Source organism: Arthrobacter sp. GW460-12-1-14-TSB2, from assembly GCF_059423525.1.
Genome location: NZ_JBWKYC010000006.1, coordinates 1 through 56,640, shown reverse-complemented (window position 1 = coordinate 56,640; position 56,640 = coordinate 1). Strand labels below are relative to the sequence as shown.

The 56,640-nt window shown below is 65.9% G+C and carries 55 protein-coding genes and 1 riboswitch (1 of these 56 only partly in view); of the genes, 40 read left to right on the top strand and 15 right to left on the bottom strand.

All coding sequences use genetic code 11. The features are described 5' to 3' along the window. Positions 1–488, top strand: partial view of a dynamin family protein gene (locus tag AC07YR_RS09960; protein ID WP_436057936.1) — the 3' portion only. It extends 1,294 nt beyond the left edge of the window; 488 of the gene's 1,782 nt are visible here — the last part of the coding sequence; its start codon lies beyond the left edge, outside the window; the stop codon is at positions 486–488. Next, positions 485–2,104, top strand: a complete 1,620-nt coding sequence (locus AC07YR_RS09955; protein ID WP_436057935.1) for a GTPase — start codon at positions 485–487, stop codon at positions 2,102–2,104. Before AC07YR_RS09960 ends, AC07YR_RS09955 begins: the two co-directional genes overlap by 4 nt. On the opposite strand, the gene AC07YR_RS09950 is transcribed toward AC07YR_RS09955, so the two are convergent. Beyond that, entirely contained in the window at positions 2,101–2,646 is a 546-nt protein-coding gene (locus tag AC07YR_RS09950) for a DUF1697 domain-containing protein (RefSeq protein WP_436057934.1), read from the bottom strand. The two genes, AC07YR_RS09955 and AC07YR_RS09950, sit on opposite strands and share 4 nt — an antisense overlap. A gap of 13 nt (positions 2,647–2,659) precedes the next feature. Next, positions 2,660–3,379: an IclR family transcriptional regulator gene (locus AC07YR_RS09945; RefSeq protein ID WP_011692361.1), complete on the bottom strand. Its 720-nt coding sequence runs from the start codon at positions 3,377–3,379 to the stop codon at positions 2,660–2,662. 112 nt (positions 3,380–3,491) lie between these two features. On the opposite strand from AC07YR_RS09945, the gene leuC reads away from it, so the two are divergent. The 6 genes from leuC to AC07YR_RS09915 all read left to right on the top strand — a co-directional run bounded on the left by leuC (position 3,492) and on the right by AC07YR_RS09915 (position 10,098). Further along, on the top strand, positions 3,492–4,946 hold the full coding sequence (gene leuC, locus AC07YR_RS09940; RefSeq protein ID WP_436057933.1) for a 3-isopropylmalate dehydratase large subunit: 1,455 nt from the start codon (positions 3,492–3,494) through the stop codon (positions 4,944–4,946). Between the two features lie 68 nt (positions 4,947–5,014). Next, positions 5,015–5,617 (top strand): 3-isopropylmalate dehydratase small subunit, encoded by a 603-nt coding sequence (gene leuD, locus AC07YR_RS09935; RefSeq protein WP_494733860.1) that lies wholly within the window; start codon positions 5,015–5,017, stop codon positions 5,615–5,617. Positions 5,618–5,815: 198 nt separating this feature from the next. After that, on the top strand, positions 5,816–7,141 hold the full coding sequence (gene murA / locus AC07YR_RS09930) for a UDP-N-acetylglucosamine 1-carboxyvinyltransferase (protein ID WP_028271630.1): 1,326 nt from the start codon (positions 5,816–5,818) through the stop codon (positions 7,139–7,141). 10 nt (positions 7,142–7,151) lie between these two features. Continuing rightward, positions 7,152–7,898 carry a lysophospholipid acyltransferase family protein gene (locus tag AC07YR_RS09925; RefSeq protein ID WP_436057932.1) on the top strand — a complete coding sequence of 249 codons (747 nt, stop codon included), beginning with the start codon at positions 7,152–7,154 and terminating at the stop codon, positions 7,896–7,898. Beyond that, positions 7,895–8,947 carry an NAD(P)H-dependent glycerol-3-phosphate dehydrogenase gene (locus AC07YR_RS09920; protein ID WP_494733859.1) on the top strand — a complete coding sequence of 351 codons (1,053 nt, stop codon included), beginning with the start codon at positions 7,895–7,897 and terminating at the stop codon, positions 8,945–8,947. The genes AC07YR_RS09925 and AC07YR_RS09920 overlap by 4 nt, the downstream gene beginning before the upstream one ends. Before the next feature lie 2 nt (positions 8,948–8,949). Next, on the top strand, positions 8,950–10,098 hold the full coding sequence (locus AC07YR_RS09915) for a D-alanine--D-alanine ligase family protein (RefSeq protein ID WP_082506652.1): 1,149 nt from the start codon (positions 8,950–8,952) through the stop codon (positions 10,096–10,098). 67 nt (positions 10,099–10,165) lie between these two features. Here AC07YR_RS09915 and AC07YR_RS09910 read toward each other — a convergent pair whose 3' ends face one another. Beyond that, positions 10,166–10,669, bottom strand: coding sequence for a DUF3515 domain-containing protein (locus tag AC07YR_RS09910; protein ID WP_055795996.1), 504 nt, complete (start codon positions 10,667–10,669; stop codon positions 10,166–10,168). A 101-nt stretch (positions 10,670–10,770) separates the two neighbouring features. Here AC07YR_RS09910 and thiL point away from each other — a divergent pair, with 101 nt between their 5' ends. Genes thiL through rsmD form a run of 4 tightly spaced genes read left to right on the top strand, consistent with a single transcriptional unit; the run spans position 10,771 to position 15,656 of the window. Further along, positions 10,771–11,811 carry a thiamine-phosphate kinase gene (gene thiL, locus AC07YR_RS09905; protein WP_494733858.1) on the top strand — a complete coding sequence of 347 codons (1,041 nt, stop codon included), beginning with the start codon at positions 10,771–10,773 and terminating at the stop codon, positions 11,809–11,811. Between the two features lie 22 nt (positions 11,812–11,833). Beyond that, positions 11,834–12,823 (top strand): DAK2 domain-containing protein, encoded by a 990-nt coding sequence (locus tag AC07YR_RS09900; protein ID WP_055797197.1) that lies wholly within the window; start codon positions 11,834–11,836, stop codon positions 12,821–12,823. A 1-nt stretch (position 12,824) separates the two neighbouring features. Further along, the gene (locus AC07YR_RS09895; RefSeq protein WP_055795991.1) at positions 12,825–15,038 is read left to right on the top strand and encodes an ATP-dependent DNA helicase RecG; all 2,214 of its coding nucleotides are present in this window, start codon (positions 12,825–12,827) and stop codon (positions 15,036–15,038) included. A gap of 39 nt (positions 15,039–15,077) precedes the next feature. Continuing rightward, positions 15,078–15,656: a 16S rRNA (guanine(966)-N(2))-methyltransferase RsmD gene (rsmD, locus tag AC07YR_RS09890; RefSeq protein ID WP_436057928.1), complete on the top strand. Its 579-nt coding sequence runs from the start codon at positions 15,078–15,080 to the stop codon at positions 15,654–15,656. Here rsmD and AC07YR_RS09885 read toward each other — a convergent pair whose 3' ends face one another. The 3 genes from AC07YR_RS09885 to AC07YR_RS09875 are packed head-to-tail and all read right to left on the bottom strand — an operon-like array spanning position 15,657 to position 18,525. Beyond that, positions 15,657–16,442 (bottom strand): spermidine synthase, encoded by a 786-nt coding sequence (locus tag AC07YR_RS09885; protein WP_436057927.1) that lies wholly within the window; start codon positions 16,440–16,442, stop codon positions 15,657–15,659. A 2-nt stretch (positions 16,443–16,444) separates the two neighbouring features. Beyond that, a complete protein-coding gene (locus AC07YR_RS09880) occupies positions 16,445–17,653 on the bottom strand; it encodes an aminotransferase class I/II-fold pyridoxal phosphate-dependent enzyme (protein ID WP_494733857.1) in 1,209 nt (402 codons plus the stop codon). Beyond that, on the bottom strand, positions 17,650–18,525 hold the full coding sequence (locus tag AC07YR_RS09875; RefSeq protein WP_436057925.1) for an SDR family NAD(P)-dependent oxidoreductase: 876 nt from the start codon (positions 18,523–18,525) through the stop codon (positions 17,650–17,652). The genes AC07YR_RS09880 and AC07YR_RS09875 overlap by 4 nt, the downstream gene beginning before the upstream one ends. Positions 18,526–18,568: 43 nt before the next feature. Here AC07YR_RS09875 and coaD point away from each other — a divergent pair, with 43 nt between their 5' ends. The 7 genes from coaD (at position 18,569) to ftsY (ending at position 26,741) form a co-directional block, all read left to right on the top strand. Next, positions 18,569–19,069, top strand: a complete 501-nt coding sequence (gene coaD / locus AC07YR_RS09870; RefSeq protein WP_055795976.1) for a pantetheine-phosphate adenylyltransferase — start codon at positions 18,569–18,571, stop codon at positions 19,067–19,069. 176 nt (positions 19,070–19,245) lie between these two features. Beyond that, positions 19,246–19,770 carry a YceD family protein gene (locus AC07YR_RS09865; protein ID WP_436057924.1) on the top strand — a complete coding sequence of 175 codons (525 nt, stop codon included), beginning with the start codon at positions 19,246–19,248 and terminating at the stop codon, positions 19,768–19,770. Positions 19,771–19,806: 36 nt separating this feature from the next. Beyond that, complete coding sequence (gene rpmF / locus AC07YR_RS09860; RefSeq protein ID WP_009356569.1) at positions 19,807–20,010, top strand: 50S ribosomal protein L32; 204 nt, start codon at positions 19,807–19,809, stop codon at positions 20,008–20,010. Between the two features lie 18 nt (positions 20,011–20,028). After that, a complete protein-coding gene (gene rnc / locus AC07YR_RS09855) occupies positions 20,029–20,751 on the top strand; it encodes a ribonuclease III (RefSeq protein ID WP_055795971.1) in 723 nt (240 codons plus the stop codon). A gap of 7 nt (positions 20,752–20,758) precedes the next feature. Further along, positions 20,759–21,715, top strand: a complete 957-nt coding sequence (gene mutM / locus AC07YR_RS09850) for a bifunctional DNA-formamidopyrimidine glycosylase/DNA-(apurinic or apyrimidinic site) lyase (RefSeq protein WP_494733856.1) — start codon at positions 20,759–20,761, stop codon at positions 21,713–21,715. Between the two features lie 105 nt (positions 21,716–21,820). Further along, positions 21,821–25,456, top strand: coding sequence for a chromosome segregation protein SMC (gene smc / locus AC07YR_RS09845; RefSeq protein ID WP_494733855.1), 3,636 nt, complete (start codon positions 21,821–21,823; stop codon positions 25,454–25,456). Positions 25,457–25,526: 70 nt separating this feature from the next. After that, positions 25,527–26,741: a signal recognition particle-docking protein FtsY gene (gene ftsY / locus AC07YR_RS09840; protein ID WP_494733854.1), complete on the top strand. Its 1,215-nt coding sequence runs from the start codon at positions 25,527–25,529 to the stop codon at positions 26,739–26,741. Here the strand turns inward: ftsY and AC07YR_RS09835 are convergent. After that, entirely contained in the window at positions 26,738–27,883 is a 1,146-nt protein-coding gene (locus tag AC07YR_RS09835; protein ID WP_055797188.1) for an MFS transporter, read from the bottom strand. The two genes, ftsY and AC07YR_RS09835, sit on opposite strands and share 4 nt — an antisense overlap. Before the next feature lie 354 nt (positions 27,884–28,237). On the opposite strand from AC07YR_RS09835, the gene AC07YR_RS09830 reads away from it, so the two are divergent. Next, complete coding sequence (locus AC07YR_RS09830; RefSeq protein ID WP_055795952.1) at positions 28,238–29,590, top strand: ammonium transporter; 1,353 nt, start codon at positions 28,238–28,240, stop codon at positions 29,588–29,590. Then, positions 29,587–29,925, top strand: coding sequence for a P-II family nitrogen regulator (locus tag AC07YR_RS09825; RefSeq protein ID WP_011692333.1), 339 nt, complete (start codon positions 29,587–29,589; stop codon positions 29,923–29,925). Before AC07YR_RS09830 ends, AC07YR_RS09825 begins: the two co-directional genes overlap by 4 nt. Positions 29,926–29,977: 52 nt before the next feature. Here AC07YR_RS09825 and AC07YR_RS09820 read toward each other — a convergent pair whose 3' ends face one another. Next, positions 29,978–31,366, bottom strand: a complete 1,389-nt coding sequence (locus tag AC07YR_RS09820) for a glucose-6-phosphate dehydrogenase (RefSeq protein ID WP_494733853.1) — start codon at positions 31,364–31,366, stop codon at positions 29,978–29,980. 151 nt (positions 31,367–31,517) lie between these two features. On the opposite strand from AC07YR_RS09820, the gene ffh reads away from it, so the two are divergent. Together ffh and AC07YR_RS09810 are read left to right on the top strand one after the other, a co-directional pair. Next, positions 31,518–33,110 carry a signal recognition particle protein gene (ffh, locus tag AC07YR_RS09815; RefSeq protein ID WP_055795946.1) on the top strand — a complete coding sequence of 531 codons (1,593 nt, stop codon included), beginning with the start codon at positions 31,518–31,520 and terminating at the stop codon, positions 33,108–33,110. A gap of 95 nt (positions 33,111–33,205) precedes the next feature. Next, positions 33,206–33,940: an alpha/beta fold hydrolase gene (locus tag AC07YR_RS09810; RefSeq protein ID WP_494733852.1), complete on the top strand. Its 735-nt coding sequence runs from the start codon at positions 33,206–33,208 to the stop codon at positions 33,938–33,940. Here the strand turns inward: AC07YR_RS09810 and thiC are convergent. Continuing rightward, a complete protein-coding gene (thiC, locus tag AC07YR_RS09805) occupies positions 33,909–35,795 on the bottom strand; it encodes a phosphomethylpyrimidine synthase ThiC (protein WP_494733851.1) in 1,887 nt (628 codons plus the stop codon). The genes AC07YR_RS09810 and thiC overlap by 32 nt on opposite strands. Beyond that, positions 35,790–35,897, bottom strand: a riboswitch (TPP riboswitch). Its footprint overlaps the gene before it by 6 nt. Before the next feature lie 84 nt (positions 35,898–35,981). On the opposite strand from thiC, the gene AC07YR_RS09800 reads away from it, so the two are divergent. The 17 genes from AC07YR_RS09800 to AC07YR_RS09720 all read left to right on the top strand — a co-directional run bounded on the left by AC07YR_RS09800 (position 35,982) and on the right by AC07YR_RS09720 (position 49,656). Further along, a complete protein-coding gene (locus tag AC07YR_RS09800; protein WP_494733850.1) occupies positions 35,982–37,070 on the top strand; it encodes an amidohydrolase family protein in 1,089 nt (362 codons plus the stop codon). Between the two features lie 79 nt (positions 37,071–37,149). Next, complete coding sequence (locus tag AC07YR_RS09795; RefSeq protein WP_436057916.1) at positions 37,150–38,022, top strand: VOC family protein; 873 nt, start codon at positions 37,150–37,152, stop codon at positions 38,020–38,022. A 112-nt stretch (positions 38,023–38,134) separates the two neighbouring features. Then, entirely contained in the window at positions 38,135–38,572 is a 438-nt protein-coding gene (locus tag AC07YR_RS09790; RefSeq protein ID WP_200939265.1) for a hypothetical protein, read from the top strand. A gap of 184 nt (positions 38,573–38,756) precedes the next feature. Further along, positions 38,757–39,179, top strand: coding sequence for a 30S ribosomal protein S16 (rpsP, locus tag AC07YR_RS09785; RefSeq protein ID WP_028271661.1), 423 nt, complete (start codon positions 38,757–38,759; stop codon positions 39,177–39,179). A gap of 1 nt (position 39,180) precedes the next feature. Continuing rightward, on the top strand, positions 39,181–39,423 hold the full coding sequence (locus AC07YR_RS09780) for an RNA-binding protein (protein WP_011692324.1): 243 nt from the start codon (positions 39,181–39,183) through the stop codon (positions 39,421–39,423). A 167-nt stretch (positions 39,424–39,590) separates the two neighbouring features. After that, positions 39,591–40,166 carry a ribosome maturation factor RimM gene (rimM, locus tag AC07YR_RS09775; protein WP_055795931.1) on the top strand — a complete coding sequence of 192 codons (576 nt, stop codon included), beginning with the start codon at positions 39,591–39,593 and terminating at the stop codon, positions 40,164–40,166. Next, positions 40,167–40,991, top strand: coding sequence for a tRNA (guanosine(37)-N1)-methyltransferase TrmD (trmD, locus tag AC07YR_RS09770; protein WP_055795926.1), 825 nt, complete (start codon positions 40,167–40,169; stop codon positions 40,989–40,991). A gap of 256 nt (positions 40,992–41,247) precedes the next feature. Further along, a complete protein-coding gene (rplS, locus tag AC07YR_RS09765; RefSeq protein ID WP_055795923.1) occupies positions 41,248–41,607 on the top strand; it encodes a 50S ribosomal protein L19 in 360 nt (119 codons plus the stop codon). 84 nt (positions 41,608–41,691) lie between these two features. Beyond that, positions 41,692–42,369: a signal peptidase I gene (gene lepB / locus AC07YR_RS09760; RefSeq protein ID WP_436057914.1), complete on the top strand. Its 678-nt coding sequence runs from the start codon at positions 41,692–41,694 to the stop codon at positions 42,367–42,369. Beyond that, positions 42,370–43,275, top strand: a complete 906-nt coding sequence (gene lepB, locus AC07YR_RS09755; RefSeq protein ID WP_494733849.1) for a signal peptidase I — start codon at positions 42,370–42,372, stop codon at positions 43,273–43,275. Then, on the top strand, positions 43,276–43,941 hold the full coding sequence (gene rnhB, locus AC07YR_RS09750) for a ribonuclease HII (RefSeq protein ID WP_436057912.1): 666 nt from the start codon (positions 43,276–43,278) through the stop codon (positions 43,939–43,941). It abuts the gene before it with no gap. A 55-nt stretch (positions 43,942–43,996) separates the two neighbouring features. Next, positions 43,997–44,323, top strand: a complete 327-nt coding sequence (locus tag AC07YR_RS09745; RefSeq protein WP_003806068.1) for a DUF2469 domain-containing protein — start codon at positions 43,997–43,999, stop codon at positions 44,321–44,323. Positions 44,324–44,835: 512 nt separating this feature from the next. After that, the gene (locus tag AC07YR_RS09740) at positions 44,836–45,192 is read left to right on the top strand and encodes a YraN family protein (RefSeq protein WP_055795913.1); all 357 of its coding nucleotides are present in this window, start codon (positions 44,836–44,838) and stop codon (positions 45,190–45,192) included. Next, positions 45,193–46,737, top strand: coding sequence for a YifB family Mg chelatase-like AAA ATPase (locus tag AC07YR_RS09735; RefSeq protein WP_494733848.1), 1,545 nt, complete (start codon positions 45,193–45,195; stop codon positions 46,735–46,737). A 10-nt stretch (positions 46,738–46,747) separates the two neighbouring features. Further along, the gene (gene dprA, locus AC07YR_RS09730; protein WP_494733847.1) at positions 46,748–47,932 is read left to right on the top strand and encodes a DNA-processing protein DprA; all 1,185 of its coding nucleotides are present in this window, start codon (positions 46,748–46,750) and stop codon (positions 47,930–47,932) included. Positions 47,933–47,979: 47 nt separating this feature from the next. Then, entirely contained in the window at positions 47,980–48,906 is a 927-nt protein-coding gene (locus AC07YR_RS09725) for a tyrosine recombinase XerC (protein ID WP_494733846.1), read from the top strand. A gap of 246 nt (positions 48,907–49,152) precedes the next feature. Then, positions 49,153–49,656 (top strand): DUF3145 domain-containing protein, encoded by a 504-nt coding sequence (locus AC07YR_RS09720; protein ID WP_011692312.1) that lies wholly within the window; start codon positions 49,153–49,155, stop codon positions 49,654–49,656. 84 nt (positions 49,657–49,740) lie between these two features. Here the strand turns inward: AC07YR_RS09720 and fabF are convergent, their stop codons facing one another. The 6 genes from fabF to AC07YR_RS09690 all read right to left on the bottom strand — a co-directional run. Continuing rightward, complete coding sequence (fabF, locus tag AC07YR_RS09715) at positions 49,741–50,979, bottom strand: beta-ketoacyl-ACP synthase II (protein ID WP_494733845.1); 1,239 nt, start codon at positions 50,977–50,979, stop codon at positions 49,741–49,743. 158 nt (positions 50,980–51,137) lie between these two features. Beyond that, complete coding sequence (locus tag AC07YR_RS09710) at positions 51,138–51,383, bottom strand: acyl carrier protein (protein ID WP_028271673.1); 246 nt, start codon at positions 51,381–51,383, stop codon at positions 51,138–51,140. Between the two features lie 122 nt (positions 51,384–51,505). Next, on the bottom strand, positions 51,506–52,567 hold the full coding sequence (locus AC07YR_RS09705) for a beta-ketoacyl-ACP synthase III (RefSeq protein WP_055795815.1): 1,062 nt from the start codon (positions 52,565–52,567) through the stop codon (positions 51,506–51,508). Further along, positions 52,564–53,493, bottom strand: a complete 930-nt coding sequence (locus tag AC07YR_RS09700) for an ACP S-malonyltransferase (RefSeq protein WP_436057907.1) — start codon at positions 53,491–53,493, stop codon at positions 52,564–52,566. The genes AC07YR_RS09705 and AC07YR_RS09700 overlap by 4 nt, the downstream gene beginning before the upstream one ends. An 87-nt stretch (positions 53,494–53,580) precedes the next feature. Further along, on the bottom strand, positions 53,581–54,825 hold the full coding sequence (locus AC07YR_RS09695; protein ID WP_028271676.1) for a PucR family transcriptional regulator: 1,245 nt from the start codon (positions 54,823–54,825) through the stop codon (positions 53,581–53,583). A 171-nt stretch (positions 54,826–54,996) separates the two neighbouring features. After that, positions 54,997–56,640, bottom strand: a 1,644-nt coding sequence (locus AC07YR_RS09690; protein WP_494733844.1) for a transketolase-like TK C-terminal-containing protein, incomplete at its 5' end; no start/stop codon positions are given.

Sequence of the window (56,640 nt, the reverse complement as noted above, 5' to 3'; positions counted from 1 at the left end):
GCTGGCGCTCGGACCCTGCGGGACGCCAACTGCTGGGCACCGACGACCTTTCCGGCACCGGCGCCGGTTTCCCGGAGAAGGTTGCCGCGGAGATCCGTGCCTGGCAGGGAGCCCTCATGGAGCTCATCCGCACAGAGGGCCAGGGCAAGCGGACCCAGGCCCGGTGGCTCTCCTTCGGGGTCAACGGGCTCGGGGCCGCCCTGATGATCGTCGTTTTCTCCATGACGGCCGGCCTCACCGGACTGGAGATCGGCGTGGCGGGCGGCACCGCCGTCGTCGGTCAACGGCTCCTTGAGGCAGTCTTTGGCGAGGATGCCGTGAGGCGGCTCGCGAAGACTGCGCGGGAGGACCTGAACGCGAGGTGCCACAAGCTGATGCAGGCCGAACAGCGGCGTTTCCTCGACCGCCTGGACTTCACCACGGGCGTTTCGCCGGAAGTCCTCTCGGGCCATGCCCGCGCCCTTCAGCGACTGGCCGAGTCAGCATGAGCCGGCACAGCGGGACCAGGGAGGCCTCCCGGCTTGGCTCCCGCCTGGAAGCCCTCAACGACGCAAGGGAGCTCGCCGGCGGCGTAGTGCCGGACGAGGCCCTGGACGAAGTGCTCCAGGTGCTCGAGCGAGCCAGTTCCCGCCGTTCGCTGTCCTCGGACCACACGGTGGTGGGCTTCTTCGGCGCGACGGGCAGCGGTAAATCGTCGCTCTTCAACGCGGTCAGCGGCGCGGAAATCGCGACGGCGGCGGCCCGCCGCCCCACGACGTCGGAACCGCTGGCGGGTGTCTGGGGAGCGGAAGGCAGTGAGCCGCTGCTGGACTGGCTTGGCGTCAGCAGCCGGCACCACTCCGCAGCGGTGCCGGGGTTCGCCGACGAATCCACCGGCCTGGTCCTGCTGGACCTGCCCGATTTCGACTCAACCAAGGCCGCCAACCGGGAAATCGTCCAGCGGATGGTGGGATTGGTCGACGTCCTGGTGTGGGTGCTGGACCCCCAGAAATATGCGGACGCCGCTGTGCACAACGACTTCCTGACGCCGCTGGCTTCGCACGGAGCGGTCACGCTGGTGGTACTCAACCAGATCGACCGGCTTCCGCCCGCGGATGTCGAGCCGGTCCTGGAGTCCCTCAAAGCGATCCTTGCCCGGGACGGACTGGGCAGGGTCCGGATCCTCGGCGTCTCAGCGCTGACGGGCGCGGGAGTGGACAAGGTGCGGGCAGCTATCCGCCACGTCGTGGTGCAACGGCAGGCGTTGTCGCAGCGGCTGGCCGCGGATGTTTCCAAGGCCTCGGCGCAGCTTGCTGAGGCATCCGGGGCGGGAGAGGCCGCCGGTGTCACAGCGGGCACCCGGTCGCAACTGGCCGATGAGCTTGCGGCTGCCGCAAACGTCCAGCTGGTGGTGGACGCTGTGTCGCGGTCCTACCGGCAGGAAGCCATCCGGCGCACCGGCTGGCCGCTGACCCGTTGGCTGGTCCGGTTCCGGCCCGATCCGCTGCGGCGGCTGAACCTGCGCCGGGAGGGAGCCAATTCCGAAGTCAACAGGACGTCGCTGCCACCGGCGGGGGCTCCGGAACGTGCCAGGACGGACGCGGCCGTACGGGAATTCGCGGATGCAGCCAGTGCCGGGGCCCCGGGGCCCTGGCGGGCTGCCATCCGCAGTGCGGCGCGTGAAGGCCGTGACCGGTTGCCTGACGCGCTGGACCAGGCCATTGCCGGCACCGAGCTGATGGCCGGACGGAAATCGTGGTGGTGGGGACTGTTCAACGTCATCCAGTGGCTGGCCCTCGTCACGGCCCTGGGCGGCCTGGGCTGGCTCGGCATCCTGGCCGGCCTGGCGTATCTCCAGCTCCCGGTTCCTGAGGTTCCCCGGGTGGAAGGGTGGCCTGTTCCCACACTGATGATTGCCGGGGGAGTGGTGCTTGGCATTGTGCTGGCCCTCGCCGGGAAGTTTGCAGCAGCGGCCGCTGCCGGGCTGCGGGCAGCCGCGGCCGGGAAGAAGCTCAGGGCGGCCGTGGCTGCCGTCGCGGACAGGCTGGTGGTTGAGCCGGTTGAGGTGGAGGTCAGCAGGCTGAAGTCCTTTAACGCCGCGCTGAAATCCGCCCGCCGCGACTAGCGGGTTTCCAATGCCTCCGTGGCGTCGCGCACCTTGATCATGGTGCGAAGGTTGCGTGTGGTGGTTGTGGATTTGTAGCGGGCCTTGGATGACAGCTTGCTGAACGGGCTGTCCAGGGTGCCGCCCGCGGGAGCCAGCCAAGCCATCGCCTCCGGCCCAAGGCGGTGCTGCTGCGTCCCGTCCAGCCGGGAACCGGCCTCGAACAGCTCGTCCAGAACGGCCGTGTCCGAACTCAGCGTGACGTAGGTGTGCGTCGTCTTGTCCTCGGCCGGGTACGGGCACGCCTCGACCAGCGCGGCAACCCGGTCCGCGGTCAGCACCACCACCCAGGCGTCGTAGCCAAAGGCCTCACGGAGGCAGGCTTCGACGTCTTTCTTCACCGCCGCAGCGCCGAGATCGCTGGCCAGCACCACGTTGCCGCTGGCCAGCAGTGTTTTCACGCCCGCAAAGCCCTGGTCCTCCAGCGCACTGCGGAGGTCCGCCATTTTGATGTTGATGCCGCCCACGTTGATGCCGCGGAGGAAAACCGCATAGCTGTTCATGGGCACAGCCTACTTAGTCGTTGTTCTTGCGGAGTGCCTCGGTCAGCACCCGTGCGGCGTTACAGACGACTTCTGCGTGCAGCCGGCCGGGCTGGCGGGTCAGGCGCTCGATCGGGCCGGAAATGGAGACGGCGGCAATCACGCGTCCGGAGGGACCCCGCACAGGCGCCGAAACGGAGGCGACCCCCGGCTCGCGTTCGCCGAGGCTCTGGCCCCAGCCCCGCCGTCGTACGCCTGCCAGGACGGTGGGCGTGAAGCGCGCTGCCTGGAGTCCTTCGAGCAGCCGGTCGTGGTCTTCCCAGGCCAGCAGCACCTGGGCGGCGGAGCCGGCCTTCATGGACAGCTGTGTACCCACCGGGATGGTGTCGCGGAGCCCGATGGGGCGTTCGGCCGACGCGACACACACACGCCAGTCGCCCTGCCGGCGGAAGATCTGGGCGCTTTCGCCAGTGGCGTCGCGCAGCTGCATCAGGACCGGTCCCGCGGAGGCGATCAGCCGGTCCTCGCCGGCGGCGGAGGCGAGCTCCACGAGGCGGCTTCCCAGGACGAAGCGGCCCTGGATGTCACGGCTGACAAGCCGGTGGTGGACCAGCGCCAGGGCAAGCCTGTGTACGGTCGGCCGGGCCAGTCCGGTAGCGGCTACGAGCTGCGCCAGAGTGGTGGGACCGGCCTCAAGTGCGTCAAGCACATGGGCCGCTTTATCGATGACACCGACTCCACTAGAATTGTCCATGTAATGATATTGCCGTCTCAATATCTGAGATGCAAATCATTTGGCTGGCGTATTACGCGGGCGTGCTGGTTCAGTGGATGTAAACAGCCAACAGCAGTGAAGGGAGATGGCCATGGCAAAGACATTGGCCGAGAAAGTCTGGGACGCGCACGTGGTGCGCAAAGGCGACGGCGAAGGTGCCAACGCCCAGCCGGACCTTCTCTACATCGACCTCCACCTGGTGCACGAAGTGACGTCGCCGCAGGCCTTCGAAGGACTCCGCCTGGCGGGCCGTCCGTTGCGCCGCCCGGACCTCACCATCGCCACCGAGGACCACAACACCCCCACGCTGGACATCGACAAGCCTATCGCCGATCTCACCAGCCGGACGCAGATCCAGACCCTCCGCAACAACTGCCAGGAGTTCGGCGTCCGCCTCCACTCCCTGGGCGATGCCGAGCAGGGCATCGTTCACGTTGTCGGTCCCCAGCTTGGCCTGACCCAGCCCGGCATGACCGTGGTCTGCGGCGACTCGCACACGTCCACGCACGGTGCCTTCGGCGCGTTGGCCATGGGCATCGGCACCTCCGAGGTGGAGCACGTCATGGCCACCCAGACGCTGTCCCTGAAGCCGTTCAAGACCATGGCCATCAATGTGGAGGGCACCCTGCGCCCCGGCGTTTCGGCGAAGGACATCATCCTTGCCGTCATCGCGAAGATCGGCACCGGCGGCGGACAGGGCTACGTCCTGGAGTACCGCGGCTCGGCGATCCGTGCGCTGTCCATGGAAGCCCGGATGACCATCTGCAACATGTCCATCGAAGCCGGCGCCCGCGCAGGCCTGGTTGCTCCGGATCAGACCACGTACGACTACATGCATGGACGCCCGCACGCGCCGCAGGGCGCGGACTGGGACGCCGCCGTCGAATACTGGAACACGCTCCGCTCCGAAGATGACGCAACGTTCGACGTCGAAGTTGACCTTGACGCCGACACCCTGGAGCCGTTCGTGACCTGGGGGACCAACCCCGGCCAGGGCGTTTCACTGTCCTCCAAGGTGCCGTCGCCGGAGGACTTCGGCGATGAAAACGCCAAGGCCGCGGCCGAACGCGCGTTGCAGTACATGGGGCTGGAAGCCGGCACCCCGATGAAGGAGATCCGGGTGGACACAGTCTTCCTGGGTTCCTGCACCAACTCCCGGATGGAGGACCTGCGGGCTGCGGCGGACATCGTCCGGGGCCGCACCAAGGATCCGAACATCCGGATGCTCGTTGTTCCCGGCTCGGCGCGGGTGCGGCTCGAGGCAGAAGCGGAGGGCCTGGACAAGGTCTTCAAGGATTTCGGTGCCGAATGGCGCTTCGCCGGCTGCTCCATGTGCCTGGGCATGAACCCGGACCAGCTGGAGCCGGGCGAACGCTGCGCCTCCACATCCAACCGCAACTTCGAAGGACGCCAGGGCAAGGGCGGCCGCACGCACCTCGTCTCACCGGTGGTCGCGGCAGCCACGGCAGTACGCGGCACGCTCAGCTCGCCGTCGGACCTGGACCCCGCTCCGGAGTCCGCCGCCGTCCGCAGCAGCGCCGCTTAGATAACGCCGACTAGCCCGCGCTGCCCAGAGCACGCAGCCCAGACCCACCCAGCACCGAAGGATCCGCCATGGAAAAGTTCAGCACCCACACCGGGATCGGCGTACCGCTGCGCCAGAGCAACGTGGACACCGACCAGATCATCCCCGCCGTATACCTCAAGCGCATTACCCGCACCGGCTTCGAAGACGCATTGTTCGCCGCCTGGCGCAAGGACCCGGCCTTCATCCTCAACCAGGCACCGTTCAACGCCGGTTCCGTGCTCGTCGCGGGGCCCGACTTCGGCACCGGATCCTCCCGTGAGCACGCTGTGTGGGCCCTGAAGGACTACGGCTTCAAGACGGTCCTGTCCTCCCGGTTCGCCGATATCTTCCGCGGCAACTCCGGCAAGCAGGGCCTCCTGGCGGCTGAACTCGCCCAGGATGACATTGAGCTCATCTGGAAGGTGCTGGAGAACGCCCCGGGCACCGAAGTGACCGTGGACCTCGTCTCCAAGACCGTGACGTGCGGCAATGTGGTGGCACCGTTCGAGATTGACGACTACACGCGCTGGCGCCTCCTGGAGGGCCTGGACGACATCGGGCTGACCCTCCAGCACGAGGAAGACATCACGGCGTACGAGGCCACAAGGCCCGCGTTCAAGCCGAAGACGCTGCCCGCACGGCTTTCCTAGGGGGCGGTCTCCGGGATCCCCGCAGCACCCCGCCTGGTACACCCCGCACCCTTACCCGGTCCGCGTTGCGCCCGATTCAGGCCCCCTCTGAACTGTCGGGAAAATCGCGCCGTATTTCAGATCGGTAACGCTAGCTCCTATGCTTAGCTGGAGCCTTTGTAAGGATTTGGGGGCGAGTAGTCGTGAGGAAACCGGTATATGAGTAGTGTTTTGACAATCCGCGGAGGCGTCCCGCTAACTGGACGCGTCACCGTTCGCGGGGCCAAGAATCTTGTCCCCAAGGCCATGGTGGCCGCCCTGCTGGGCAACGAGCCGTCCGTACTGCGCAACGTCCCTGAAATCAAGGACGTCGAGGTTGTCACCAGCCTGCTCCAGCTCCACGGCGTCACGGTCGAAAAGGACCCGGTCACCGGTGATCTGACCCTGGACCCGAAGGGTGCCAAGACCGCATCGAGCACCGCCATCGATGCCCACGCCGGCGACTCCAGGATTCCCATCCTGTTGTGCGGCCCGCTGATCCACGCCATCGGGGAAGCGTTCATTCCCGACCTGGGCGGCTGCAAAATCGGCGACCGCCCCATCGATTACCACCTGAACGTGCTGCGCCAGTTCGGGGCCGTCGTGGAAAAGCGTCCGGGCGGCATCCACATTTCCGCGCCCAAGGGACTCCAAGGCGCCAAGATCTCGCTGCCGTACCCGTCGGTGGGGGCAACTGAGCAGGTTCTGCTCAGCGCCACCCGCGCCGAGGGCATCACGGAGCTTTCCGGCGCCGCCACGGAACCGGAAATCATCGATCTCATTGCCGTGCTGCAGAAGATGGGCGCCATCATCAGCGTCCAGACAGACCGCACCATCCGGATCGAAGGCGTGAAGGATCTCGGTGGCTACAACCACCGCGCCCTCTCGGACCGGAACGAATCCGCGTCCTGGGCATCGGCGGCACTCGTGACGCGCGGAGACATCTTCGTGGAGGGCGCCTCCCAGCGCGACATGATGACGTTCCTGAACACCTACCGCAAGGTGGGCGGCGGCATGGACATCGGTGAGGACGGCATCCGTTTCTACCACCGGGGCGGCAAGCTGAACCCGCTCGTCCTGGAAACGGACGTCCATCCTGGCTTCATGACGGACTGGCAGCAGCCCCTCGTGGTTGCCCTGACCCAGGCCGAGGGCGTGTCGATCGTCCACGAAACCGTCTACGAGAACCGTTTCGGATTCACCGACGCTCTCATCCGGATGGGGGCCAACATCCAGGTGCACCGGGAATGCCTCGGCAGCGTGCCGTGCCGTTTCGGCCAGCGCAACTTCCTGCACTCCGCCGTCATCTCGGGACCCACACAGCTCAAAGGCACCGACATCGATGTCCCGGACCTCCGGGGCGGCTTCAGCCACCTCATCGCCGCACTGGCCGCCACGGGTACGTCCCGGGTGACCGGAATAGACATCATCAACCGCGGTTACGAGCGCTTCACGGAGAAGCTCGCCGGGCTGGGCGCCGATTTCGACATCACTTCAGCCAAGTAACGGGGACCCAGTGAAGGAAACGGCCAAGAGCCGCATCACCTTTGTCATCGTCGCCGGGATCGTCAGGCCCGTGATGAACCTGCTGATGAACAAGAAGTGGGAAGGGCTGGAAAAACTCCCGGCGGGCGGCTTCATCGCCGCCCCCAACCACTGCACTGAGATCGACCCGCTGGTCATCGGCCACATGCTGTACAACCAGAAGCGGATGCCGCACTTCCTTGCCAAGGGCGGCCTGTTTAAGGTGCCGGTCCTCGGAGCGGTGCTACGGGCCACCAAACAGATCCCCGTGGAACGCTCGACGGCGGGCGCCAACCGTTCGCTGAACGTCGCCAGGGAAGTGGTGGACGAAGGCGGGGCCATCATCATCTACCCCGAAGGCACACTGACCCGGGATCCGGAGCTGTGGCCGATGAAGGGGCACACCGGTGCCGCCAGGATGGCGCTCGAAAGCGGAATTCCCGTGGTTCCCATGGCGCACTGGGGAGCCCATCAGGTGTTCCCGCGCTATGCGAAGCGGTTCCATCTGTTTCCCCGACAGACCTCACGCGTCATCGTGGGCGACCCCGTGGACCTCAGCGCTTTTGAGGGCCGGCCGCTGGACAAGGCCACGCTGACGGCCGCCACCGGCGTCATCATGGAAGCCATCACCGGGCTCCTGGCAACCCTGCGATCGGAACAGCCTCCCGCTGAGAGGTGGGATCCCGCCGCCCACAACCAGAGCAAACATGGGCGCAACATCGATCGGGGCGGCAAATGACCCCTGAACAGGCCGCAGCGGGCTCAGCCTTGTCAGTCGCTGTCCTCGGAGCAGGGTCCTGGGGCACCACCTTTGCCAAGATCCTTGCCGATGCAGCAACGGCATCCGGCGTCCAGCGGAGCATACGGCTCTGGGGGCGCCGCGCCGAGGTTGTTGAGCAGATCAACACCCGGCACCGGAACCCGCAGTACCTTAAGGACATTGACCTCCCGCACAGCATCACGGCTTCCACCGACGTTGCGGAGGTGCTCTCCGGCGCCGACCTGGTGGTGCTGGCGGTTCCAGCCCAGTCGCTGCGGCTGCAGCTGCGCGAGTGGCGGCGCCTGATATCCGCGGATGCCTACGTGGTTTCCCTGATGAAAGGCCTCGAACTCAGTTCGGATGCCCGCATGAGCGAGGTCATCTGCGAGGAACTGGGTATCAAAGCCGACAGGATTGCCGTGGTGTCCGGACCGAACCTGGCCATGGAAATCGCCCGCGAGGAACCCACCGCCTCGGTGGTGGCCTGTTCCGACGCAGAGGTGGCCTCCTGGATCGCCCGCAGCTGCACCGCACCGTATTTCCGGCCGTACACCACCACCGACGTCGTCGGCGTTGAAATCGGCGGCATCGTGAAGAACGTGATCGCCCTGGCGGTCGGTATCTGCGAAGGCAAAAGGATGGGTGACAACACCAAAGCCTCGGTCATTACCCGCGGGCTTGCAGAGACCTCCAGGCTTGCCCTGGCGCTCGGAGGAGAAGCGCAAACCATGGCCGGCCTGGCCGGCCTCGGCGACCTCGTCGCCACCTGCTCCTCACCGCTGTCCCGGAACCACACCGCCGGACGCCTGCTGGGCAAGGGGCTGACGCTGGAACAGGTCACCGCCGAAATGACCCAGACAGCCGAAGGGATCAAGTCCGGGCAGGCCGTGCACGAACTTGCCGGAAAGCTGGGCGTCGAGATGCCCATCACCGCGGCAGTGGTTGCCGTGCTGGCCGGAAAATTGTCCGTTGACGAACTGGGACCGCTGCTGCTGGCCCGGGACCTGAAATCCGAAGGCGACTACTGACTGTGTCGGAAGAACAAGTGAACAAGAACACCGGCCCCGGCCACACCAAACCCCGCGTCGCCGTTTTGTTTGGGGGCCGCTCCAGCGAGCACGCCGTCAGCTGCGTCACGGCCGCCGGCGTTCTCGGGGCCATCGATTACGACAAGTACGATGTCATACCCATCGGCATCGCCAAGACCGGCCAGTGGGTCCTCGCCCCGGGGGACACCCGGCAGTGGTCCCTCTCGGCCTCCTCACTTCCCGAGGTGGCGCCGTCGGCCCGGACGGTAACGCTTGCTGAGATCGGCGGAGAACACCAGCTCATCGTGGCGTCCCCGAACGAAGTGCCGCAGGAACTCGGCACCGTGGACGTTGTCTTCCCGCTGCTCCACGGACCGTTCGGCGAAGACGGCACCATCCAGGGCCTGCTGGAACTGTCGGATACCCGCTACGTGGGCGCCGGCGTGCTGGCCTCCGCCGTCGGCATGGACAAGCACTACATGAAGGTGGTCTTCGAAGCCGCCGGCCTGCAGGTGGGGCCCTACATTGCCGTGACGGACCGCCAGTGGATCACTGACCCCGAATCCGTCCGCAAACGCGTTGACCTGCTGGGGTACCCCGTATTCGTCAAGCCGGCACGGGCAGGGTCTTCCATGGGCATCTCCAAGGTGGATTCACTGGAGGGCCTGGATGCGGCCATCGAGGCGGCCCGGGAGCATGACCTCAAACTCGTGATCGAGGCTGGAATCGTGGGCCGCGAGATCGAATGCGCTGTCCTCGAAGGGCGCGGCACCGATGCCCCGCGCACGTCCATGCCCGGGGAGATCGCCGTGGCACCGGGGGAGCACGAGTTCTATGACTTCAACGCAAAATACGTGGAGGACGACGCCGCGTCGCTTAGCTGCCCGGCAGACCTCCCCGACGAGGCGATTGCCCGGGTCCGCGAGCTTGCCGCCGCTGCGTTCGACGCTGTCGGGGCCGAAGGGCTGAGCCGGGTGGACTTCTTCTACACTCCCGACGGTGAGCTGATCATCAATGAGATCAACACCATGCCTGGCTTCACGCCGAAAAGCATGTACCCGCAGATGTGGGCCGCCTCCGGGCTGGGCTACGCGGAACTCATCGACGAACTGATCTACCTGGCGCTGAACCGGAAGACCGGCCTGCGCTAGCCGCCGTCGCGGCGGGCGGGTCCGGCCGGGGACGCGTGGGCCCCCGGTGGTCGAACCTGTCGAGACGCTACTGCCCGGTGGGCAGGTCCTGCAGCTCTTCCTGGCCCACGCAGTTCCGCGTGGCCTTGATCTTCCCTGCAGCAGCCGAGAGCTCCGCCAGCACGGTCGCGGAACTGATCTGGTCGGGGTCCATGAGGATCTCCGTGGCCGGTTCGCGGCCGAAGGTGGTCAGCGTCCACACGGGGTCGCCTTCCTTGATGACCCAGTCGATGCCGTTGACGCTGACGCAGCGGTCGGTGGTGGGGCCGGGAACATTGACCCCGCAGCGGAGGATGACCCTGGACGGATCGCCCCACGCGGCGGTTGCCTGGCTGTTGGTCTTCCGCAGCCCCGCATCTCCCATGGTGTCCGGAAGGGCCACCATCATGGGAGCGCAGGCCGGGTTGGCCGCATCCTTGGCCGGCGCCACATCCACCACGGGTGCGCATCCGCTGAGGGCCAGCACCACTGCCGCCGCCGTTGCGGGCAGGCGGAGCGAACGGAGGGAAACCGGAGTGCGGGGCTGGTGCATTGTTTAAGCCTATCCCGGCCCGGGCGGCCGGCCGGACGGGCAGGGGAGGGCGGCACCCGGCTCCGGAACCAGATGTCGGTCCCGGACTGTAGCGTAGTGGTGTGCCTGAATCTCACCTCACTGTCGGCGGACTTTCCGAATCCGAACTCCTTGCCAGGATCTTCCCGCGCCTGAACAATCTGCACCCGAACGGCGGAACCGCTGAAGGCTCGGCGCTTCTACTGGGACCCGGTGATGACGCCGCCATCGTGGCAGCCCCGGATGGCCGGACCGTGGTCAGCATCGACACCCAGGTACAGGACCAGGATTTCCGGCTGGTGTGGCGCAACGGATACCGGACCACTGGCTTCGACGTCGGCTGGAAGGCTGCGGCGCAAAACCTCAGCGACATCAATGCCATGGGCGCGCAGTCCACGGCCATGGTGGTGAGTCTGACCCTGCCGCCGGAGACGCCCGTTTCCTGGGTCGAGGATTTTGCCGACGGGCTTTCCCATGCCATCCGTGACCTCGGCGCCGACGGATGTTCGGTGGCCGGCGGTGACCTCGGGCGTGGCCGCGAACTCGCGGTCACGGTGGCCATCCTGGGCACCCTGGCCGGGCAGCAGCCTGTTCTGCGCTCGGGCGCCCGCCCGGGCCATACCGTCGCCCTGGCCGGAACGGTGGGGCACGCGGCAGCCGGGCTTGCCCTGCTTGAATCCGGGCCGGCCGTTGACCTGCTTAGTCCGGCGCTGCGAACCGTTATGGACAGGCAGTGCCGGCCGCTTCCGCCGCTGGCGGCCGGGCCGGCTGCACTGGCTTCGGGCGCCTCGGCCATGATGGACATTTCCGACGGACTGGTACGCGACGGCAGCCGCCTGGCCGCCGCCAGCGGCGTCGTCCTGAACCTCGATCCGGCCGCACTGAAGCTGCTCACGGAGCCGCTGGCCGCCGCCGCGGACGCGGTGGACGGGGACGCCATGGCCTGGGTGCTGGGCGGCGGAGAAGATCATGGCCTCCTTGCCACATTCCCCGCGGACGTACAGCTGCCTCCGGGTTTCGCTGCGATAGGCTCAGTAGAAGCCCTTGCACCAACGGAAAGCACTGGCGTGAAGATAGCGGGCCGGCCCGCGGACACTGTGGGATGGGATCACTTTGCAGACTAAGATTGCCGCCAACGCGCAAGCGATGAAGCGGTGGTTGGGCAAGGCCGAAACAGCGCTCGGAAACCACAGCGACCGCCTCAACGCCATCAACATTTTTCCCGTGGCCGACGGCGACACCGGCACCAACCTGTACCTGACCGTCCGTGCCGCCGCGCAGGCCCTGAACAGCCCGGCAACATCACCTGACACCGAACTTGCGCAGCAGCCCGGGAGGACACCGGGCCAGCAGGACGTCGGGGCCGTGCTTGCACGGGCAGGCCAGGCCGCCATGGAACAGGCCCGCGGCAATTCGGGAACCCTGTTCTCGGTGTTCCTGTGCGCCGCCGCGGAGCCGTTGGCCGGCCATACCCGCCTGAGTTCGCCACTGCTGGCAGCCGCACTCAACCGCGCCCAGATCCGGGCCTGGTCCGCCTTGAGCGATCCCGTTCCGGGAACCATGCTCTCGGTCATGGAGGCGGCTGCGCGCGCTGCCGCCGGAGTGGATGCCGACCAGAACGGCGACGACAGCAACCACGCCCTGGGACTTGCCCTCGATGCAGCGGTTGAGGCAGCCCTCGAAGCGGTCGTCCGGACCGAAGACCAGTTGGCTGCCCTGCACGAGGCCCATGTCGTGGACGCCGGAGGGGTCGGAATGCTCCTCATCCTCGACTGCCTGCGCTCGGCGGTGCTCGGCGAGGAACTTCAAAGTGAAATGCTGGACGGCCTCCACGGCTACGACGTCCAGGATCCGCACATCCATGCGGACATGCCCGACGACGACGGCGTGGAAGTCATGTGCACCATCAGCCTTTCGCCGCTGGACGCCGCAACACTGCGCCAGCGGCTTGATGAAATGGGTGATTCGGTGATCATGAGCCAGGTGGGCGGTGCCATGGACGCCGACGGAAAATACCGCTGGCGGGTGCACGTCCACGTCCCGGCCCCGGAACCGGCCGTGGCACTGATCGGCTCCCTCGGGGAACCCACGGACATCTCTGTCAGCCAGCTCGCCCTGCCCCGGGACCCCGACTGACATGAACGCTGAGCTGGAACTGGGCCTGGAACGCCGCATCGGCAAACGTTCCGCAGCCGTCATTGAGAAACACCTCGGAATCACCACGGTCGGCGGACTGCTCAACTACTTTCCGCGCCGTTACCTCAGCCGGGGTGAGCTGACGCCCATCAGCGAGGTCCCGCTGGATGAAGAGGTCACCCTGATCGCGCGCGTCGTGTCCAGCAGCACGCGCGCCATGCGGGCGCGCCGCGGCACCCTGACGGACGTCGTGATCACGGATGACGCCGGCACCCTGAAGGTGAGCTTCTTCAACGGTTACCGCGCCAAAGCGGAGCTGCTCCCGGGCCGGCGGGCCCTGTTCTCGGGCAAAGTCACCCGGTACGCCGGCAGCCTGAGCCTCACGAACCCTGACTTCCAGCTGCTCGATGAGGATCCTGACACTCCGGGCATGGACCCGGAGAAGCTCGCCGCCATGCCCATCCCGATCTATCCGGCAACAGCCAAACTCACCAGCTGGTCCATCCAGAAAGTGATCTCAACCCTTCTGGACACGGTCGACCTGGAACTCCTGGACGACCCCCTGCCGGCGGAAGTCTCGTCACGGGAAAAGTTCCTGCCGGCTGCCGAAGCCTACCGGCTCATCCACACGCCGGAAGTGCCGGGGGACTGGCAACGCGCCCGGGACCGGTTCCGGTACCAGGAAGCCCTCGTACTGCAGTCCGCCCTTGCCCGGCGCCGCGCCCAGCTTGCGGCCGAAGAAGCCACGGCCCGGCGGCCGGTCGCAGGCGCAATTCTGACGGCGTTCGACCGCCAGTTGCCGTTCACCCTCACCGCCGGCCAGTCCGCCGTCGGCAAGACCCTCGCGGAGGAGCTCTCGCAGGACAGCCCCATGAACCGGCTCCTCCAGGGCGAGGTGGGCTCAGGCAAGACCATCGTTGCCCTGCGCGCCATGCTCCAGGTGGTTGACGCCGGCGGGCAGGCCGCGCTGCTGGCGCCTACCGAAGTCCTGGCCGCGCAGCACTTCGAATCCATCCGCCGGACGCTCGGTCCGCTGTCCAGGGACGGACTCCTGGGCGGGTCCGGGCCCGACGCCGTGCAGGTGACGCTGCTCACCGGATCCATGCCCACCGCTGCCCGCAAGCAGGCCATGCTGGACGCGGCCTCGGGCACGGCCGGGATCGTGATCGGAACGCATGCGCTGCTGAGTGACAATGTCTCGTTCTACGACCTCGGGCTGATTGTCGTTGATGAGCAGCACCGTTTCGGTGTGGAGCAGCGCGACGCCCTCCGTGCGAAGGCCAGCAAACCGCCCCACCTGCTGGTGATGACTGCCACCCCAATTCCGAGGACCGTGGCCATGACCGTGTTCGGCGACCTCGAAACATCGGTGCTGGACGAACTGCCGGCGGGCCGCGCCCCCATTTCAACGCACGTGGTTGGACTCGCCGAAAATCCCGGCTGGGCCGGCCGTATCTGGTCCCGGTCCCGGGAAGAGATCGACGCCGGCCACCAGGTCTACGTGGTGTGTCCCAAGATCGGCGAGGACGACGACGGCGACTTCAGCCCCGGGGAAGCGGAACCGACGGCCGCCGACCTGGAAGGGGACGGACCTGCCCGCGAGCTAGCGTCCGTCACGGCCGTCGTCGAACATCTCCAGGACGAACCTGCGCTGGCCGGCGTTTCGCTGGCACCGCTGCACGGCAGGCAGGATCCGGTCCTGAAGTCCGCAACCATGGCGTCCTTCACGGCGAATGAAACCAAACTGCTGGTGTCCACCACCGTGATCGAGGTGGGCGTTGACGTCCACAACGCCACGCTGATGGTGATCCTGGACGCGGACAGATTCGGAATATCGCAGCTGCACCAGCTTCGCGGACGGGTGGGCCGCGGCGGTTTGCCCGGCACCTGCCTCCTGGTGACCACCCTGGAACCCGGCCACCCCAGCCGCCGCCGGCTGGACGCCGTGGCAGCCACCACCGATGGCTTCGAGCTGTCGCAGGAGGACTTGAAGCTGCGCCGTGAAGGGGACATCCTCGGGGCCTCGCAGTCCGGCGGACGCTCTGCGCTGAAACTGCTGCGAGTGCTGGAACATGAGGACATCATTGCGAAGGCACGCCAGGACGCGCAGCAGATCGTGGCCTCGGATCCGGCGCTGGCGGACCATTCCGCACTAGCGGAGGCAATCGAAGAGTACTTGAACCCCGAAAAGGAGGCGTTCCTTGAGCGTGGCTAGAAGAGGGCGCGCAGCTGCAGGCGACATGGGGGCACGCGCATGAGCCGTATCATCGCGGGCACCGGCGGGGGAATGCCGCTGGTCAGCGTGCCCGGGTCCATGACCCGTCCTACCACTGACCGCGTCAAGGAAGCACTTTTCTCACGGCTAGAGGCCTTCAACGTGGTGGCGGGGGCCCGTGTGCTCGATCTCTATGCGGGCTCCGGCGCGCTGGGGGTGGAAAGTGCCAGCCGCGGGGCGGAGACTGTTGACCTCGTGGAGTTCGACGGCAAGGCCAGCGAGGTCTGCCAGCGCAACGCGGACCTTATTAACGGGTCCGTGGGCCGCAAGGCGGTGTCGGTCCACCGGTCCCGGGTGGAATCCTTCCTGGAACGGACCGTGCCGGGAACCCTGTGGGACCTTGTGTTCCTTGACCCGCCGTATCCGCTGGACGAGCCCGCCATGGCCGCTGTGCTGGAGGAGCTGTCACCCTACCTGGCGGAGGCCGCCGTCGTAGTTGTGGAGCGCTCGTCCCGCAGCCCGGAACCGGGGTGGCCGGCGTCGTTGGAACGGTTTGCCGAGAAGAAGTACGGCGAGACCAAGCTGTGGTTTGCCGAACCCGTGGGCGGCGGCAGCTGACTAGTCTGAGATCGCGTCGAGGTCCACGCCGGCCAGCACCGTCCCGGGGTGCGGGCCGCGCGCCGTCAGCTCCCCGGTCCATCCCGCCGGCCACGGACCCTGCGTTCCTATGAGGATGATGTTGCCGGGATGGCGCCCGGCGAACATCCCGGACTCTGCGAACGCAGCCACCCCGTCCATGACCTGCCGCAACGCTGCCACCTGGCTCCGGACCAGCGTCAGCCCGGGCTCATCACCCACGTTGACGATCAGCACTCCCCGTGGCGTCAGCCGGGCCGCCGCTTCTGCGTAGAACCCGGCGCAGGCAATGTGCGCAGGCGCCTCCGGGCCGGAGAAGATATCCAGGATCACGACGTCGAAACGCAGCTCAGCCGGGAGCTCCGCCAGTGCGTCCCGGGCGTCGCCGATCAGCGTGTGCAGCACCGTTCCGTCCGGCATCGGCAACTGCTGCAGGACGAAGTCCAGCAGCTCCCGCTCGAGTTCCACGGCGTACTGCAGGGACCCCGGTCGGGTCGCTTGGATATAGCGGGCCAGCGTCAGCGCCCCGGCGCCAAGATGCAGGGCGCTCACGGGCTCGCCCGCAGGTGCAGCCAGGTCCACGACGTGTCCGATCCGACGGAGGTATTCGTAGAATATTTCGCCCGGTTCGGCGAGATTCACGTGGGACTGCTCCGCGCCGCCGATGCTCAGCACAAAGGATCCCTCCGTAAAGGTGTCCGGTTCGATGGTCGCGTGCTGGCCGGTGGTCCGGAGGAAGCGTGACCCTGCTGCGGGCCGCGGAGGCATCGTCAGAGCCTGTCGCGGAGCGTAGCGAGCCTCGATGCGGCCTCTTCAAGGACCTCAGTCTTTTTACAGAAGGCAAAACGGAGCAGGCTGCGGGTCCGTTCGGCACCCGCGGCGTGGCAGAAGACGGGCACCGGGATTGCAGCGACGCCCACCAGGTCCGGCAGCCTCCGGGCCAGGTCGACGGAATCGGAGATCCCCAGTGGGGCAGTGTCCACATTCACGAAATACGTTCCCTGCGGGGTGAACACGTCCAGGCCGGCAGCCCTGAGCCCGTCGCTGAGGATGTCCCGCTTCCGCCTGAGGGTCTCGGAGATTCCGGTGTAGAAATCGTCCGGAAGGGCCAGCCCCATGGCGATGGCGTTCTGGAACGGCGTGCCGGAGCTGTAGCTCAGGAACTGCTTCACGGTCCTGATGGCCGACACGAGGTGTTCGGGTCCGCTCAGCCAGCCGATCTTCCAGCCGGTAAAGGAGAACGTCTTGCCTGCCGAGGAAATGGTGATGGTCCGGCCGGCAGCGCCTGGCAGCGTAGCCACAGGGATGTGCTGTACACCGAACGTCAGGTGCTCGTACACCTCATCGGTGATGATCACGGCATTGTGCCTGGTAGCAAGTTCGACGACCCGCTGCAGCACTTCGCGCGGAAAAACGGCGCCGGTGGGATTGTGCGGATTGTTGATGAGCACAACCTTGGTGCGGCTGCTGAAGGCCGCTTCCAGGGCAGCCATGTCCGGCATGAAATCGGGAGCCAGCAGTGGAGCCGTCACGTGCGTGGCTCCTGCCAGCCCGATCATCGCGCCGTAGGAGTCATAGAAGGGTTCGAACGTGAGCACTTCGTCGCCGTGCTCCACAAGGGCCAGCAGCGAGGCCGCGATGGCTTCGGTGGCGCCGGTGGTAACGATGACTTCAGTTTCCGGGTCCGGGGCCAGTCCATAGAACCGCTGCTGGTGTGCCGAAATGGCCTCCCGGAGGGAAAGGATTCCCTTGCCGGGCGCGTACTGGTTGGCGCCCGAGCTGATCGCCGCCTGGGCGGCCGCTTTGATTTCCGCCGGGCCGTCCTCATCGGGGAAGCCCTGGCCAAGGTTGATGGCGCCGGTCCGGACCGCGAGGGTGGTCATCTCCTCGAAGATTGTGACACCGAGGGTGCCGTCGGCTGCCAGCAGGTTCGCTCCCGACGCTGCCCGCTGCCACGGTGCCGGAACTGTTGTGCTCACTGTTTGCCTGCCTGTCGGTTGGTGACGGAGTTCTCTGCCCGTCCGGTGAATTTTTCCATGCCCGCGTAGATCCGGAAGATTCGTCCGCCGATGAAGTCCCATGCGCGGACCGGGAGAATCCCCCGAAGGACCTTGCCGAGATTGGCCGTCGCCGGAGCGATCAGGAGCGGGCGTCCCGCGGCCATTGCCCGCCACGACCGCCGGACCGCGTCATCGGGAGTCATGAGCGGCGTGAGCAACGGACCCCGGGCGCCGGCGAACATTCCGGTGGAAATGTAGCTCGGACAGAACGTTGTGACCCGGAGATGCCGATAGCCCTCCTGCTCCAGTTCGATCCGCAGCGAGTCGCTCCAGCCCACCATGGCCCACTTGGAAGCTGCATAAACGCTCATTCGCGGGTTTGACACTGTTCCGGCGGCAGAGGCGACGTTCAAAATCCGGCGGGGGCGCGCGCCGTCGGCCATCATGCCCGGCAGGAACGCCAAGGTTACGTACATCGGAGCCAGAGCGTTGACTTCCATGGTCAACGCGATGTCCGGGGCGGGCCGGTGCTCCCAGAACAGGGCGCCGCGCACGATTCCGGCGTTATTCACCAACAGCGTCAGGGGGCCGTCCGCCGTGCATTCGCGTGCGGCCGCCGCAATGGCGTCACGGTCCGCAAGATCCACTTGCCGGGCCACGGCACGAGAGCCGAGGGCCGTGACTTCGCCGGCAACGCGTTCCAGTCCGACGCCGTCCACATCCCACAGGATCACCACTGCGGCGCCTTCCCGGGCGGCACGGAGGGCGTGCAGCCGGCCCATGCCCATGGCGGCTCCGGTGACAAGAACTACGCCCCCTGCAACGGTGAAGGGAATGTTCGACTCGGGCATCCAGTCATGTTATCCCGCTCCGTCTATGGGGTAGGTTCGGAACATGAGACGCGCCGTTTGCCCAGGCTCCTTCGACCCGATCCACAATGGCCACTTGGAAGTCATCGCCAGGGCCGCCGGCCTCTTTGACGAAGTGATTGTGGCGGTGTCCACCAACTATGCCAAGAAGTACCGTTTCACCCTGGAGGAGCGGATCGACATGGCGCGCGAGACCCTTGCGTCGCTCCGCGGCATCGTGGTGGAGCCTGTGGGGGAGGGCCTGCTCGCGGAATACTGCAGGCAGCGGGGAGTGTCCGCCATTGTGAAGGGCCTGCGCTCGTCCTCAGACTTTGACTATGAGCTCCCGATGGCCACCATGAACCGTCAACTCAGCGGCGTGGAAACGGTCTTCCTTCCCACCGAGGGCCACTACCTCCACTTGTCATCCACGCTAATCAAGGAAGTCTTTACGCTGGGCGGAAGTGTGTCCGACTACGTGCCGAGGTCGGTGCTGAAGCGGCTGCTTGCGGGCGAGTCGTCGCCGGACCAGCCCCGCAGAGGGTAGGCTTGATCGGTACGCAACGGCCCCGGCCGGATTCGCGACCCATTCCTTTGTTTGTCCCGCGGTGCTGAACTGTGTGGCTTTCGCCCGGTTTGAGTCCATCCGGAAGATCAGGCTAAGATGGTACGTCGGTCATATGTTCAACAGGAGTTCTCATTAAACGAGATGCTAGTTCGCCCTTGGCGTTCGACGTCAAGGACCTCGGACGCAGTCCGGGGAGCATGCGGACGCTGACGGAACATGTACCCGCACCAAGTGACCTTGGTGTGGCCCTCATTGGCGTGCAGGAAGGCTCGGATGTCGAGCTGGATCTGCGACTGGAGGCCGTACACGAAGGAATCCTGGTATCAGGAACCGTTCACGTCGAAGTAACCGGCGAGTGCGGCCGATGCCTGGATCCCCTTGCGTATGACCTCGAGGTCAATGTGCAAGAACTTTTCTTCTACGAGGACGCCCAGTTCTCCGATGAAGAAGACGAAGAAGAGCAATATCGAATCGAGCACGATTTAATCGATCTTGAGCCGGTGTTGCGGGACGCAGTTGTAACCATGCTGCCGTTCCAGCCGGTGTGCCGGGAAGACTGCCAGGGCCTTTGCTCCGAATGCGGAGTACGCCTGGAAGACGAGCCGGGGCATCACCACGAGGTCGTAGATCCTCGCTGGGCTGCCCTAGCTGATCTGGCTAAGCCTGACCGGCAAAATTGATTTGTAAGTGTTTTTCTAGAGAGAAATGAGTTAGCCGTGGCTGTCCCGAAGCGGAAAATGTCTCGCTCGAATACCCGCGCCCGCCGCTCCCAGTGGAAGGCAACCGCCCCCCACCTGGTGAAGACCGTTGAGAACGGCCAGGTTACCTACAGCCTGCCGCACCAGGCAAAGGTCGTTACCGACTCGGCTGGCACTGCGCTGTTCCTTGAGTACAAGGGCCGCAAGGTCGCGGACGTCTAATCGGCCCACTGGCTGAACATGACGTCTTCAACTGAAGAGCTTTTGAAGCGTCTCGGTGTCTCTATTGACGCCGGGACGCTTCGTCTTGCTCTGACACATCGCTCCTATGCCTACGAAAACGGCGGCATACCCACCAATGAGCGCCTCGAGTTCCTGGGCGATTCCATTCTGGGCTTTTCCGTGACAGATGCCCTGTATCGGGACAACCCTGCACTGCCCGAGGGTGACCTTGCCAAGCGGCGTTCTGCCGTGGTGAGCACCAGGGCGCTTGCAGGAATCGGCCGCAGCCTTGGCATCGGCGACTACATCTACCTCGGACAGGGCGAAAAGCTCACCGACGGCAAGAACAAGGCGTCCATCCTCGCCGACACCATGGAAGCGCTCATTGGCGCCACCTACGTGTCCAACGACATCGAGACGGCCCGTCAACTGGTCATGCGGCTGATCGGTCCGCTGCTTCAGGATGCCGCGGCCCTCGGTGCAGGCACCGACTGGAAGACCAGCATCCAGGAGCTCGCAGCCAGCCGCCAGCTGGGCAGCATCTACTACGCGGTGGAGGGTTCAGGCCCGGACCACGCGCGGACGTTCGTAGCGGTGCTCCGGATCGGTGGGACCGATTACGGGCAGGGTGCCGGACGCTCCAAGAAGGAAGCCGAGCAGGAAGCCGCAGCCGATGCCTGGCGGAAGCTGTCGACCGCGGGCCCGGCAAACGTTCCGGCGGAATCCGAAGCCGGCCTCTAGGTTCTTCGTGCCCGAACTGCCGGAAGTCGAAGTTGTCCGCCGCGGCCTGGTGAGCTGGGTCCGCGGCAGGACCATCACCGCCGTTGACGTCCTGGATCCGCGTTCCATCCGCCGGCATGCACTCGGCGCCGAGGACTTCGCCGGCAATCTTGAGGGCGCCCGGGTCCTGGATGTGGTGCGCCGCGGAAAGTTCCTCTGGCTTCCCCTGGAGGAGTCGGTAACAGTGCCCTCGGGCACCGACCGGCCTGCCGTCGCCCTGATGGCGCACTTGGGAATGAGCGGCCAGCTGCTGATGCAGGATTCCGGCGTGCCGGACGAAAAGCACCTGAAGATCCGTCTGCGCCTGAGCCCTGTTGACGGCATGCCGGAACAGCTCAGGTTCGTGGATCAACGCATTTTTGGGGGACTGTTCGTGACGTCGCTGGTTCCCACGGCCGACGGCGGACCCGGCGGCCTGGGTGAGGTGCCCGCGCCGTACATTGCCGAGGAAGCCGCTCACATCGCCCGGGATCCCCTGGACCCGCACTTTTCCTTCGATTCCTTTTACCGGCGCTTGCGGAACCGGAAGACGGGGTTGAAGCGGGCGCTCCTGGACCAAGGGCTGGTTTCCGGCATCGGCAACATCTACGCAGATGAGGCGCTGTGGCGCGCCCGCCTCCACTACGCCCGACCCACCGATACGCTCCGCCGCGGCGATGCCCTGAGAGTTCTTGACGCCGCCCGCGAGGTGATGCTGGATGCGTTGGCGGCGGGCGGGACCAGCTTCGACTCCCTCTACGTCAACGTCAACGGCGCCTCGGGATACTTTGACCGGTCCCTTAATGCCTACGGCAGGGAAAATCAGGAGTGCAAGCGCTGCGCAGCTGCAGGAATAGTGAGCCTCATGAAGCGCGAACAATTCATGAACCGGTCCTCCTACACCTGCCCCGTCTGCCAGCCGCGGCCCCGCAACGGCCGGTGGTGAGCGGAGCCCAAATCCGGGCTTTGTCGGTGCCACGCAGTAGATTTAGGGCAGGAACACCAGCTTCAGCCACGCAGAACATCAGCCACTCAGGAGATCCGAAACACCTTGCACCTCAAGAGCCTGACCGTCCGCGGATTCAAGTCGTTCGCGTCAGCCACGACGTTCGACTTTGAGCCGGGCGTCACTGCAGTGGTCGGTCCGAACGGCTCCGGTAAATCCAATGTTGTAGATGCTTTGTCCTGGGTCATGGGCGAACAAGGTGCCAAGACACTGCGCGGCGGCAAAATGGAGGACGTCATTTTCGCGGGCACGTCCGGCCGGCCGCCCCTGGGCCGGGCACACGTCTCGTTGACCATCGACAACACGGACGGTGCGCTGCCGATCGAGTACAGCGAAGTGACGATCTCTCGGACGCTGTTCCGCACCGGCGGGTCCGAGTACGCCATCAACGGTGCAGGCTGCCGTCTCCTTGACATTCAGGAACTCCTGTCGGATTCAGGCCTCGGCCGGGAAATGCACGTGATCGTTGGGCAGGGGCAGCTGGACAAGGTCCTGCACGCCACACCGGAGGACCGGCGCGGCTTCATCGAAGAGGCGGCAGGGATCCTCAAACACCGTCGGCGCAAGGAAAAGACGGTCCGGAAACTGGAGGCGATGCAGGCGAACCTGCAGAGACTGGGTGACCTCACCAGTGAGATCCGGCGGCAACTGACCCCGCTTGGCAAGCAGGCGGAAGTGGCCCGCCGCGCCCAAAGCGTCCAGTTTGAAGTGCGGGACGCCCGTGCAAGGCTTCTGGCGGACGACCTTGTGCAGTTGCGGTCCGTCCTGGCCCAGGAGGTTGCCGATGAATCCGCGCTGAGGACGCGCAGGGCCATTGTGGAGCAAGGCCTCGAAAACGGTCGTCAGCGGCAGTCGGCGCTGGAACGGCAGGCGGCCGAGGCAACCCCCAAGCTCAACGCTGCGCGGGACACTTGGTACCAGCTATCCGCGGGCCGGGAAAGGTTCCGCTCCCTCGGGTCGCTTGCGGAGGAACGCCGCCGGCTGCTGGGCGCCGCGGACGAGGCACCGGACTCAGGACGGGATCCGGAACAGCTTGAAAGAAATGCCGCCCGCGTCCGCGAGGAACAAGCCGCACTGGAAGACGGGATCCTGCAAAAGCGCACTGCGCTGGAAGCCGCGACGGCAGCCAAACAGGACGCTGAGAGTGCGGCAAGTGCCGAAGACAAACGGCTGGCTGCGGTGCTCCGTGCCGCTGCCGACCGCCGGGAGGGGCTGGCAAAACTGGCCGGCCAGGTGGGTGCAGCACAGTCACGCGTTGAGGCTTCACAAGCCGAACTTGGCCGGCTCCGGGATTCGCAGGCTGCCGGTGACGAACGCCGGCGCCGCGCCCAGAGCGAGTTCACGGCGCTGGAATCGCAGGTCGCCGGCGTCGAGGACGGCGAGGAATCCCTGGACGCCGATTACGAGGATGCCAGCGCTTCCCTGGATGAAATCCTGGCGGACATTGAAGCGCTGAAGTCAGCCGAGCGCGACGCGGAACGGGAACGCGATTCGCTCCTCGCCAGGCGCGAGGCACTGCAGCTCGGGCTCAACCGCAAGGACGGGTCCGGCCGCGTCGCCGACTCGGGATTGCCCGGCGTCATTGGGTCCCTGGCGTCGATGCTCTCCGTCGAATCCGGTTATGAAGCGGCCGTCGCCGCTGCACTGGGTAACTGCTCTGACGCAGTCGTCGTCCGGGACGCCGGTACCGCCGTCGAAGCGCTGCAACTGCTTAAGGACGACGACGCCGGACTCGCCTCGCTGCTGCTGGCGGCCCCGGCGGGGCAGGACGACCCGGAGGCGATGCCTGCCTTGCCCGCGGTGCCGGCCCGACGTCCCCTTGCCCCGGGTGCCCGATGGGCTGCGGACCTGGTCAGTGCATCTGACGCCGGCGGTGCCGCGGCGGACCCGCTGCTGGACACCCTCCTGCGCAGCTTGCTGGATGCCACTGTGGTTGTTGACGGCCTTGAAGCGGCGTCGGAGCTTATCCGCGAGCAGCCAGGGCTGACCGTTGCAACGCGGGCGGGCGACGTCTTCACAGCCTTAACCGTCCGGGGCGGCTCGGCGAGTGCACCGTCCCTGCTGGAAGTGCAGGCCGCCGTCGATGACACCGAAACGAGGCTCGCCGCGGTTGGCGCCGATCTCGAACGGAACCGGTTTGCGCTGGCCTCGGCCTCGGCGCGAAAGGCCGATGCCCAGGAACGCGCAGACGCCGCCTTGGACCGTCTCCACGAATCAGATGCCCGGCTGGCGGCCGTGGCCGAACGGCTGGGCCATCTGAACTCGGTGCTCCGGAGCGCAGTGGGGGAGAGCGAAAGGCTCGGCGCGTCGCTGGCCAGGGCCGAGGCAAACATTGTGGCCGAGCAGGAGGCACTCGAAGCTGCGACCGCCCGACTCGACGCAGCCCAGCAGGCCCCCGCGGATGAGGAGCCCTCGGCCGAGCTCCGTGACGAGCTGGCGCTGGCGGCGTCGGCGGCACGGTCTGCCGAGATGGAGGCCAGGCTTTCGCTCCGGAGCGCCGAGGAACAACTCACCGCCACGCGCAACCGGGCCCTTTCATTGGAACGTGCCGCGGTGGCCGAGCGACGGGCGCGGGAAGAAGCGGCGCGGCGTGCCCGCCGCCGCAGGCTCCAGGCTCGCCGCGCTGCGGCTGTTTCGGCTGCGGCGGAGCAGGCCATCGGTTTCATGGACGTCTCCGTGGATCTCGCCCTCCGCGCCCGGGACCTTGCAGAGGAAGAACGGGAGCTCAGGGATCGCGAACTTGTGGAGGTACGTTCGCAGAACGACGCCCTCAGCCGCGAGCTGGCGGAACTGACGGATTCGGTGCACCGCGACGAGCTTGCCCGCACCCAGCAGCGGCTGCGGATCGAGGCCCTCGAGCTGCGCTCGGTTGAGGAGCTCGGCTTGTCGCCGGACCAGCTGGTGGCGGACTACGGTCCGGACCAGCCGGTGCCGGTGCCCGCCGAAGGGTCCGGCGACAAGTGGGCGGCCCTCCGCGCGGCGGTGGACGAGGACGGCAGACCGATCCCCGAAGGCAAACCCTTCGTCCGCGGCGAGCAGGAAAAACGGCTCCGCAAAGCCGAGCGGGACCTCTCGTCCCTGGGCCGGGTGAATCCGTTGGCACTGGAGGAGTTCGCTGCCCTGGAGGAACGGCACCAGTTCCTCAGCAGCCAGCTCGAGGACCTCAAATCCAGCCGCAAGGATCTGCTGGACATCATCAAGGAAGTGGATGACCGTGTCCAGAAGGTGTTCGCCGAAGCGTTCGCGGACACCTCGGCGCAGTTCGTCCGCGTATTTGCCCGGCTCTTTCCTGGCGGCGAAGGCCGGCTCGTCCTGACCGACCCGTCAGACATGCTCACCACGGGCATTGAGGTGGAGGCACGGCCGGCCGGCAAGAAGATCAAACGGCTCTCCCTGCTGTCCGGGGGCGAGCGTTCACTGACCGCAGTGGCCCTGCTCGTGGCCATCTTCAAGGCGCGCCCGTCGCCGTTCTATGTGATGGACGAAGTGGAGGCTGCCTTGGACGACACCAACCTGGGCAGGCTCATCACGATCTTCGAAGAACTCCGTGAGTCCAGCCAGCTGATCGTCATCACGCACCAGAAGCGGACCATGGAGGTTGCCGACGCGCTGTACGGCGTCACCATGCGGGGCGACGGGGTGTCAACGGTCATCAGCCAGCGCCTCGGCGCCGAAGTTTAGCCGGACTGCGTGCCGGCCGGCGTCGGTGTGAGTCTCCGGCAGCGTCCCGCGATTGTGAGAAGCTAGGGGAGTGAATGACATCCTCCCCATTATCCTTGCCATCCTCGCTGCCCTGGTGGTCGTTGGCGGACTGATCCCGGTCCTCCTGAAGACCCGCCGGAACATCACGAAGTACCCGGGCACCCGCGACGCCAACGATCCCGTCGAACCCGTGCGCGGCACGGGCGGAACGCTGGTGGAGGACCGCCCGGCGGCGACAACCGAGCGCAAAGCGCCCGGCGCCGTCGACCTCGAAGGACTGGAGCCGGCCGAGGTCCCGGACGACGCTGCGGGGCTTGAAACCATTGCCGTCGAAACCCCGCTGCCGGTTGCGGGACGGCTGACCCGGCTCCGCGAACGCCTTGTCAGGTCCAACAACATCCTCGGCAAGGGCCTGCTCGCGCTCCTGTCCAGCGACAAGATTGACGAAGACGTCTGGGACGAAGTCGAAGAAACGCTCCTGCTGGCGGATCTAGGCACCGCACCGACCATGGAGCTGGTTGACGCGCTCCGGGAACGCGTCAAAGTGCTGGGAACACGGACCCCCGAGCAGGTCAAGGCACTGCTTCGCGAAGAATTGATCAAGCTCGTGGACCCGACCATGGACCGCAGCCTCCGCACCGAACGCCACGCCGACAAGCCCTCCGTCATGATGGTGGTCGGTGTCAACGGCGTGGGTAAGACCACCACCGTGGGCAAGCTCGCACGCGTCCTCGTGGCGGAAGACAAGGACGTCCTGCTGGGCGCTGCGGACACGTTCCGTGCCGCAGCCGCCGAACAGCTCGCCACATGGGGCCAGCGCGTCGGCGTTCCCACCGTGAAGTCCGACGTCGACGGCGCCGATCCCGCCTCAGTCGCCTATGAAGCGGTCAAAGCGGGCATCGACCAGGAGGTCGACGTCGTGATGATCGACACCGCCGGCCGGCTCCAGAACAAAGTCGGCCTGATGGACGAACTCGGCAAGGTCAAGCGCGTCATCGAGAAGTTGGCCGAAGTGGACGAGGTCCTTCTGGTGCTGGATGCCACCACCGGACAGAACGGCCTGAACCAGGCCCGCGTGTTTTCCGAGGTAGTCAACATCACCGGCATCGTGCTGACCAAACTGGACGGCACCGCCAAGGGCGGCATCGTGGTGGCAATCCAGAAGGCGCTCGGGGTTCCGGTCAAGCTGATCGGGCTGGGCGAAGGGGCGGACGACCTCGCCCCGTTCGACGCCGAGAGTTTTGTGGACGCGCTGCTGAACTAGGCAGGCCGGTGGACGGTCTCCCGCGCGAACAGCCAGCCGGCCGCGGCCACGATCAGCACGCCACCGGTCACGCCGAAGGCCCAGCCGTAACCGAGCCGGTCCGCGAGGAGCCCGGCGAGGACGGGGCCGACGATGGCGCCCGCGTCGGACATCATCTGGAAGACCGCGAGCACGCGGCCGCCGGAGCGCCCGTTACCGATCACGTCGGCAATGGCGGCCTGCTGGGCCGGACCCAGCAGGCCGGAACCTATTCCGGCGACGGCGGAGGCCGCCAGGAACCAGGTCATGTCGTGGGTCAGCCCGATTCCAGCCGTCGCCACGCCCGTCAGGACCAGGCCGGCAATCATCATGGGCTTGCGTCCCAGGCTGTCGGCAAGTTTCCCTGAAACTGTCAGGGCCGCGGCGTTGCCGCCGGCAAAGACGGCCAGCGCCCATCCCGCAGCAGCAGGCCCTGCACCCAGGGCCGCTACGGCGAAAAGCGGCACCGTGGCCATTCGCACACCGAACGTCGCCCAGCCGTTGGCGAAGCTGGAGAACAGTCCTGCACGGTAGGCGCTGTCCTGCATCGCCTCGCCCAGCCCCATCGCCGGCTCGGTGCTGCGGTCCTTCCGTGACTTCCCTGGCACATGGCTGAGCTGGGTCTGGACTACCAGTGCCGCCAGGACCAGTGCGGCCGCGTAGGCCAGGAACGGGATGCGCAGGCCGAATCCGGCGAGCAATCCGCCCACGATGGGACCGCAGACGTTGCCGATGAGGAAAGCGGAAGCGTAGGCGCCGGAAACCCGGCCGCGGCTCTCCGGCGGTGCCAGCCGGACCACCAGGGCCATGGACGCGACCGTGAACATGACCGAGCCCGCGCCGCCCAGTCCCCGGAAAATGAGCAACTGCCAATAGTCCTGGGCGAACGCGCATGCTGCAGTTGAGACGGCCACGATCAACAGGCCGGCCACATAGACGGGACGTTCGCCCAGCTTCACGATCAGCGCACCGCCGGCAGGTGCGAAAAGCAGCCGCATGAAGGCAAAAATGCTCACGATGACGGCGGCGGCAGTGGCCCCGACGTCGAACGTGGTGGCAAATTGGGGCAACACGGGCGCCACCAGCCCGAAACCAAGCGCAATCAGGAAGGCTGCGACCAGCATCACCTTGATATCGCGCGGGAGGCGTGTGCCGGGAGGCTGTTCTGCGGGGCCGGGCTGGCCTGATTGGCCGCCATTCCGGCCGGGCAAGGCCTTACCGGGGCGGAAACGTTCGTTCATGGTGCCGTTGTCCTTGCGGGGTGCTGTGAGGTGCGTTTGGGACTGGTGAAACATAACCGTAACAAGTGGGATATGCACCATTTACTTCCGGGAGGTTCTTGTAACAACCCGGACATCTAATTCCTCCGCCGGCGAAACACAGCCCGGCAAAAATCGTCTTAGAACGCAAACAGGCGTTGGGCATGCGGAGAACTCCGCGGGATCAACAAAGCATCTAGGCAAGGGAGGACGTGCACCATGGAACTTACCGCAGGTCACGTATGGCTTATGGTTGCGGCGGCACTTGTGCTGTTCATGACACCAGGGCTGGCATTTTTCTACGGCGGCATGACACGTGCGAAGGCCGCGCTGAACATGATGATGATGAGCTTCATCTCCATCGGCATGGTCGGCGTGGTGTGGGTGCTCTGGGGCGCATCGATGAGCTCCGGCGAAGGCTTCATGCAGATCGTCGGCAACCCGTTCGCAACGTTCGGACTTGAGGGAATCACCACCCCGGACGGACTCATCAAGGTCGGCTACGCAGCAACCTTCGCCATCATTACGGTGGCACTGATCAGCGGCGCCATCGCGGACCGTGCAAAGTTCGGCGCGTGGACAGTGTTCGTCCCGGTCTGGGTCACGCTGGTTTACTGCCCGATCGCCTACATGGTCTGGGGCGGAGGACTCTTCGGGCCTGAAGGCGCAGTCGGCAAGGCTCTCGGTCCTGCCATTGACTTCGCCGGTGGCACCGTGGTGCACATCAATGCCGGTGTGGCCGCACTCATTCTCGTTCTGATCATCGGCAACCGCAGGGGCTTCGGCAAGGACCCGAACCACCGCCCGCACAACATCCCGTTCGTGATGCTCGGTGCGGCGATCCTGTGGTTCGGCTGGTTCGGCTTCAACGGCGGCGCAGCAACCACGGCGGAACAGGGCGGACTGATCTGGGTCAACACCCTCGCCGCACCGGCAGCTGCCATGCTCGGCTGGCTCATCACCGAACGCATCCGCGACGGCCACCCCACGTCACTGGGCGCAGCCTCCGGCGTTGTCGCCGGCCTGGTCGCCATCACCCCGGCTTGTGCCAACGTCAGCCCGATCGGCGCGCTGGGCCTCGGCGTTGTTGCCGGTGTGGCCTCCGCCCTGGCAGTCGGCCTGAAGTTCCGCTGGGGCTTCGATGACTCGCTGGATGTTGTCGGCGTCCACCTCGTCTCAGGCGTTATCGGCACCGTGGCACTCGGCTTCATCGCCCTCCCGGTTGAAGGCGTCGGCGGCGGCCTCTTCTACGGCGGCGGACTGACCCAGCTGTGGGCCCAGCTCGCAGCGGCAGGCATTGCCATCGCCTACTCGGCCATCCTGACGACCGTGATCGCCCTGGCCATCCACAAGACCATGGGCTTCCGCGTCTCCCAGGAGCAGGAAGTTGTGGGCGTGGACCTCAGCCTGCACGCCGAGACTGCCTACGAATTCGGCGTCGGCGGACACGGCGGGAGCTTCCAGCCGCTGCATGAACTGATTACCGGCAAGCAGGGCGAGGAGTCCGCTCCGGTAGCCGAAGACGGCAAGAAGACTGACGCAGCAACAGGTAAGGAAAGTGTGGGGGCATGAAACTGATCACAGCAATCGTCCGGCCGGAAAAGCTCGACTCCATCCGGGAGGGGCTCGAATCCTATGGCGTGCAGGGCCTTACGGTCAGCGCCGCCAGCGGGTACGGCAGGCAGCGCGGTTACACCGAGGTGTACCGCGGGGCTGAGTACAACGTGGACCTGCTTCCCAAGATCCGCGTTGAAGTCCTGGCCACGGACGAACAGGCTGACGACATCCTGGATGTCATCATCGCCAGCTCCAACACGGGCCGTGCCGGCGACGGCAAGGTCTGGACGGTGGACGTCTTTGAAGCTGTAAGGGTACGAACGGGAGAACGCGGCTCGGCCGCTATCTAGCCGGCCGCAAGCCCAATGAGCTTTGCGTTCGGAACAGCTACGTTCGGGGCTCTTAGGCCGGCCAGCCCTCGGGACCGGAGGTTCCGGCTGCGTATTCCTCCAGCGGAACGCTGCCGCGTTCCCACGCCTTGATCACCGGCTCAATGATCCGCCAGCAGTCTTCGGCGGTGTCCGCCCGCACGGACAGCAGCGGATCGCCGGTGAGGACGCCCTCGAGCACTTCACCGTAAGGGAGGAGGTCGGAAGCGCTGAGTTCGGCGTTGAGCGTTACCCGGTCGAGGCTCAGGACATTGCCGGGGCCGTTCACGTCGACGTCGAACTGCAGGGTGTCGGGGCCGAACCCGATGCGGAGCTGATTGGGGGAGTCGACGCCGGTGAATCCTGCTGGCAGGTGCGGCACAGGCTTAAAGGTGACAACTGCTTCCTTGCGTTTTGCCCCGAGCGCCTTGCCGGACCGGAGGATGAAGGGGACACCCTGCCACCGCCAGTTGTCGATGCCCACCTGCACCTCCGCCAGTGTCTCGGTGTTCCTGGCTGCGTCCACGCCTGCTTCCTTGGTGTAGTCCGGGACTTTCCGCCCGTCGATGGAGCCTGCGGTGTATCGGGCACGGCGCGTGTTTGAGCGGTAGGGGGCCTTGATGCTGCTGGCGCGCAGGAGTGTGGCCACGGCGTCCCGGAGGTCACGCTCATCGACAGTGGCCGGCGGCTCGATGGCCATCAGCGCCATGATCTGCAGCAGGTGGCTCTGGATCATGTCACGCAGCGCGCCTGCGCCGTCGTAGTATCGGGCGCGGCCCTCCAGTGCGAGGTCCTCATCAAAGATGATCTCCACCTTCTCGATGTATTCGCGGTTCCAGACCGGCTCCAGGAAGGTGTTGGCAAAGCGAAGTCCGAGGATGTTGAGTACCGTTGCCTTGCCCAGGAAGTGGTCCACCCGGTGGATGTGGTCCTCCGGGACCAGCGCCGCCAGGGTCACGTTGAGGTGCCGGGCCGAATCCTCACTGGATCCGAACGGCTTTTCCATCACCAGGCGGGTGCCGGCGGGCACGTCCTCCGGGGCCAGCACTTCGCATGCTTTTTGGCTGACGTGGGGCGGAAGGGCGAAGTACACGGCCACCGGAGCTTCGAGGCCGGACAGCAGTGAGGCAAGGCCGCCACCAGCGGTCACGTCAAGCTGGTGATACGAGGTTGACGCCGCTATCCGCTTGAGTTCGCGCTTGCCCGCGGCGTCCGCCTGCGAGTTCGAGTCGGCGAAAGAGGTCTCGACACGTTCCAGCCATTGCTCGTGGGTCCAGGGATCCGAACCTGCCCCGACGAGCGTCAGCCCGTCCGCGCGGCCCCTGGCGGCCAGCCGTGCGAGCCCCGGCAGGAGCAGCCGGCCGGTAAGATCCCCTGACGCACCAAGGATGAGCAGGGTTTTTACAGTTGTTTGGGTGGCCATCCTGCCAGCATGCCATCTTGAAGGCCTGTCTTGGTACCCTAGATAGTCGAGTCCCGTTGTCGAGGCAGTTGGTCCAGGCCAACAACAGTCACGACTCTGGCGAGCCGCACCGGCCGCCAGCTGTAGATCCACTGAAAGAAGTGCACGGCGCGTGTTCAATTCACTCTCTGACCGGTTGACAGCAACCTTCAAGAATCTCCGCGGCAAGGGCCGCCTCACCGAGGCGGACGTTGACGCCACGGTCCGCGAGATCCGGCGGGCCCTCCTGGACGCCGACGTTGCTGTGCCAGTGGTCCGCGAGTTCACGGGCCGGGTGCGCGAGCGTTCCCTGGGTGCCGAGGTCTCCGGTGCGTTGAACCCCAGCCAGCAGATCGTCAAGATCGTCAACGAGGAACTCGTTGAGATCCTGGGCGGCGAGACCCGTCGCATCCGTCTGGCCAAGACCGGCCCCACCATCATCATGCTCGCGGGCCTTCAGGGCGCCGGCAAGACGACCCTCGCCGGCAAACTTTCCAAGTGGCTGAAGTCCCAGGGCCACAGCCCCATGCTGGTGGCCTGCGACCTCCAGCGGCCCAACGCCGTCACCCAGCTGCAGGTTGTCGGCCAGCGCGCCGGAGTTCCCGTCTTCGCCCCGCACCCGGGTGCCACGTCCACCGAACTGGACCATCCTGCGGGCGACCCCGTGGCGGTTGCCCGCGCCGGTGTCGAGGAAGCGCGCCAGAAGCTTCACGACGTCGTCATCGTTGACACCGCCGGACGACTCGGTGTGGACGCCGACATGATGGAGCAGGCGCGCCAGATCCGCCGCGCCATCGTGCCGAATGAAGTGCTCTTCGTCATCGACTCCATGATCGGCCAGGACGCCGTCAACACGGCGCTCGCCTTCGATGAGGGTGTCAACTTCACCGGCATCGTTCTCTCAAAGCTCGACGGCGACGCCCGCGGCGGTGCCGCCCTGTCCGTTGCGTCAGTCACCGGTAAGCCGGTCATGTTCGCCTCCACCGGCGAAGGCGTTGACGACTTTGAGCTGTTCCACCCGGACCGCATGGCGTCCCGCATCCTCGACATGGGCGACGTCCTCACCCTCATCGAGCAGGCGGAAAAGTCCTGGGACAAGGACGAAGCGGCGCGGATGGCGAAGAAGTTCGCCGACCAGGAAGACTTCACCCTCGACGACTTCCTCGCCCAAATGCAGCAGATCCGCAACATGGGTTCGATGAAGAAAATGCTCATGATGATGCCGGGTGCGCAGAATATCCGCCAGCAGCTGGAGCAGTTCGACGAGCGCGAAATTGACCGTGTGGAAGCGATCGTCCGTTCCATGACGCCGCACGAGCGCGTTGCCCCCAAGATCATCAACGGATCACGCCGGGCCCGCATCGCCAAGGGCTCAGGCATGCACGTGTCGGACGTCAACGGCCTGCTGGAGCGGTTTGCCCAGGCCCAGAAGATGATGAAGAAGATGGCAGCCGGCGGCGGAATGCCCGGCATGCCAGGGATGCCGGGCATGGGCGGCGGCGCAGGAGGTGCCCGCAAGGGCGCCAAGAATGCGCCCAAGAAGAAGGCCAAGTCGGGAAACCCTGCCAAGGCCGCGCAGGAGCTTCGCGAAGCGGAGGCCCGGCGTGCCAACGCCGGCAAGGCACTTCCCACCGGCGCCGCCTTCGGCCAGCAGGGAGCGGATTTCGATCCGTCCCAGCTCAACCTGCCCAAGGGTTTCGACAAGTTCCTCGGCGGGAGCAAGTAGTTACCGGCCAGGCAGTTTTCCGCACGGGCAACTTGATTGTCGGCGGGTTCAATGTCGCCCGCTGAATTATCCGGCCATTGCCATAGGGTTGGGGCATGTTTAAGCAGCGCGTAGTGTTCGTCCACGGTTCGGGGGCCTTCGGGTCCGCCGCGTGGCCCAAGCAGCACGGCATGGCACTGGCCTACGACGCTTTGTTCCTGCGCCGCTACGGCTTTGACCCGGTGGCGGAACCTCTTGAGTCGGATTTCCAGGCCGATGCCCGGATTGTGCTGGCCGCTTTGGCGGATGAAGGGCGTGGCGCTGCCGGCGGTCATGTGGTGGCCCATTCCCAGGGCGCCATTGCGGCGATGATGGCGGCCGTGGAGCGCCCGGACCTGGTGCACTCCCTCACCCTCGTGGAGCCCGCGTGCCTGTCGCTGACCGCCGAACTGCCCGCAACGGCGGCGCACCGGGCCCTGATGCAGCCCCTTTTTGATGTGCGGCACCAGTTGGGCGACGACGATTTCCAGCGGGAGTTCGTCCGGCGTGCATTTTCCGTTCACAGTGACGGCCCGGCCACACCGGAATCGCCCAACACCGCCCGCAGGCTCCGGCTGCAGGCGCCTCCGTGGGAGGCGCCGCTGCAGATCGTCCCGGGAGTCCCCACGCTCGTGCTCACCGGCGGCTGGGAGCCGCTGTACGAGGAGATTGCCGGGTACCTGCGCGAAACCGGTGCCCTGCACCGCGTTGCTGCGGGCGGGCACCGGCCTCAGGACTCCGTGGAGGGAGACCGGGTTATCCGGTCATTTATCGCAGAGGTCAGCCGGCGTCAGCACTCGCAGGCATCTTAGCGGCGCCTTCGCCCGCCGCTGCACTATGCGAGCCCGGCAATTCCTGGCGGGGAAGCTGCAGCTCCGGAAGGTAGACCTTGCCGCCGGCTGCCAGGAATTCGTTGCTCTTCTCGCGCATTCCGGCCGCCATCTCGGCCAGCGCTGCCTGGGCTTCGGCTGAACCGTATTCGTCCCGGATGTCCTGGCTGATGCGCATGGAGCAGAACTTGGGCCCGCACATTGAGCAGAAATGCGCAGTCTTCGCCGGTTCCGCAGGCAGCGTCTCGTCATGGAAGGCTTCAGCCGTGACAGGGTCCAGAGACAGGGCAAACTGGTCCCGCCACCGGAATTCGAACCGTGCCTTGGACAGGGCGTCGTCACGTTCATGTGCCCCCGGGTGGCCCTTGGCGAGGTCGGCGGCGTGGGCGGCGATCTTGTAGGTGATCACGCCGGTCTTCACGTCGTCCTTGTTCGGCAGCCCCAGGTGTTCCTTGGGTGTGACGTAACAGAGCATGGCCGTGCCGTAGCGGGCGATTTCCGTGGCGCCGATGGCGGAGGTGATGTGGTCATAGCCCGGGGCTATGTCCGTGACTAGCGGCCCCAGGGTGTAGAAGGGAGCTCCCTTGCAGAGTTCCTGCTGGCGCTCCACGTTTTCCCTGACAAGGTGGAACGGCACATGCCCCGGGCCTTCCACCATCACCTGGACATCGAATTCCCAGGCACGCTGCGTCAGCTCAGCCAAAGTATCCAGCTCGGCGAACTGGGCGGCGTCGTTCGCGTCGGCCGTCGCGCCGGGCCGCAGCCCGTCGCCGAGCGAGAACGCAACGTCGTACTTGGCGAAGATCTCGCACAGCTCGTCGAAGTGCGTGTAGAGGAAGTTCTCCTGGTGGTGGGCCAGGCACCACCCTGCCATGATGGATCCGCCGCGGGAGACGATGCCGGTGACGCGGTTGGCCGTCAGCGGTACGTAGCGCAGCAGGACTCCGGCGTGGATGGTCATGTAGTCCACACCCTGCTCGCACTGCTCGATCACGGTGTCGCGGAAAATTTCCCACGTCAGTTTGTTGGCCTCGCCGTTGACCTTCTCCAGGGCCTGGTAGATGGGCACGGTGCCGATCGGCACCGGCGAGTTGCGGATGATCCATTCCCGGGTGGTGTGGATGTCGTCCCCGGTGGACAGGTCCATCACCGTGTCGGCACCCCACTGGGTGGCCCACTGCAGCTTGTCGACCTCCTCGGCGATGGAGCTGGTGACAGCCGAGTTGCCGATGTTGGCATTGATCTTCACAAGGAAGGCCTTACCGATGATCATCGGCTCGGACTCCGGGTGGTTGATGTTGTTGGGGATGATGGCGCGGCCCGCGGCAACTTCGCTGCGCACCAGCTCAACATCGCAGTTTTCCCGCAGTGCGACGAACTGCATTTCGGGAGTCACCACGCCCTTCCTGGCGTAATGCATCTGCGTGACGGTCCGTCCCGCGACAGCGCGGCGGGGCACCGGCTGCGCGCCCTTCCACTCCGCGGAGGCAGCGCCTCGGCGCACGGCCGACTTCCCGTCGTCGAGGAGGTTCCGTTCCCTGCCGCTGTACGGCTCGGTGTCCGCCCTGGATTCAATCCACCGGGTCCTGAACGGTTCCAGTCCCACCACGGGATCGCTGCCGGGCCCCGCTGTCCGGTAGACCCGGAACGGCGGGTTGGCCGCGCCGCCCGGCGAGTCCTCCAAGGCAATCTCGGTCACCGGCACCCGGATCCCGGTGGCTTCGTCGGCGATGAAGGCCAGTGAATGGGACTTCAGGGACTGCGTTTCATGAGTGCCCGCCTGGCCGGCGGTGGATCCATTTTGGGCACGGGACAGCTGTGTTTCTGGTGTATTCACGGAATACTCACTTCCTTCGCCGGCATTACCCGGACAGGTTCAACGGTCGCAGGCCGCGTCAGCCCGATCTCAGCCCCTGCAGGGGCACCCGTGTGGTCGTAGACGAAGCTACCACAGGCCCGGGCAGCGTCCACGTCACACGGCGTTCACATCCAACGACCGGAACCGGCGGTCTAGGCTTGAGGCATGCGTGGAATCATCGAATTCACCGGAACGGTGCTGACCGCTCCAGACCAGGAACGGGACGGCCTCTGGGCCGTGGACGGCAGGCTGACGTTCAGTCGGCCGGCGGGTCCGCCGGATGTGGTGCTGGATGGCTGGGTGCTTCCGGGCCTCGTGGACGCACACTGTCACATCGGTCTTGGACCTGACGGCGATGTGTCCGAGTCCATCGCCGAGGAGCAGGCCGTCACGGACCTGATGGCCGGCACGCTGCTGGTCCGCGACGCGGGAGCGGTACATGACACGCGCTGGATCCAGCAGCGTCCGGAGTTGCCGCGGATCATCCGGGCGGGACGCCACATTGCCAGGACCCGCCGCTATCTGCGGGGATTCGCCGTCGAAGTTGAGCCGGACGGACTGGTCGAGGCGGTGCGCAAGCAGGCGCTCGCGGGTGACGGCTGGGTCAAGATCGTGGGGGACTGGATCGACCGCGACGCCGGTGACCTTTCGGCGTCGTTCCCCGCCGCCGTGGTCCGGGATGCTGTCCGCGCCGCCCACGATGAAGGTGCCCGGGTGACGGCGCACTGTTTCGCCGAGGACACGCTGGATGACATGCTCGACGCCGGCATCGACTGCATCGAACACGGCACCGGACTCCTGCCACGGCACATACCCCGCTTCGTGGAACAACGCGTCCCGATTGTTCCCACGCTGATCAATACTGCGACGTTCCCGGACATCGCGGCCCGGGCGGAAGCAAAGTTTCCGGTTTACGCAGCACACATGCGCGCCTTGTGGCAGCGGCGGAACGAGCGGATTGTGGAAGCTTTCGAGGCGGGCGTCCCGATCTACGCCGGGACAGACGCGGGCAGCGTCATCGGCCACGGCCGGATAGTGGATGAGATCCATGCGCTCCACACCGCCGGCCTGCCGGCGGCGGCGGCGCTCGACGCGGCGTCGTGGGGCGCCCGGAAGTGGCTGGGAGCGGACGGTATCGCCGAGGGCGCCAGCGCCGACGTCGTACTGTGCGAACAGGACCCCAGGATCAATCCGGAAACGCTGCGGAACCTCACCCACATCATTCTTCGCGGTCGGCAGCTCCACCAGGAATAAATTGAAGGTTCAAGTAATTTAACTCTATGTAAGCGTCACCGGAGGACCGGAGGCGGAGTTTCGGGAGTTTGGAGTTGCCATGACCACAGAATCCAGCAAGGACCTGCTGCCGGCGGATCTCGCCATGGGCACGGTGATGCTCAAGGTGGGGGACATGAAGCTGATGACCGATTACTACCAGCGCGCGCTCGGGCTGGAGGTCGTGGCTGAGCAGGATGGCGGCGTGTACCTTGGCCGGCGCGGAACGCCCCTGGTCCATCTCGCACCCGCACCCGGGCTCAACCTTCCGGCCCGGGGTGAAGCCGGACTGTTCCACACGGCCCTGCTCTTCGGGGACAGGCCGGCGCTCGCTGCCACGGTGGCTTCAGCGGCCCGGTATGAGCCGCGGCTGTTCACCGGGAGCGCCGACCACCTCGTCAGCGAGGCTTTCTACTTCAGCGACCCCGAGGGCAACGGCATCGAGCTGTACTGGGACCGTCCCCGTAGCGACTGGTCCTGGGAGGGGACCAATGTGGTCATGGACAGCCTTGCCCTCCCGCCGCAGCGGTTCCTGCAGGAATTCCTGACCGAGGAAGCGGTAAGCGGGCAGCGTGAGGCGCATGCCGGCGTCGGGCACGTCCACCTTCAGGTGGGCGACGTCCAGTCGGCCCATGACTTCTACGTGGGCACCCTTGGTTTCGAGAAAACCGCCGGATGGCACGGGCAGGCCCTGTTCGTCTCCGCCGGCGGCTACCACCATCACATGGCAATGAACGTCTGGAACAGCCGCGGCGCAGGGCCCCGTAAGGACACCCTTGGCCTGGGCGAAGTCCTGATCGAAGTGCCGGGAACGGACGACGTCGGCGCGCTCGCCGACCGTTTGCGGGTTGCCGGTGCGGCGTCCCACCACACGGGAGCGGAGCTGCGTTTCGAGGATCCGTGGCGCAACCGGATCCGCGTCGCCGTCCGCTGAGGCGTCGCTGACCTGCGCGTCCTTCTGCGTTAGGCTGATTCCGGAAGTCCGGGGCAGCTGCGAAGGTGCCCGACGGGACCATTGCAGCGCCGACGGAATGAGGATGATTTCCATGGGTTTCACTGAAATCTTTGTTTCCACCCACGATGAGGCGCTCAAGCGCGCGGGGGCACTTGAGGGCGGCGGGCCCGCGGCTCCGGACTCGCTGCGGATTCCGGACATCAGCGATTTCGAGATTGAGCAGCTCGGCGACCTGGCAGGAGCGGCCGTGCACGCGGCTGGGGCGGACTATGAACTCGCCATGGTGGACGTGGCCAGCGATTCCCTCCTGGGCGTACCGGCTGCGATGGTCCGGGCGCTCGCGGAACTCCTCAGTTACGAGACCGAGGGCGAGGGCAACGTTCTGGAGGATGTTGCCGCCAGGTGGGCGGCCGAAGAGGACATGCCTTTCGGCTCCGACGAGGCCCTCGGCTATGTCCAGCGGCTTGCGCAGATGGCCGGCAGCGTGGACGCGAACGCCCGGACCGGCCTTTACGTCTGGTCCGCCTGACCGGGCCGCCGTGTGTCAAGTCGAAATCCCGGCGCTGATCTGGCACAATAGACAGGTACTTGATCTGCGTGGCCCCTCTCTCCGCGTCCGGATCTTGTCCTTTTAGAACCCCCTAGTACGGCCCGCCCCACGGGTGCAGAACGCCGGGCTCGACCCCGTTTCAGAAACAGGAGTGACCACAAAAGTGGCCGTAAAGATTCGCCTTAAGCGCTTCGGCAAGATGCGCGCACCGTACTACCGCATCGTTGTCATGGACGCACGCTCCAAGCGTGACGGCCGTGCGATCGAAGAGATCGGCAAGTACCACCCCACCGAAGAGCCCTCGTACATCGAGGTCGACACGGACCGTGCCCAGTACTGGCTCGGCGTCGGCGCACAGCCGTCCGAGCAGGTCGCCGCGATCCTCAAGATCACCGGTGACTGGCAGAAGTTCAAGGGTCTCCCCGGCCAGGAGGGCACCTTGAAGACCAAGGCTCCCAAGGCTGCCTTCGTTACCCCGGAAAAGGGTTCCGTGATCATCCCGGAAGCCATCACCAAGAAGGCCAAGAAGGACGAAGCAGCCGAAGCTTCCACCGAAGCTGAAGCAGAGACCACCGAGGCTGAGTAAATTGCTGGCAGAAGCGCTCGAACACCTTGTCCGCGGGATTGTTGACAGTCCTGAGGACGTCAAGGTCAGCGCCAAGAACAACCGCCGCGGGGACACCCTCGAGGTGCGAGTTCACCAGGATGACCTCGGACGGGTGATCGGTCGTCAGGGCCGCACGGCACGCGCACTGCGCACTGTCGTGGCGGCGCTGGCCGGCGGCGAACAGGTCAGGGTCGACGTCGTCGACACCGACCGCCGCCGGTAAACGCCCCGCACTATTTGTCTCAAGTCCGGCCCCTTCACCAGATTATGGTGGAGGGGCCGGACTGTTTTCAGGAAATCCCGGCGCGGCGGCGGGCGCGCGGTGGAACAAGTCGCAGCAACCGGCCGCAGTAAAACCAGTACAGAACGAATCCCGGAACAGAGGAACAGATGCAGCTTCAGGTGGCACGAATCGGCAAACCGCACGGCATCCGCGGCGAAGTGACCGTCCAGGTCCTGACCGATGCGCCGGAGGACCGCTTCGTTCCGGGCACGGAATTCGTGGTTGAGCCCGCCTCGGTCGGAACGCTGACCGTGGACAGTGCCCGCTGGAACAAGGACATCCTGCTGCTGGGATTTGAGGGCGTCGAGACCCGCAACCAGGCCGAGGCCCTGCGCGGCGCCAAACTGTTTATCGAGACGGAAGAGCTTGACGAAGACGACGACGAGGGGTGGTACGAGCACGAGCTCGTCGGCCTCGAGGTCCGCGTAGGCGGCACCGTTGTCGGTAAGGTCTCCGGGCTCCGCACCCTGCCGGTCCAGGACCTGATTATGGTGGAGGCGGCGGATGGCAAGGAGATCCTGATTCCGTTCGTCGAAGAGATCGTGCCCGAGGTCAACGTGGGGGAGAAGTACATCCTGGTCACCCCGCCGCCCGGACTGTTCGAGATCAACCTTGAGGATTCCGGGGACGATGAGCCGGGCACAACAGGGCAGGGCACAGCAGAAGCCGGAGACAACGCCTAAATGAGGATCGACGTCGTCAGCATCTTCCCGGAGTACCTCGCGCCCCTGGAACTATCCCTGATCGGGAAGGCCCGCCAGGACGGCCTGTTGGACCTGAATGTCCACGACCTCCGGGATTTCACCACGGACAAGCACAGGTCGGTGGACGACACTCCCTACGGCGGCGGCGCCGGCATGGTGATGAAGGCGGAACCATGGGCGCTGGCGCTCAGTTCGGTAGCCGCAGGGAGGGAAGATGCCACCGATCGGAAGCCGGTGCTGATCGTCCCCTCTCCGGCGGGGGAACGGTTCACCCAGGCTCTGGCGCACGAACTCGCCGAGGAGGACCAGCTGGTCTTCGCCTGCGGCCGGTATGAGGGCATCGACGAGCGGGTCATCGAGTGGGCGGAAGAGCACTTCACTGTCCGGCCCATGAGCCTGGGGGACTACGTACTCAATGGAGGCGAAGTGGCCGTCCTGGCCATGACCGAAGCCATCGTCCGGCTCCTTCCCGGCGTTGTCGGCAACCCGGAGTCCCTCATTGAAGAATCACACTCGGACGGCCTGCTGGAGTACCCCGTGTACACCAAGCCCTCCACGTGGCGGGACCGCGAAGTTCCGCCCGTCTTGTTGAGCGGCAACCACGGCAAGATTGCCCAGTGGCGCCGCCACGAGCAGTACCGCCGTACGGCGGAACGCCGCCCCGATCTGCTGGCAGAGTTCGACGCCGGCAAACTTCCCCGCGCGGACCGCACCGCGCTCGGGGACCTGGGATACGACGTCGTCGACGGTCATCTGAGGCTCCGCCCGGCCGAGGGCGGGAACGGCACTCCGGCGGAAGGCTGACGCGGACTCTGCAGTGGCCTCGTCGCGGGCGGGACCGGATTAGCCGGAATCCTCCGGATGTGGCAAAATTAGTCCTTGTGCCTGCTGGGTGCGCACCTGCCACAGGGGGAGCGCCACCAACAGCCCGGCACCCCGGCGTCTTCAATCAGTGATGGGGCCGGATCAGAAAACTTTCGGCGGTGATTCCGGGCAAGTTCCCGGCTTGGCCGTCGTGACCCAAAGTGGATGACCTGTGGCGTTCACCAGGAGTGGATCAATGCATATCCTCGATACCGTAGATGCAGCCTCGCTGCGCACCGATGTTCCCGAGTTCCGCGCGGGTGACACCCTCAAGGTTCACGTGAACATCATCGAAGGCAAGAACTCCCGTGTCCAGGTATTCCAGGGCTTCGTCCTGGGCCGCCAGGGTGACGGCATCCGCGAAACCTTCACGGTCCGCAAGGTCTCCTTCGGTGTCGGCGTTGAGCGTACCTTCCCGGTACACTCCCCGATCATCGACAAGATCGAGGTCGTCACCAAGGGTGACGTCCGCCGCGCCAAGCTTTACTACATGCGCGCACTGCGCGGTAAGGCTGCGAAGATCAAGGAAAAGCGCGACTTCAGCACCGCCAAGTAAGTCCCCGGACTTCCACGGCGGGTCCAGAACCCGGATCCGGCCCGCGCCGGAGCTCTTCCGCAACAGCGCCACAGGATACGGATCATGGACCAGTCAGAACGCCAGCCCAGGAAACTGGGCTGGCGTTTTGCGTTCCTGGCCATCGCGCTGGCCCTGCTCATCAGCGGGCTTGTCCGCGGACTCTGGCTGGATGTCTACTACATCCCGTCCGCCTCCATGGAGCCGCTCTTCGGCGCAGGCGACAGGATCCTCGTTTCCCGCACTGACTTCCAGTCCGAGCCGGTCCGGCGCGGTGATGTGGTGGTCTTCGACGGCCGCGGGACGTTCGCCCCGCTCAACAGCGGCAACGGACCGCTGCAGGACGGCGCGGCGGCAGCCGGCCACTGGCTTGGCATCACGGGCAGTGATACAACCTACATAAAGCGGGTTATCGGGTTGCCCGGCGATCATGTTATCTGCTGCGATGACCGGCAGCGGCTCACAGTTAACGGTCAGGCGCTTGAGGAACCATACCTCTATGGCGGAGACGCTCCGAGCAAGCAGAAGTTCAGTGTGATCGTTCCGGCCGGACGGTTATGGTTGCTTGGAGACCACCGGTCCATGTCCGCAGACTCCCGAAGCCTGCTGGGCGCCCCGGGTGGCGGCATGGTGCCCCTGGACCGGATCATCGGCAGGCCGGTCCAGATTATCTGGCCACTCGACAGATTTGCGGCTGTACCCCGGCCCGCAGAAACCAGCACGACAACGAAGGACGGACAGTAGATGCCCGAGATTGACCCCCGGACTCCTGATCCGTTCAAGCGCGACCGTGCCGGCCGCGAACTCGCGGGGACTGCCACGGACAGGGATACAGCCTTTCCGGAGGAAGCTCCGGATACCGGCCTGCCTGCAGAAGCCGATGCGCCCGCTCACCGGACCGACAGCCGGGCCGCCGGTTCGAGAGGCGCCCACTCGAAGTCGCGCCCGCCGAAGCCGGCGAAAGAAGGCAGGGCCCATGGCCCGGTGTACCTCTGGATCAAAGAGGTGCTCACGGTGGTGGCCATCGCCGTGGTGTTGTCCTTCCTGATCAAGACCTTCCTGTTCCGGGCGTTTTATATCCCGTCCGAATCGATGGTCAGCACGCTTGACGTAAACGACCGGATCTTCGTCAACCTGCTTGTTCCGGAGCCCTTTGCCCTCGAACGCGGCGACGTGGTGGTCTTCAAAGACACCAAGGGGTGGCTGGTGCCCACGCCGGAGAAGGCTGACGGACCCTTCACCTGGGTCCAGGACGGCCTGACGTTTGTGGGGCTCCTGCCCGACAATTCGGAGCAGCACCTGGTCAAGCGCGTCATCGGACTCCCCGGCGACCATGTGGTGTGCTGCGACGCGGGCGGCAAACTCACCATCAACGGCCAGGCCGTGGATGAAACGTACGTCAACCCCGCGGAGGTCCCGGACATCCGCAACTTCGATGTCGTCGTCCCGGACGGCAAGATCTGGGTCATGGGCGACAACCGGAACCACTCGGCCGATTCCCGGGCCCACCAGGAAAGCAACGGCGGCTTCATCGACATGCCGGACATCGAGGGCAAGGCGGCCGTGATCGCCTGGCCCCTCAACCGCCTGACAGGGCTGGGCAACTATCCCGATGTGTTCCGGAACGTACCCGCACCGGCTGGAAAATAAATGTCCCTTGCACCGACCCTCGACTACGAGCACCGCTTCCTGAGCTCTGGTGCCCGGCTGCTGGCCGGCATCGACGAAGTAGGGCGCGGCGCCATTGCAGGACCCGTGACCGTCGGAATCGCCGTCGTGGACCTGACCCGGCCGGTGCTGCTCGACGACGTCCGCGACAGCAAGCTCCTGAAAGAAGCCGACCGGGAGCGGCTGGAGCCCCTGGTGCGGAACTGGAGCGTCGCGTCGGCGGTCGGCCACGCCTCTGCCGCCGAGATCGACGCAATGGGCATCATCGCGGCCCTGCGGACGGCCGGGACGCGGGCCTGGCTCCAGATCCTGGCGGCCGGCATCACCCCCGACGTGGTGCTGCTCGACGGAAGCCACAACTGGCTCTCACCGGAAACGCAGGCATCTCTCTTCGACGACGCACCGGCCGGGCCCGGCTGCGACGCGCCGGTCCACACCCTTGTCAAGGCGGACATGCAGTGCCTGAGCGTGGCCGCTGCCAGCATCCTGGCCAAGGTGGAGCGGGACCAGCTGATGCGTTCGCTGCACGATGAGTACCCATCCTTCGGCTGGAACGAAAACAAAGGCTACGGGACGGCGTCCCACAAGGAGGCCCTCAAAGCCACCGGGCCAACCCCCTATCACCGGGTCAGCTGGCAGATTCTCTGACCCTGGATCTCCGACCTTGGCCGCGGGGCCGCGCGGAATGGTGCAAGATGGAACCATGAGTGCCGAGGATCTTGAGAACTATGAAACCGATATGGAGCTGCAGCTCTACCGCGAATACCGTGACGTCGTCGGGCTGTTCAGCTACGTAGTCGAGACCGAGCGGCGTTTCTATCTCGCCAACCACGTGGACCTGCAGGCGCGCAGCGCCGACGGCGAAGTCTATTTCGACCTCACCCTCCAGGACGCCTGGGTGTGGGACGTCTACCGCTCGGCCCGGTTCGTCAAGAGTGTGCGGGTGATCACCTTCAAGGACGTCAACGTCGAAGAGTTGCCCCGCAACGAGGAACTCGCCCTTCCCAAGGACGTGGACCTGGGCAACTGACCGCAGCGGCTGACGCACGGGTAGCCGGGCCGGGCGCCTGAAGCGGGTAGGCGACCACCGTATCAGCGGGTTGCACTACCTGTTTTTTGCCCGGGGTCTGGCATCCAGGCCGTCCTTGGCGCGAGACTACTGTAAGGGATTGATTCGTAGTTCTGTTCCGACGGCTTACCGCAGTGCGGGGGGTTCCGCGTCGTTCAGACAAATACTGGCGGTGCTTGAATCGAGCACCGCAGGCTCGTACTGGCACCGCCTACCAGGCTGAAATCAGAGAAGATCTCACCGTGAAAATACTCTGCTGGTTCCTAGGGCACATCTGGAGCAGCCATGCCGGATTCTATGATGAGCGGCCACACCAGTCTGCCCACTGCATGAGATGCGGAACCCGCGCCTAGCGCCTCGCGCAACGCTGCAACATCTCCTCCACAGGACTCTTTTGACCGGGTTTCCCACATAGCTCCCTCCGCCGGTTTGCCGGCCTCCGCCTCTCCAGCAGGCTGATGGCGGAGGTAACAATGAGAGCCAAAGACTTGCTTGGCCGGCGCGGCGAAGAATTAGCGGCCGGATATCTGGAATCACAGGGCATGCGGATCGTGGACCGCAACTGGCGCTGTCCCGAAGGTGAAATCGACATCGTCGCCCTGGACGGCGACTCGCTTGTCATCGCCGAAGTGAAGACGCGTAAATCCCTCGCCTACGGTCATCCCTTCGAAGCCGTCGGTGTTGCCAAACTGGCGCGGCTGCACCGGCTCGCGTCGGCATGGTGCCGCGACCACGAACTCCGCATGCCTTTCCGGCGCGTCGACGTCGTTTCAGTCCTTGACGACGGCGCCGGCCAGCCGCGTGTGGAGCACCTCAAAGGGGTGGGGTAGGTGGCCCTGGGCAGGACCTACTCAGTGGCGCTTGTGGGACTCAACGGGTACATCGTCGAGGTCGAAGCCGACATCGGCCAGACCCTCCCGGCCTTCGTCATACTCGGCCTTCCGGACGCCTCACTTAACGAAGCCAAGGAACGCATCCGGTCCGCCGCGCAAAACTCTGGCATCCCGTTGAGCCGCAGAAAGATCACCGCGAACCTTATCCCGGCCTCGCTGCCCAAACGGGGTTCCGGCTTTGACCTGGCCATCACCATGGCCGTCCTTCGCGCCGCGAATGACATCCGCTCCACAGAGCGGACAGTGTTTATCGCCGAACTGGGCCTCGATGGCAGGCTCAGGCCGGTCCGGGGAATCCTCCCGGCCGTCATGGCCGCCGTGCAGGCCGGGTATGCGGACATTGTGGTGGCGCACGCAAATGCGGCTGAGGCTGAACTCGTGCCGGGGGCCAGGGTCCGCGGGTACAGGACACTGGCCCGGCTCGCATGTGACTTCGGGGCGGATCCGCAGGAGCTTGCCCTGGATTTCGAACCCGACGACGAAGATTCCTCCGACGCCGCCGCCTCCGGGGCCGGGATGGCGCCGGATATGTGCGACGTCTCCGGGCAAGGTGATGCCAGGAGGGCGCTTGAAGTTGCTGCCGCCGGTGCCCACCATCTGCTCCTGTCCGGTCCGCCGGGGGCCGGGAAGACAATGTTGGCTGAACGGCTTCCGGGCCTGCTGCCGGATTTGGCTGACAACGAGGCCATGGAGGTGACCGCCATCCACTCCCTGTGTGCGTTGCCGACTGCCGCCGTGCAGCTCCTTCGCCGGCCGCCGTTTGAGAATCCGCACCACAGCGCCACAGCCGCCGCCATCATCGGGGGTGGCTCGGGGTTGCCGCGGCCGGGAGCGGCGTCCAGGGCGCACCGTGGCGTACTGTTCCTTGACGAGGCTCCGGAATACGAGCGGCGGGTCCTTGACGCGCTCAGGCAACCCTTAGAGAGCGGCGAACTGGTGATCCACCGGTCTGCGGGCACCGCCGCCTATCCGGCAAGGTTCCAGCTTGTGCTTGCTGCCAACCCCTGCCCTTGCGGTAAGGCTTCGGGCAAAGGGCTCGACTGCACCTGTACGCCGATGATGAGGCGCCGGTACCTGGCACGGATGTCCGGGCCTCTGCTGGACCGGGTGGACATCCAGCTTCAGGTGGAACGGGTTTCGCTTGCGGACTTCGGCCGGACGGGCGCGGAGGAAGACACTCCTGCAATCGCCGCCCGGGTCCGTGGCGCCCGGGAGCGTCAGCTGCTGAGACTTCGCCCCCTGGGGCTGGAAACCAACTCACAAGTGCCTGGCCGCGTGCTTCGCGGGGCATTGCGCCTCTCGTCACCAACCACGCGAATCCTGGACCACTCGCTCGAACGCGGCGTCCTCACCGCCCGCGGATACGACCGCGTTCTGCGCCTCGCGTGGACGCTGGCGGACCTGGCCGGCCGCGACACCCCGGACCACGACGATATCGGGCAGGCGCTGGGACTCCGGCAAGCTGCCTCGGCTGCGGCCTGAAAGGAAAACGATGACTGACACTGAACGCATAGCGCGGGCCGCCCTGTCGCGTCTGATGGAGCCCCAGGACGCCGTGGGCCTGGCGCTCGTGAGGACCGCCGGTGCCGTGGATGCGCTTCGAATCGCCACCGGACAGCTGGCAACCGGTCCCGAGCTTGAGCAGGCCATGACAGCGCTGCTGGCAGAGAACGGCACCAGCAGCTGGCCCGGAATGAACGCCTCGCTCAGGCGCTGGGCCCCCCGGATACCGGACCTTGCTCCGGAGCGGGACCTCGCCACCATGCACCGGCTGGGCGGCCGCATGATCATGCCGTCCGACGCCCTATGGCCCAGGCAGTTGACCGACCTGGACCTTCATGAACCCATCTGCCTCTGGTGGCGCGGGGTGGAACAGCCCCTGCCCGCGGCTTCCAGGTCCATTGCGCTTGTCGGGTCCCGCGACAGCACCAGCTACGGTGCAGCCGTCACCGGCGACCTCGCCTATTCGCTGGCCCAACGGGGCTTCACCATCGTCTCCGGCGGGGCTTACGGGATTGATGCCCACGCTCACAGGGCTGCGTTGGCGGGTACCGGCGACACCATGCCCACCATCGCCGTGGTGGCCGGGGGAGTAGACCGCTTCTATCCATCCGGCAACGAGGACCTGCTCAGGGCCGTCGCAAACCAGGGTGCTGTCCTGGCTGAAGTCCCGCCCGGATCCGCTCCCACCCGGTACCGTTTCCTGCAACGGAACCGCCTCATCGCCGCGCTGTCCTCAGTCACTGTGGTGGTGGAGGCCCGCTGGCGCTCCGGTGCACTGAACACTGCCCATCATGCCGAAAACCTGGGCCGCGCCGTCGGCGCCGTCCCCGGATCCGTGCACAGCGCCAATTCCGCAGGCTGCCACCGGCTGATTCGCGAGGGGGGAGCCGTGTGCGTTACTGATGCCGGGGAAATTGCCGAACTTGCCTCTCCCAGTGGTGAGTCGCTGGCCAACCTTGGCCCGGGACAGCCCGCCGACCATGATGGCCTCACGCTGGAGGACCTCATCCTGCTCGACGCACTACCGCTGCGGACCACCAGTTCTGTCGAAAAGCTGACTTCAGTTGCCGGGTTAAGTGCTGATTCCGTCAGGGCGGGGCTGGGCAGGCTGGGGTTGTTGGGGCTCGCTGAATCCGAACGAGGCGGTTGGAAGCGTTCCCGCAAGGCGTGTTGAGTCACGTGGTTCGTTGCGTGGCCGCCAAATGATGGGAAAGTGGGAGCGTGGACACCCCTGATCTTCCCGCAGCCCTCGCTGGCGCCGCACACGGCTTCGGCCGCTACCTCGAAAATGAACGCGCCAGGTCGCCCCACACCGTTCGCGCCTACCTGTCGGACGTCCACAGCCTGCTGTCGGCCGCCGCAGCCGACGGCGCCACCGACCTCGACGGGATCGAACTAGCAACGCTGCGGCGCTGGCTCGGCACGCAGAGTGAGGCCGGCGTGTCCCGTTCCACACTTGCGCGGCGGGCAGCCACCGCACGGTCCTTCACCGCCTGGGCTGTCCGTGAGGAGCTCCTCGAGGCCGACCCGGCGCTTCGCCTGAAGGCGCCGAAGCGGGAAAAGTCCTTGCCCGGCGTTCTGCACCAGCAGCAGGTTGTCCGTGTCATGGACGGGCTGAAGGCTGCTGCTGAAGACGGCGGAGTCCTCGCCCGTCGAGACCGCGCCATGGTGGAGTTGCTCTACGCCACCGGTGTCCGGGTGGGGGAGTTGGCAGGGATGGACGTTGACGATCTCGACCCCGACCGCCGGACGCTGAGGGTGGTCGGCAAGGGCAACAAGGAGCGGACGGTGCCGTACGGGCTCCCGGCTGCGGTCGCTGTCGACGACTGGCTGCGACGCGGACGGCCACTGCTGGCAGCCGAGGGGAGCGGTCCGGCACTCTTCCTGGGGGTCCGGGGCCGCAGGGTGGACCAGCGGCAGGTTCGTGCGGTGGTGAAGGACCTTCTTGACGCGCTGGGCGACACCGCTGCCACCGGTCCGCACGCACTCCGGCACTCTGCCGCCACCCATTTGCTGGACGGCGGAGCCGATCTCAGGGCCGTGCAGGAGATCCTCGGCCACAGCAGCCTGGCCACCACGCAGATCTACACCCACGTCTCGGTTGACCGGCTCCGGCGAAGCTACCAGCAGGCGCACCCGCGCGCGTGACATTTCCAGACCGCTTCCGGCGCGCCGAATTGCACTGGCGTAATTAGGCGGGGTACGGCACAATAAGAGTCATGCCCGGCAACTCTCAAGTCAGGCTTGAAGCTCGCCCTCAAGCAGTTTCAGGCATCAGCCGGCACTAATTTCATAGCTTTGCAGGGACCACGGCAGCATGCGGACCCGGCGCGGCAGACACACATCCAGGCAGAGGTCGTTGGGGAAGACGTACCTACAGCTATGGAGGATGGAATGTCTGTTGCAATGACCCGCGGTGTCTTGTTCGTTCACTCGGCCCCGACCGCCCTGTGCCCCCACGTTGAGTGGGCCATTGGGTCTGTCGTGGACAAGCGGACGGACCTTGAGTGGACTGCTCAGCCTGCTGCGCCCGGAATGTTCCGTTCGGAACTGTCCTGGACCGGCAGCCCGGGCACCGGCGCGCTGCTGGCGTCCGCCCTGCGCGGCTGGGCGCACCTTCGCTATGAGGTCACTGAAGAGCCCAGCCAAGGCGTAGACGGCGGACGGTGGTCGCACACTCCCGAGCTGGGAATCTTCCACGCCGTCACCGACGTGCATGGCAACATCATGGTCTCCGAAGACCGCATCCGCTACGCCTACGAATCCGGTGCCGGCGACCCGTCCGCCGTCTACCACGAGCTGTCACTTGCCCTCGGCGAAGCCTGGGACGAAGAGCTCGAGCCGTTCAGGCACGCTGCCGAGGGCGCACCCGTGCGCTGGCTGCACCAGGTGGGCTAACCGGCCGCCGTTTTGCCACAACCTCCATAACGCAAGAGGCCCCCGCCGGACGGGGGGGGCCTCTTGCTATTGCTAGCGCGGACGTTAGATGCTGCGGACCGCAATCACGGCATTGTGGCCGCCGAACCCGAACGAGTTGCTCAGTGCCACGATGTTGCCGGAGGGCAGGTCGCGGGCAGTCTTGGTGACGACGTCGAGCGGGATCTCCGGGTCTTGGTTTTCCAGGTTGATGGTCACCGGCGCCTTGCGTTCGTAGATGGCCAGCACGGTCAGCACGGCCTCTACCGCACCTGAGGCACCCAGCAGGTGGCCCATCTGTGACTTCGTCGCGGAGACCGCAACATTGTCGACATGCGCGCCAAGGGCGGCACGAAGGGCAGTGTATTCCGGCTTGTCACCCACGGGCGTGGACGTCGCGTGGGCGTTGACGTGGACCACTTCCTCAGGCTGGATCCTGCCGTCGAACATGGCCGCCTTCAGGGCACGGGTGGCTCCCAGGCCCTGCGGGTCCGGGGCGGTGATGTGATAGGCGTCTGCCGTCACGGACGTTCCGGCGAGCTCGCCGTATATCCGGGCTCCGCGGGCCAGGGCATGTTCCTCGGCCTCGATGACCAGGGCGCCGGCGCCTTCACCCATGACGAAGCCGTCGCGGCCCGTGTCATAGGGGCGCGATGCGTGCTCGGGATCGTCGTTGCGGCGGGAAAGAGCCTGCATCGAGGCGAACGCGGCAATGGGCATGGGGTGGATCGCCGCTTCGGCGCCACCGCAGACCACGACGTCCGCCTTACCGGAACGGATCAGGTCCAGGCCGAGGTGCAGGGCTTCGGTGCCTGACGCGCAGGCGGACACCGGAGTATGTGCTCCTGCACGGGCGCCAAGGTCGAGGCTTACCGCTGCTGCCACGCCATTGGGCATCAGCATGGGCACGGTCATCGGCAGGACACGGCGCGGGCCTTTTTCGCGCAGCGTGTCCCACGCGTCCAGCAGGGTCCATACGCCGCCGATACCCGTGGCGAAAGCCACAGCCAGACGGTCGTGGTCCACTTCGGTAATGCCGGAGTCGGCCCAGGCTTCGCGGGCAGCGACAACGCCGAACTGCGTGGACGGATCCATGCGCTTGGCTTCCACGCGGCTCAGGACGTCCAGGGCGGGAGTGGAGGCGCGTGCTGCGAAGTGGACGGGCAGTTCATACTTCGCTACCCAGTCGTCCTCGAGCGTGCGTGCGCCGGAGACGCCCTTCAGCGCGTTATTCCACATTGTGGGGACATCGCCGCCAATGGGCGTGGTGGCACCCAGACCGGTAATGACTACTTTGCGTGCCATGGGATCACTCTCTATCGGTGCGCATGCCGAGTCCGGGAAATGCCTGGCCGGGGATGCGTGGGGAAAACTTGGGGTCATTCAGCGGTGTCCGGTCCGGAACGCTGGATCAGCGCCCCGGACCGAATACCGGATTCGGCCGTTGCCGGCAGGAGCCAGGACTAGGCCTGTGCGTCGGCGATGAAGCTGACAGCGTCACCGACGGTCTTGAGGTTCTTGACCTCTTCGTCCGGGATGCGCACGCCGAACTTTTCCTCAGCGTTGACCACGATGGTCATCATGGAGATGGAGTCGATGTCCAGGTCCTCGGTGAAGGACTTGTCCAGCTCGACGGCTTCGGTGGCGAGGCCGGTTTCTTCGTTGACGATTTCAGCCAGGCCGGCCAGGATCTCTTCGTTGCTAGCCATTGATGGCTCCTTTTCTTGTTGTTGCCGGCAGGTGCTGCCGGAAATGATTCAAACCGCGGTTACGGCTTGGTTCGCGAATCCGTGCTTTTCAGAACGTATTCAGTTGTGGGTAAAGGGTTCGGCTACGGGAGCACTATCACCTGGGCACCGAACACCAGTCCGGCGCCAAATCCGATCTGCAGGGCCAGTCCGCCGCTGAGCTCGGGGTTTTCCTGGAGCAGGCGGTGGGTGGCAAGCGGAATGGAAGCCGCCGACGTGTTTCCGGCTTCGGCAATGTCCCGGGCCACCTTGACGGTCTCGGGAAGCTTGAGCTTCTTGACCATCTCGTCGATGATGCGCATGTTGGCCTGGTGGGGGATGAACGCTGCGAGGTCTTCCGCCGCAATGCCGGCGGCGTCGAGGGCCTGCTGGGCCACCTTGGCCATCTCCCACACTGCCCAGCGGAAAACAGTCTGGCCGTCCTGGCGCAGGGTGGGCCAGATGGCGGCGTCGGTGACCGCAGCCTCTTCGGTGCTCAGGGCCCCGGATTTGTTCGCGGCAAGGGCAAGCTCACGGACGTCGAGCAGGGAATGCGTCATGCCGATGGCGTCCCACTTGCTGCCGTCCGAACCCCAGACGGACGGTCCGATGCCCGGGGTGTCGGAGGGACCGATCACCACGGCGCCGGCGCCGTCGCCCAGCAGGAAGGAAATCGTGCGTTCAGTGTTGTCGATGACGTCCGAAAGCTTCTCCGCACCCACCACCAGCACATATTCGGCTGCGCCGGAACGGACCAGTGCGTCGCCCTGGGCAATGCCGTAGCAGTAGCCGGCACACGCTGCGGAGATGTCGAACGCCGGAGCGGGCGTTGCTCCGATGCGGTCCGCCAGGCTGGCAGCGGCCGAGGGCGTCGCGTACGGATGCGTCACGGTGGAGACGATCACGGCGCCCAGCTGGCTGGCCTCGATGCCCGCTTTCGCCAGGGCTTCGCGGGCCGCGCCCTCAGCCATGTCAATGACACTGACGTCTGCGGGAGCCCGGTGACGGGTCACGATGCCGGTGCGCTGCCGGATCCATTCATCCGAGGAATCGATCCACTGGCAGACGTCTTCGTTGGTGACGATGACGTCCGGCCGGTAAGCACCGAGTCCGAGGATGCGGGTGTGTTCGCGCATTGGTGCCTGTTTGAGTGCGGGAGCGCTCATGCCTGTCCCTCCAGTTCTGCGAATAGGGCCAGGGCAGCGGTGAGGTCGTCCGGCGTCTTGACGGCAACGGTCTTGACCCCGGGCATGCCCCGCTTGGCGAGTCCGGCCAGGGTTCCGGCCGGTGCAAGTTCAATGACGCCGGTGACGCCGCGCTGCACCAGCGTTTCCATGCACAGGTCCCAACGGACCGGGCGGGAGACCTGGGCGATGAGGCTGCCGACAGCTGCGTCGCCGTCGGTCACTTCCTTGCCGTCAAAGTTGGACAAGAGCGGCACCTGCGGATTCCGGGGTTGCAGCGAGGGCTTCAGCGCTTCCAGCGCCGCAACCGCAGGTGACATGTGCGAGGTGTGGAACGCTCCGGCCACCTTCAACGGGATCACGCGCGCCTTGGCCGGAGGATTCTCCGCAAGGGCCTTGAGCTGTTCGAACGTGCCCGCCGCGACGGTCTGGCCGGCCCCGTTGACGTTGGCCGGCGTGGCGCCGGCTGCTTCAATGGCGGCCAGTACCTCGGCCGGGTCTCCGCCAACCACGGCGCTCATGCCGGTGGGGGTGACCGCGGCGGCAGCGGCCATGCTGTTGGCACGCTCCCGCACGAACGTCATGGCCTCGGTCTCCGTCAGGACTCCGGCAAGCGCCGACGCCGTGATCTCGCCGACGGAATGTCCGGCGAGGATGACAGGGAGAGCGCTGAGTTCGACGTCGAAAAGCGACTTTGCGGCCACCAGGCCGGCCGCCACGATCAGCGGCTGCGCCACCGCCGTGTCCTTGATGGTTTCCTCATCCGACGTAGTGCCGTGTGCGGTGAGGTCGATGCCTGCTATTTCACTGAGGGAGGCCAAATGGCCAGCGACGGGAGGCAGTTCCAGCCAGGGGGCCAGAAAACCAGGGGTCTGGGAGCCCTGTCCAGGGCAGACGATTGCAAGCACGTATCCAGCTTTCCAAATTACCGCGTGATTCTCGGTGTATTCATACACCAAGCTCACTGGGTCAGTTTGTAGGAAGTCTACAACGGTTCAGTTGCCGTTCCGGGACGTTTGGCGTTCGGTGGGTGCCTTGGGCGGCACGGAAAGCCGTCCCACCACGAGGGCCGCCTGAAGCACAAACGCCTCCCGGGGAAGGAGCGGATCCCAGCCGGTGACGTCACAAACACGCTTGAGCCGGTAGCGGACGGTGTTCGCGTGCACAAAGAGCTCACGGGCCGTTGCCTCGAGCGAGTGTCCAAGCTCGAGATAGGTGCCCAGGGTCTCCACCAGTCCGTTGGACGCGGCAATCAGAGGCCGGTAGATGTTCTTGATGAGGGACCGGCGTGCAGCGTCGTCCCCGGAAATGACCCGCTCCGGCAGCAGGTCGTCTGCCGCCACCGGGCGCGGCGCCGAGGGCCAGGCCCGCGCTGCGGTCAGCCCAGCAAAGGCGGACTGCGCCGAGCTGCTGGCTTCCAGCAGGGAACCCGCTTCCGGCCCGTAGACAACAGGGCCGGGGGCGAAGAGTTCGCTGAGCTTCAGGTAGGCGCTCTCACGGTCCTGGACTCCGCCAAGGATCAGGATCAGGCGGTCCCCCTGGATCCCCACCAGCGCGTCCTCGGCGAACCGGCCGGCCGTCCGGCGCAGCTCGCTGACGTAGCTGGCGCTCGGTTCCGACGGCGAATTCCCCACCATTACGGTAAAGCGCTCCTGTGCTTTCCAGCCGAGGGCGGCAATGCGCGACCGCAGGGCATCGGTGTTTTCGCCGCGCAGGATGGCGTCAACAATCAGGGCCTCAAGCCGGGTGTCCCATGAACCCCTCGACTCGGCTGCCCGGGCATAGACATCGGCGGCGGCAAAGGCCACTTCACGTGAATAGCGGAGCACGGCTTCCCGCAGCGCCGGCTGGTCCGCCTCCGGCGCGATGACGGGCACCTGGTCCTCCACCACCTCCACCACGATCCTGATGAGCTGGAGCGCCTTCTGCAGGCTGATGGAGCGGGTCAGCTCGGTGGGGGCGGTCCCGAAAACATCCGTGAGGATCCACGACGGCGAGCTGGGCCGCTCGTACCAGGTCACAAATGCGGCGATGCCGTTCTGGGCCACCATCCCGAGGGCGGACCGCTCATCGGAACTGAGCCGGCCGTACCAAGGCAGCGATTTTTCGAGCTGGCGCATGGTGGTGGTGGACAACTGCCCCACGCTGGCCCGGAGTTTCTTCAGCGTCTGGGTTTTTTCCGGCGTCAGGGCGCGCGAGGCCGGCTTGCGCTTTGCGGGAGTGGGGGTTGGCTCTGCCATGCATCGAGCATACGGTGCGCGCAGGCCAAGCTCCATTTGTGCAAAGGCTACAACTCGATTTGCGCTGCGTCACAAAGACCCGTAGTCCGCCTGACGCCGGGAACACAACGACGACGGCGGCCCCCGCCTTTTTGGTGGGGACCGCCGCCGTCGTGATTCACTGCAGCCGGATCAGGATTCGCCGCCAGCGTTTCCTGTGGAGCCGGCATTGACGTTGTTCAGCCGGTACTTCTCGATCGCCTGGGCAGGAGCCTGGGCGTCCACTTCGCTTCGGCGCGCAAGCATCTCGAGGGAACGGACCACTATGGAGTGGATGTCGTTCTTGAAGAAGCGGCGGGCCGCGGCGCGGGTGTCGGAGAAGCCGAAGCCGTCCGCGCCGAGCGAAGCGAACTCGTTCGGGAGGTACTGACGGATCTGGTCGGGGACGGCCTTCATGTAGTCCGTGACCGCCACGATGGGGCCGGTGGCGCCTTCGAGCTGTGCTGTCACGAACGGCACTCGTGCCGGTTCGCCGGGGTTGAGGAACGCGTCCTCTTCCGCTGCCATGGCGTCGCGGCGCAGTTCGTTCCAGGACGTGACGGACCAGACGTCCGCTGAGACGCCCCAGTCCTCGGCCAGGAGGCGCTGGGCTTCCAGGGCCCACGGAACGGAAACGCCCGAGGCCAGGATCTGCGTGCGGGGGCCGTCGATCTTGGCCGGTGCAAGCAGGTAGATGCCCTTGATCACGCCTTCAACGTCCAGTTCATCCGGCTCGGCCGGCTGGGAGATGGGTTCGTTGTAGACGGTGATGTAGTACATCAGGTTCCGGTTAGTCGAATCCGGTCCGTACATGCGCTCGATGCCGTCGCGGACGATGTGGCCCATTTCGTAGCCGTAGGCGGGGTCGTAGGTGACCACTGCCGGGTTGGTGGCGGCGAGGATGGGGGAGTGGCCGTCGGCGTGCTGGAGTCCTTCGCCGGTGAGGGTGGTCCGGCCTGCGGTGGCGCCGATGATGAAGCCGCGGGTCATTTGGTCCGCGGCTGCCCAGAAGGCGTCGCCGGTGCGCTGGAAGCCGAACATGGAGTAGAACACGTAGACCGGGATCAGCGGCACTCCGTGGGTGGCGTAGGCGGTGCCGGCGGCGGTGAAGGCTGCGACGGCGCCGGCTTCGTTGATGCCGGGGTGGATCAGCTGGCCCTGGGCGGATTCCTTGTAGGCCAGGACCAGGTCCCGGTCCACGGACAGGTAGTTCTGGCCCTTGGGGTTGTAGATCTTCGCCGTCGGGAAGAACGCGTCCATACCGAACGTGCGGGCCTCATCGGGGATGATCGGGGCGATGTGCTTGCCGAACTCCTTGTCCCGCATGAGGTCCTTGAGGAGCCTGACGAAGGCCATGGTGGTGGCTGCCTGCTGCTTGCCCGAACCGCGTTTTGCCACTTCGTAGGACTTCGGGTCAGGAAGCGTGAGGGCGGCGTGCTTGCTGCGGCGTTCCGGAACGGACCCGCCCAGGGCTGCGCGGCGCTCCATCATGTAGGCAATTTCCGGCGCATCGTTGCCCGGGTGGAAGTACGGCGGCTGGTAGGGGTCGCCCTCAAGCTGCTCATCCGTGATGGGAATGCGCAGGTGGTCCCGGAACGACTTGAGGTCATCCAGGGTGAGTTTCTTCATCTGGTGGGTGGCGTTGCGGCCTTCGAAGTGCGGTCCGAGTCCGTAGCCCTTGACGGTTTTGGCCAGGATGACGGTGGGTTTGCCCTTGAATTCGGTCGCTGCCTTGTACGCGGCGTAGACCTTGCGGTAGTCGTGGCCGCCGCGCTTGAGGTTCCAGATCTGGTCATC

What these genes read in the sequence shown, in the direction of transcription:
- AC07YR_RS09955 (WP_436057935.1), top strand. Translation starts at nt 485, where the DNA reads ATGAGCCGGCACAGCGGGACCAGGGAGGCCTCCCGGCTTGGCTCCCGC.
- AC07YR_RS09950 (WP_436057934.1), bottom strand. Translation starts at nt 2,646, where the DNA reads ATGAACAGCTATGCGGTTTTCCTCCGCGGCATCAACGTGGGCGGCATC.
- AC07YR_RS09945 (WP_011692361.1), bottom strand. Translation starts at nt 3,379, where the DNA reads ATGGACAATTCTAGTGGAGTCGGTGTCATCGATAAAGCGGCCCATGTG.
- leuC (WP_436057933.1), top strand. Translation starts at nt 3,492, where the DNA reads ATGGCAAAGACATTGGCCGAGAAAGTCTGGGACGCGCACGTGGTGCGC.
- leuD (WP_494733860.1), top strand. Translation starts at nt 5,015, where the DNA reads ATGGAAAAGTTCAGCACCCACACCGGGATCGGCGTACCGCTGCGCCAG.
- murA (WP_028271630.1), top strand. Translation starts at nt 5,816, where the DNA reads ATGAGTAGTGTTTTGACAATCCGCGGAGGCGTCCCGCTAACTGGACGC.
- AC07YR_RS09920 (WP_494733859.1), top strand. Translation starts at nt 7,895, where the DNA reads ATGACCCCTGAACAGGCCGCAGCGGGCTCAGCCTTGTCAGTCGCTGTC.
- AC07YR_RS09910 (WP_055795996.1), bottom strand. Translation starts at nt 10,669, where the DNA reads ATGCACCAGCCCCGCACTCCGGTTTCCCTCCGTTCGCTCCGCCTGCCC.
- AC07YR_RS09900 (WP_055797197.1), top strand. Translation starts at nt 11,834, where the DNA reads ATGAAGCGGTGGTTGGGCAAGGCCGAAACAGCGCTCGGAAACCACAGC.
- AC07YR_RS09895 (WP_055795991.1), top strand. Translation starts at nt 12,825, where the DNA reads ATGAACGCTGAGCTGGAACTGGGCCTGGAACGCCGCATCGGCAAACGT.
- rsmD (WP_436057928.1), top strand. Translation starts at nt 15,078, where the DNA reads ATGAGCCGTATCATCGCGGGCACCGGCGGGGGAATGCCGCTGGTCAGC.
- AC07YR_RS09885 (WP_436057927.1), bottom strand. Translation starts at nt 16,442, where the DNA reads ATGCCTCCGCGGCCCGCAGCAGGGTCACGCTTCCTCCGGACCACCGGC.
- AC07YR_RS09875 (WP_436057925.1), bottom strand. Translation starts at nt 18,525, where the DNA reads ATGCCCGAGTCGAACATTCCCTTCACCGTTGCAGGGGGCGTAGTTCTT.
- coaD (WP_055795976.1), top strand. Translation starts at nt 18,569, where the DNA reads ATGAGACGCGCCGTTTGCCCAGGCTCCTTCGACCCGATCCACAATGGC.
- rnc (WP_055795971.1), top strand. Translation starts at nt 20,029, where the DNA reads ATGACGTCTTCAACTGAAGAGCTTTTGAAGCGTCTCGGTGTCTCTATT.
- AC07YR_RS09835 (WP_055797188.1), bottom strand. Translation starts at nt 27,883, where the DNA reads ATGCTGGTCGCAGCCTTCCTGATTGCGCTTGGTTTCGGGCTGGTGGCG.
- AC07YR_RS09830 (WP_055795952.1), top strand. Translation starts at nt 28,238, where the DNA reads ATGGAACTTACCGCAGGTCACGTATGGCTTATGGTTGCGGCGGCACTT.
- AC07YR_RS09825 (WP_011692333.1), top strand. Translation starts at nt 29,587, where the DNA reads ATGAAACTGATCACAGCAATCGTCCGGCCGGAAAAGCTCGACTCCATC.
- AC07YR_RS09820 (WP_494733853.1), bottom strand. Translation starts at nt 31,366, where the DNA reads ATGGCCACCCAAACAACTGTAAAAACCCTGCTCATCCTTGGTGCGTCA.
- AC07YR_RS09810 (WP_494733852.1), top strand. Translation starts at nt 33,206, where the DNA reads ATGTTTAAGCAGCGCGTAGTGTTCGTCCACGGTTCGGGGGCCTTCGGG.
- AC07YR_RS09800 (WP_494733850.1), top strand. Translation starts at nt 35,982, where the DNA reads ATGCGTGGAATCATCGAATTCACCGGAACGGTGCTGACCGCTCCAGAC.
- AC07YR_RS09795 (WP_436057916.1), top strand. Translation starts at nt 37,150, where the DNA reads ATGACCACAGAATCCAGCAAGGACCTGCTGCCGGCGGATCTCGCCATG.
- AC07YR_RS09790 (WP_200939265.1), top strand. Translation starts at nt 38,135, where the DNA reads ATGGGTTTCACTGAAATCTTTGTTTCCACCCACGATGAGGCGCTCAAG.
- rimM (WP_055795931.1), top strand. Translation starts at nt 39,591, where the DNA reads ATGCAGCTTCAGGTGGCACGAATCGGCAAACCGCACGGCATCCGCGGC.
- trmD (WP_055795926.1), top strand. Translation starts at nt 40,167, where the DNA reads ATGAGGATCGACGTCGTCAGCATCTTCCCGGAGTACCTCGCGCCCCTG.
- rplS (WP_055795923.1), top strand. Translation starts at nt 41,248, where the DNA reads ATGCATATCCTCGATACCGTAGATGCAGCCTCGCTGCGCACCGATGTT.
- lepB (WP_436057914.1), top strand. Translation starts at nt 41,692, where the DNA reads ATGGACCAGTCAGAACGCCAGCCCAGGAAACTGGGCTGGCGTTTTGCG.
- lepB (WP_494733849.1), top strand. Translation starts at nt 42,370, where the DNA reads ATGCCCGAGATTGACCCCCGGACTCCTGATCCGTTCAAGCGCGACCGT.
- rnhB (WP_436057912.1), top strand. Translation starts at nt 43,276, where the DNA reads ATGTCCCTTGCACCGACCCTCGACTACGAGCACCGCTTCCTGAGCTCT.
- AC07YR_RS09745 (WP_003806068.1), top strand. Translation starts at nt 43,997, where the DNA reads ATGAGTGCCGAGGATCTTGAGAACTATGAAACCGATATGGAGCTGCAG.
- AC07YR_RS09740 (WP_055795913.1), top strand. Translation starts at nt 44,836, where the DNA reads ATGAGAGCCAAAGACTTGCTTGGCCGGCGCGGCGAAGAATTAGCGGCC.
- dprA (WP_494733847.1), top strand. Translation starts at nt 46,748, where the DNA reads ATGACTGACACTGAACGCATAGCGCGGGCCGCCCTGTCGCGTCTGATG.
- AC07YR_RS09720 (WP_011692312.1), top strand. Translation starts at nt 49,153, where the DNA reads ATGTCTGTTGCAATGACCCGCGGTGTCTTGTTCGTTCACTCGGCCCCG.
- fabF (WP_494733845.1), bottom strand. Translation starts at nt 50,979, where the DNA reads ATGGCACGCAAAGTAGTCATTACCGGTCTGGGTGCCACCACGCCCATT.
- AC07YR_RS09710 (WP_028271673.1), bottom strand. Translation starts at nt 51,383, where the DNA reads ATGGCTAGCAACGAAGAGATCCTGGCCGGCCTGGCTGAAATCGTCAAC.
- AC07YR_RS09705 (WP_055795815.1), bottom strand. Translation starts at nt 52,567, where the DNA reads ATGAGCGCTCCCGCACTCAAACAGGCACCAATGCGCGAACACACCCGC.
- AC07YR_RS09695 (WP_028271676.1), bottom strand. Translation starts at nt 54,825, where the DNA reads ATGGCAGAGCCAACCCCCACTCCCGCAAAGCGCAAGCCGGCCTCGCGC.